Source organism: Actinomadura sp. 21ATH, assembly GCF_041951345.1.
Taxonomy (GTDB): Bacteria; Actinomycetota; Actinomycetes; order Streptosporangiales; family Streptosporangiaceae; genus Spirillospora.
In genome coordinates, this window is the sequence record NZ_JBGNUR010000017.1 from 1 (window position 1) to 57,671 (window position 57,671).

The window sequence follows — 57,671 nt, forward strand, 5'->3', positions numbered from 1 at the left end:
CCCCCCCCCCCCCCCCCCCCCCCCCCCCGGGGGGGGGGGGGGGGGGGGGGGGGGGGGCGGCGGGCGGGTGACGCTGCGGATGCGGCTCGCCACGGTGCGCGCGGACCCCCTAGGCTCTCGACATGATCATGCGTCGTACGCTCACCGCGCTGCTCGGCGGAACGGCCGTCATGCTGGCCTCCGCCGCTCCCGCTCTCGCATCGCCGAGCACGGACGCCCAGGGGTCCGGCCTGAAGGCCGACCTGGACGCCATCCTGGCCGACCAGCGGCTCAAGGGAGCCGCGATCGGGGTCCAGGTACGTGATGCCCGGACCGGGCAGGTGCGGTACGCCCGGAACCCCGGGACGCCGCTGCTGCCCGCGTCCAACATGAAGATCCACACCTCCGCCGCCGCGCTGGCGCTGCTGGGCCCGGACCACCGGTTCCGTACCGGCGTGTACGCGAAGAAGGCCGGAGCCACCGTCGCCGGCGACCTGTACCTGAAGGGCACCGGCGACACCACCATGCGGGCCGCCGAGTACGACCGGCTCGCCGCCGCCGTCGCCGCCAAGGGCGTCAAGCGGGTCACCGGCGACCTCGTCGCCGACGACACCTGGTTCGACGCCCAGCGCACCCCGCCGAGCTGGGACCCCACGGACCTCCAGTACGCCTACGCCGCCGAGATCTCCGCGCTGACGCTGGCGCCCGACGACGAGTTCAACGCCGGTTCGGTGAAGGTGGTCGTGAAGCCGGGCGCGGCAGGGAAGCCGGTCAAGGTGGCGCTGGACCCGCCGACCCGGACCGTGAAGATCGACAACCGGGCGGTCACCGGCGCGAACGGCAGCGACTCCACGCTCTCGGTCGAGCGGCCGGAGGGCGCCGGAACGATCGTGGTGAAGGGCTCGTACCCCGGCGACGGCGGGGCCGTGACGAACCTGCGCACCGTCGACGAGCCCGCGCTGTACGCGGCCGACGTCTTCCGCCAGGCGCTGCGCAGGCACGGCGTGAAGGTGGCCGGGACGACCCGGCGCGGCCGGACGCCGGGCGGCGCGGCGCCGGTCGCGTCCCGGGCCTCGATGCCGCTGTCGCAGCTGATGACGCCGTTCCTCAAGCTCAGCAACAACGTCATCGCCGAGACGCTGGTGAAGGCGATCGGCCGCGAGAAGGCCGGGTCGGGCAGCTGGAAGGCCGGGCTGCCGCTGGTCGAGCGGTACCTGGCCACGCAGGGGGTGCCGGCGGCGCGGCTGAAGATGGCCGACGGCTCGGGGCTGTCGCGGTCCAACCGGACGGCGCCGCAGGACATCCTGACGGTGCTGCGCAAGGCGCGGGCCAAGACGTGGTTCCCGGCCTGGTACCAGGCGCTGCCGATCGCCGGGTACCCCGACCGGATGAAGGGCGGCACGCTGTGGAGCCGCATGTCCGGAACGGCCGCCGCGGGCAACGTCCACGCCAAGACCGGCACGCTGACCGGCGTGACGGCCCTGTCCGGGTACGTGAAGGACGCCTCCGAGCGGCGGCTGGTCTTCTCGGTCGTGCTGAACGGCTACTCCGGCGGCGCGCCCAAGGACATCGAGGACAAGATCGCGATCCGGCTGGCGGGCGGTCCGGCGGCGGAGCGCGCCGCGACCGCGCGCCAGGCCCCGTCCGCCGGGGTGCGGCTGGAGTGCACCTGGACGCTGACCTGCTGATCCGCGGCGCGGTGTGACGGCGCGCCCGCCCGGATCCGCTCCGGGCGGGCGCGCCCCGCCCCGCCTACGCCTCGGCGCCCTCCGGAGCCTCGGCGTACGAGTCGAACCGCATCGTGAACGCCGCGCGGCCCGACGTGGCGCCGCGCAGGTCACCGGCGTACCCGAACATCCGCGCCAGCGGGACCGCCGCCTCGACCACCCTGGCGCCGCCGCGCTCGCCCATCGCGCGGATCCGGCCGCGGCGCGCGTTGAGGTCGCCGATGACCTCGCCCAGGTACTCCTCGGGGGTGGTGACCTCGACGGCCATCACCGGTTCGAGCAGCACGGGCGACGCCCGCCGGACGGCCTCCCGGAACGCCATCGTCCCGGCGGACTTGAAGGCCGTCTCGGACGAGTCGACGGGATGGAAGTCGCCGTCGAGCAGCGTCACGCGCACGCCGGTCAGCTCGTACCCGGCGAGCACGCCGGACCGCATCGCCTCCTGGCAGCCGGCGTCCACGGAGGGGATGAACTCCTTCGGGACGCGGCCGCCGGTGACCCGGTTGACGAACTCGTAGCCGTCCGCGATCGGCTCGACCGCGATCCGCACCCTGGCGTACTGGCCCTTGCCGCCCGACTGCTTCCGGTGCAGGAAGTCGGTCCGCGGCACCGGCCTCCGGATGGTCTCGCGGTACGCGACCCGGGGCCGGCCCACCGCGGCGGCGACGCCGAACTCCTCCTTCATCCGGTCGACGAGGACCTCCAGGTGGAGCTCGCCCATGCCGCCGAGGACGGTCTGGCCGGTCTCGGCGTCGGTGTCGACCTGGAAGGACGGGTCCTCCTCGGCCAGCCGCTGGACGGCCGCGGCCAGCCGCTCCCGGTCGCCGCGCGAGCGCGGCTCCACGGCGACGTGGACGACCGGGGCCGGGAAGTCCATCGACTCCAGGATCACCGGGTCGGTGCGGGAGCACAGCGTCTCGCCGGTCGTGGTCTGTTTGAGCCCCATGACCGCGACGATGTCGCCGGCGCCCGCCGCGGCGATCTCCTCCCGCCGGTTGGCGTGCACGCGGTACACCTTTCCGATGCGCTCCCTCCTTCCCTTGATCGGGTTCAGCACGGTGCCGCCCGCCTCCAGGCGGCCGGAGTAGACCCGGACGTAGGTGAGCCGGCCCAGGTGCGGATCGCTCATGATCTTGAACGTCAGCGCGGCGAGCGGCTCCCCGTCCGCCGGCCGGCGCACGACCGGCCCGCCGTCGGGCGCCTCGCCCTGGACGCCCGCGACGTCCAGCGGCGACGGCAGGTAGCGCACGATCGCGTCGAGCAGGGGCTGGACGCCCTTGTTCCTGAACGCGGTCCCGCACAGCACCGGCGCGAACCGGGTGCCGGACGGGGCGATCGTGAGCCGCCGGATCGCGGCGTGCAGCGCGTCCTCGCCGGGCTCGGCGCCCGCGAGGTACAGCTCCATGAACTCCTCGTCGTTCTCGGCGAGCGTGTCGATCAGGCGGCGGCGCCAGCGCGCGGCCGCCCCGGTATGGGCGGCCGGGATCGCGACGGCGGCGCAGGCGTCGCCCGGCTCGGCCGCGGCCGGCCAGACCAGCGCCCGCATCCCGACCAGGTCGATCACGCCGCCGAAGCCCGTCTCCGTCCCGTCCGCCGCGATGCCCAATGGCAGCTGGACGACCAGCGGGACGGCGCCGAGCCGGTCGGCGATCATGCCGACGCAGCGCTCGAAGTCCGCGCCGGGACGGTCGAGCTTGTTGACGAAGCAGACGCGCGGCACGCCGTACCGGTCGGCCTGCCGCCAGACGGTCTCGGACTGCGGCTCGACGCCGGCCACGCCGTCGAACACCGCCACCGCGCCGTCGAGCACCCGCAGGCAGCGCTCCACCTCGACGGTGAAGTCGACGTGCCCCGGGGTGTCGATGATCGTGATGGTGTGGTCCGTCCCGTCCAGCGGCCATCGGCAGGTGGTCGCGGCCGAGGTGATCGTGATGCCGCGGGCCCGTTCCTGCTTCATCCAGTCCATCGTGGCGGCGCCGTCGTGGACCTCGCCGATCCGGTACGAGACGCCGGTGTGGAAGAGGATCCGCTCGGTGGTGGTCGTCTTGCCCGCGTCGATGTGGGCCATGATCCCGATGTTGCGGACGTTCGCCAGGTTCCTGTGGGTGGTGGTGGTCATGGCGCCGTCCTCCTTCGCTGCTCGGTTGATCGGTTGACGACCGCCGGCGATCAGCGTGACGGTAACCGCGGTCACACCGCCGGCGCCAAGGGTTTTCGAGCCGGGACGACCGGGAAGGATTACGCATCGCACCCGGATCATGGCAAAGAGCTATTTACCGAATCCAGGCGAACGCACTGGGAAGGTTTCCGGACCATTCGCGTTAGAACGGTATGACGCACCAACGAAGGGAGGATCCAGACAATGACGAGCGCTTCTCTGGCCAACCCCCGGCGGACCAGGATCGACGCCTGGCCCCGGCCCCGCACGGAGACTCCCGACCCGCGCGCCGAGGCCGTCCGCGGCGGCGGATCCGCGCAGAGCGGCACGGCGGGCCGCACCTCCGGCGCCTGAGCCGGCACGAGCCGGCACCCGCCCGGGGGCCGAGCCGGAGCCTCGCATCGCGCCTGGCACGCGGAACGGAGCAGGCCGGACCCGTCAATGGGTCCGGCCTGATGACCTATATCTGACAGTTATGAGCAAATTCCTATCGCTTGGGGCGACTCGCCAGTAATGTTTGCGCTTTGAAAGGTGGGGAGCAGTGCGCAAACAGGTGGATCGCTCGATCGCCATCGGCACGATCGTGGCCGTGGCCGTCGTACCGTCTCTGCTGGTGCTGCTGCCGTGGCAGGAGTTCGACGCCGTCGGCGCGAACAGCGTCCCGACGCCCTCCACCACCGCCGACGGGCAGCTCGCCGCGCCCGCCTCGCGCTCCCCCAAGGGAACCCCCCAGCCGTCCCCGGCCGGCCGCGACACGCTCCCCCTGCCCGACATCGACGCGGGAGCGGGCGGCTCCGGCGGCTCCGGATCCGGCGGCCGCGCGGGCACCGGCCGCAACACGTTCAACGCGGCCGCCGACGACGGCGCGCGGATCACCGCCGTGCAGTGGCGCGGCAAGCGGCAGGTCGACATCAGCGTCGCGTCCCCGGCGCTCGGCTCCACCCAGAAGGTGCGCGTGCTGCTGCCCCGGGCGTGGAGCACCTCGGCGCCCCGCACCTGGCCGGTCGTGTTCGCGTTCCACGGCGGCGAGGACACCTACGTCTCCTGGACGCGCAGCACCGACATCGCCAAGGTCGCCGCGCGGTACGACGTGCTAGTGGCGCTGCCCGAGGGCGCCAACGGCTCGTACACCGACTGGTACAACGACGGCCGGGGCGGCATCCCCAAGTGGGAGACGTTCCACACCCAGGAGGTCCGGCAGCTCCTGGAGCGCAACTTCCGCGCCGGCTCCGCGCGGGCGGCCATCGGCCTGTCGTCGGGCGCGCAGGGCGCGCTCACGTACGCGGCGCGGCACCCGGGCATGTACCGGTACGCCGCCGCCTACAGCGGCGTGCTGTCGATGCTCTCCCCCGGCATCCCCTCGCTGCTCCTCTACATCAACTCGTCGAACGGGCAGGACGCGAGCAAGATCTGGGGCGACCCGAACCGCGACCGCGCCAACTGGGCCGCGCACGACCCGGCCAGCCTTGCGGCGCGGCTGCGCACCACCCGGGTGCACGTGTCGGCCGGCAACGGCAACCCGGGCCCGCTGGACAAGAACAAGGGCGCCCCCTGGGACATCCGCTACCTGAGCGAGTCCCAGGTCGAGCGCGCCTCGAAGGACTTCGCGGCGCGGGCGAAGGCCGCCGGCGTGCCGCTCACCACCAACTTCTACGGTCCGGGCTCGCACACCTGGGGCTACTGGAAGCGCGAGATGCACGCCACCTGGCCGACGATGATGAGCGCGATCGGCGCCCGCAAGTACTGAGGCCCGGACCGGTGAGGGACGGCGCTCAGCCCTCGGCCCGCGGGCGCGGCGCCTGCCCCGCCAAGCGCGGCACGGTCTCGTACCGCGGGGTGCGGCGCAGGCCGAGCGCCAGCATGATCCGGCCGACCCGCGGCCAGCGCTGCTCGATGGCGCGCGCGATCGCGTAGTAGAGGGCGATGACGAGCGCCACCGCCAGCGTGCTCGCCGCCGCGCCGGCGTCCTCGTCCAGGACGAGACCGGTCTCGGCGGCCAGCCAGGTCAGTCCGGCGCCGACGGCGACCGGGACCCAGGTACGGATGAGGCTCACGACATAGTCGTCCACGACGGCTCCCTGCCCCTGGCAGACTCCAGGCGAGTGTCCCGAACCCCACCATCTAGTCTAATCCGGTGACGCCCGAGCTGACCCTGCTGCCGAGGGTGGCGTTCCGGGGCCGGGAGATCGCCGGGCCGCGGCTGCGGAACCTGCTCGCGCTGCTGGCCGCCGACCTCCGTACCGGCGCCGGCTCCGCCCGGCTCGCCGAGGGCCTCTGGCCGGACGAGCGGCCCGCCAACCCCGCCAAGGCGCTCCAGGTGCTCGTCTCGCGCGCCCGCGCCCAGCTCGGCGCGGACGTCATCGCCGGCACGCCCGCCGGCTACCGGCTGGCGCTCGACGAGGGCCAGGTGGACGCGTCCGCCGTCCTGCTGCGCGCGGCCGAGAGCGCGCGGTGCTCGCGCGCCGGCGACCACGCGGGGGCGCTCACGCACGCCGAGGAGGGCCTCGCCCTCTGGGACGGGCCGCCCGAACCGGGCACCGAGGGCGCCGTGGATCCCGCGGGCGCAGGTCCCGGCGACCCGCTGGCCGCGCTGCGGCGGGAACGCGCCGCGACGTACCGCGTCCTGGTACGCGCCCGCGCGCTCGCCCTGGCCCGGCTGGGACGGTACGAGGAGGCCGCCGGCCCGCTCGCCGGCCTCGTCGCGGAACGGCCGCGGGACGAGGAGCTGCTGGCCGGGCTGCTGCGCTGCGAGGCGGCCACCGCGGGACCGGCCACGGCGCTGGCGCGCTACGACGCGTACCGCCGCGAACTGCGCGACGAGCTGGGCGCCGATCCCGGCGCCGCGCTCCGGGAGGTCTACGGGGAGCTGCTGCGCGCCGAGGAGCCGGCCGCCCGCTACGGGATCCCGCACGAGCCCAACCGGCTGCTCGGCCGCGACGCCGACCTGGCCGCCGTGCTGGCCCTGCTCCGCACGTCCCGGGTCGTCTCGATCACCGGGCCCGGCGGCCTGGGCAAGACGCGGCTCGCGCACGCGGCGGGCCGGGCGGCCGAGCAGCGGCTCGTCCACTTCGTCCCGCTGGCCGGCGTGGAACGCGACGAGGACGTCGTCCCCGAGATCGCCGCGGCGCTCGGCGCGGCCGACGCCGCGCTCCCCGCGGCCGGCCGGCCCGCCCGGCGCGCCGGTGTCCTGGCCGGGATCGTCGCGGCGCTCGGGCCGGGCCCGGCGCTGCTGGTGCTGGACAACTGCGAGCACGTCGTCGACGGCGCCGCCGAGGCGGCCGGGGCGCTGGTGGCGATGACCGCGGAGCTGCGGGTGCTCACCACCAGCCGGGCCCCGCTGGACCTGTCGTCGGAGTCGGTCTACCCGCTGCCGGAGCTGGACGCGCCGACGGCCGCCGAGCTGTTCCGCCAGCGGGCGCGGGCGGCGCGGCCCGGCGCCGAGCTGCCGCCGGACGCCGTCGCCGCGCTGTGCCGCCGGCTCGACGGGCTCCCGCTGGCGATCGAGCTGGCGGCGGCGCGGATCCGCGCGATGACCGTGCCGGAGATCGCGCGGCGGCTGGAGGACCGCTTCGCGCTGCTGCGCGGCGGCACCCGTGACGCCCCGGAACGGCACCGCACGCTGCGCGCCGTCGTCGACTGGAGCTGGAACCTGCTCGACGGCCGCGAGCAGGCCGCGCTGCGCGCGCTGTCGATCTTCCCGGGCGGGTTCACCGCGGCGGCGGCCGGGCACGTGGTGCCCGGCGGCGACGCGGCGGAGGTCCTGGAACGGCTGGTGGACCAGTCCCTGCTGGCGGTCGCCGACACCGGCGCGGGGCTCCGCTTCCGGATGCTGGAGACCGTGCGCGAGTTCAGCGCGGCCCGCCGGGAGGAGGCGGGCGCGACGGGCGCCGCGGCCGCCGGGTTCCTGGCGTGGGCGCGGGCTTTCACGGCCGACCAGGACGAGCCGCTGTTCGGGCGCGAGCCCGGCCCGGCCGTCGCGCGGCACCGGGCCGAGCAGGACAACCTCCTCCTGGCGCTGCGGCTGGGCCTGGACCGCCGCGACACCGCCTCCGTCGCGGCGGTGGCCGCCGCGCTCGGCACCCTGTGGATCATCGAGTCCAACTACGGCCGGCTCGCGGCGATGTGCGCGAAGATCACGGGACCGCTGACCCGGTTCCGGCCCGGGCCCGCGGAGCTGGAGTGCGTCCGGACGGCGCTGACGCTGTGCGTGCTGAGCACGTTCCTCGTCGAGGGGCCCCGCGCGGTGCGCGCGCTGGTCGCCCTGCGCCGGCTGCCGCCCGCCGTGCCGGACACCCTCACCAAGGCGCTGGCGACCGTGCTCGCCGTGTCACCCGAGTTGCGCGGCCCTGAGGATCCGGCGCTGCTCGGCATGTGCGAGAGCGAGCATCCGATGATGGCCGGGGCCGCCTGGGCGGTGACCAGCCACATCTGGGAGAACGCCGGGGAGCCGGAACGGGCGCTGGAGGCGGCCGAGCGGATGCTCGCCGAGTTCCAGCGCGGCGGCAACCCGCTGATGGAGGTGATGACCCGGTCCCGGCTGGGCGAGCTGTGCCTCCAGACCGAGCGGGGCGCGGAGGCCGAACGCCACGTGCTGGCCGCGCTGCCGACGCTGGAACGGCTCGGCGACCTGCCCGACGTGGCCTCGATCCGGTGGTCGATGGCGCTGGCCTCGCTCCAGCAGGGCAGGCTCGACGCGGCGGGCGACTGGCTGGAGCAGGCGCGGCGGAACGGCGCCGACGACACCTACGGCGCGGCGCCGTTCGCCATCGCCGTGCGGGCGGAGATCGCACTGTCCCGCGGCGAGACCGAGGAGGGCCTGGCCCTGTGGCGCACCGCGCTGCGGGTGGCGCCGGGCGGCGACGCGCTGCTGGCGGGCTTCGCCCCGGGGGACCCGTGGACGATGGAGGTCCGCGCCATCGCCGTGATCGCGCACGCGCACGCGGGCCGGCTGGACGCCGTCCGCGACTCGGCCGAGGCGCTGCCGCGGGACCTGGAGAGGCTGCTGGCCAGCCCGCTGATGTTCACCCCGACGCCCGCGTTCGCCGGGTTCCCGCTCTGCGGCGTGCTGCTGCTGGCGCTGGGGCTGGCCGACATCGCGCGCGGCGACCGCCGGGGCGGGGTGCGGCTGGTGGCGCTGGCCGAGCGCTTCCGGTACACCCGGACGATCCAGCCCACCACGGCGTCGTGGCGCGCCCGCGAGGCGGCCGGGAACGCCGACGGGCCGGCGTACGCCGGCGCGGTGTCGGAGTACGCCGGCCTGAGCCGGGAGGAGCTGCGGGACGCCGCGCTGGAGCTGCTGCGCGCCCGTCCCAAGGACGGCTAGGCCCTCAGCTCGCGCTTGAACAGGAGCTTGGACCACACGTAGCCGGCCACGCCGAGGGCCGCGCACCAGGCCAGCGAGATCGCCGCGTCGTTCCCGATCGGGGTGCCCATGAGCAGCCCCCGCAGCGTCTCGTTCATGGCGGTGAACGGCTGGTACTCGGCGAACCAGCGCACCCCGGCCGGCATCGAGTCCGGCGGGACGACCGCGCTGCCGAGGAACGGCAGGAACTGGATCAGCATCGGGGTGTTGCTCGCGGACTCGGGCGTCTTGCTGCTCAGCCCCATCCCGACCGCCACCCAGGTCAGCGCGAACGCCAGCACCGTGATCAGGGCGGCCACCGCGAGCCACTCGGCCGGACTCGCGTCCGGCCGGAAGCCCAGCAGGACCGCGGCCACCACCACCAGCGCGGTGCTGATCAGCGTCTGGATCATGCTGCCGACGACATGGCCGGTCAGCAGCGAGTTCCGGGCGATCGGCATCGTCCGGAACCGGGCCACGATCCCCTCGGTCATGTCCACGCAGACGGAGACCGACGTCACCATGCAGCCCGAGGCGACGCCCATCAGGATGATCCCGGGCGCGATGTAGTCGATGTAGTCGCCGCCGCCGACCCCGGTGCCCAGCGCGCCGCCGAAGACGCCGACGAACAGCAGCAGGAGGATGATCGGCGTCCCCATCGTGGCCAGCGACATGCCGGGGTAGCGCAGCGCGTGCCGCAGGTTGCGGCGGGTCATGGTGGCCGAGTCGGTCACGCCGTGGCCGAGCGCGCTCATCGGGCGGCCGCCTTTCCGCTGTCGTCCGGGGCGGTGCCCGTTCCGGCCGTCCCGGTCAGGGCGAGGAACACGTCGTCGAGGTCGGGGGTGTGCACGGACAGCTCGGCCGCCTCGGTGCCGGCCCGGTCGAGGACGTCCAGCAGCGTCCGCAGGGAGCGCGTGCCCGTGCCGGGGACCTGGAGGGTGAGGGCCTCGTCGTCGCGCCGTATCTCGTGCAGGGAGCGCTCCGCGCCGAGCGCCCGCGCCGCCGCCTCCAGCTCCGCCGGGCCGGCGAACCGCAGCAGGACGTGGCCGCCGGGGACGAGCCGCTTCAGCTCGGCGGCGGTGCCCTCGGCGACCAGCCGGCCGCCGTCCAGCACCGCGATCCGGTCGGCGAGCCGGTCGGCCTCCGCCAGGTACTGGGTGGTCAGGAAGATCGTCACACCGCCGGCCACCAGGTTCCGGATGATCTGCCACAGGCCGCGGCGGCTGCGCGGGTCGAGCCCGGTCGTCGGCTCGTCCAGGAAGATGATCTCCGGTTCGCCGACCAGCGTCATCGCCAGGTCGAGCCGGCGGCGCATGCCGCCGGAGTAGGTGGCCGCGGTCCCGCGGCCGGCCTCGGCCAGGTCGAACCGCTCCAGCAGGGCGGCCGCCCGGCGGCGGCCCTCGGCGCGGCCGAGATGGTGCAGGTCGGCCATGAGGATCAGGTTCTCCTCGCCGGTGAGCAGGCCGTCCACCGCCGAGTACTGGCCGGTCACGCCGATCGCGGCGCGGACCGCGTCGGGCTCCGCGGCCACGTCGTGGCCGGCCACCCGGGCGGTGCCGCCGCCGGCGGCGATCAGGGTGGAGAGGATCTTGACCATGGTCGTCTTGCCGGCGCCGTTGGGCCCGAGCAGCGCGAAGATCGAGCCGCGCGGGACGGCGAGGTCGATGCCGTCGAGCACCACCGTGCCGCCGTACGAGCGGCGGAGTCCGGCGGCCTCGATGGCGAGCGGTCGCGGGTTGGTCGTCATGGCACCGATCGTGCGAGAGACCGGTATTACCGCGGTTTCACGCCGGTTTCAGGCCGCCTACGCAATAGCGTGGCGAACACGGAATGGCCGCGCCGTTAATCTCTTATCGACGCGGTACGTCACTCGGGGGGGAAGGCTTGGGGGGTTCAGGGTGAGGCTGCGAACGGGCGGCCTGGACGGCAGGCTCCTGCTCCGGCTGCCGTACGGCGTGATGGGCGTCATCGCGGCGGCCGACTTCCTCGGCGGCCCCGGCGCGGGCTACCTGCCCCTGCTGTCGCTGGGGCCGGCGTTCGCCAGCCTCGCCGGCGGCGTGCGCCGCACCGCCTCGATCGGCCTGCTCTCCGTCACCCTCTGCGTGGCCCTCGCCGCGTACAACAACTCGCTCGGCGGCCGGGGCGCCTACCTGGCGCTGCTGTCGATCATCGGCGTCACCGCCGCCGCGATGCTGGCCTCCGAGCTGCGCGAGCGCAAGGAGCGCGAGCTGAGCGACATCCGCACCGTCGCCGAGGTGGCGCAGCGGGTGCTGCTGCGGCCGGTGCCGCGCCGGGTGGGGCCGATCCACGCGGCCGTCTCGTACACCTCGGCCTCGGCCCGCGCCCGCATCGGCGGCGACCTGTACGAGGTGGTCACCACCCCGGACGGGGTGCGGGTGCTCGTCGGCGACGTCCAGGGCAAGGGCCTGGACGCGGTCGAGACCGCCGCGGTCGTGCTCGGCGCGTTCCGCGAGGCCGCCTACGACGAGCCCGACCTGCCGGGCGTCGCGGTGCGGCTGGAGCGGGCGCTCAGCCGGCATCTGACCGGGGAGCAGTTCGTGACCGCCGTGCTCGCCGAGATCGGCCCGGGCGACAAGGCCGGGCTGCTGAACTGCGGGCACCCGCCGCCGCTGATGATCCGTTCGGACGGCCGGACCGAGCCCGCGGACCCGCCGGACGTCGCGCCGCCGCTGGGGCTGATGGACATGGCCACGGCGAAGGCGCCGCCGTTCGAGGTCGATTTCGGGCCCGGCGACCAGATGCTCCTCTACACCGACGGCGTGATCGAGGCCCGCGACGCCGCCGGGCGCTTCTACCCGCTCGCCGAGCGGTCCCACCTGCTGTCGACCGGCGTCGAGCCGCAGGAGGCGCTGGACCGGCTGCAGAACGACCTGGTCGAGCATGTCGGCGGCCCGATCAAGGACGACGCCGCGATGCTGCTGCTGCGGCACCGCTCGCGCTGACCGCTCCGGATACCGCAGAGAATTTCACGGGGAGAGGTCCATCCGTCACGTTCCGGTGAGAGAGTGTGCGCAGGGCCATTCCACCGCGACGAGGACGCGACAGGAGCACAAGTGAACGCTCTCCAGCCGAGCGGCCATCCCTGGGCGGCGGGGCCGGGCCACGGCGGCCCCACGGTCCTGCGCATCCTGCTCGGCGGCCAGCTGCGGCGGCTCCGCGAGGCCAAGGGGATCAGCCGGGAGGCCGCCGGGGACGCGATCCGCGCCTCCGGCTCCAAGATCAGCCGGCTGGAGCTGGGCCGGGTCGGCTTCAAGGAGCGCGACGTCGCCGACCTGCTCACGCTGTACGGCGTGCACGACCGGGAAGAGCGCGAGACGATGCTCGGCCTGGTCTTCCGCGCCAACGCCCCCGGCTGGTGGCACAACTTCGGCGACATCCTCCCCTCCTGGTTCGAGGTCTACATCGGCCTGGAGGAGGCCGCCTGCACGCTGCGGATCCACGAGACGCGGTTCGTCCCCGAGCTGCTCCAGACCGAGGAGTACGCGCGGGCGTCGATCGGGCTCGCGCATCCGGACGCGTCCGCCGTCGAGGTCGAGCGCCGGGTCACCCTGCTGATGCGCCGCCAGGAGATCCTCCGCAGGTCCGATCCCCCGCAGCTGTGGGCGGTGCTGGACGAGGCGGCGCTGCACCGCCCGGTCGGCGGCGACGGCGTCATGCGCGACCAGCTGCACGCGCTGATCGAGGCGGTGCGGTCGCCGGCGGTCACCGTGCAGATCGTCCCGGCCGGGCACGGCGCGGTCACGGCGCTCACCGGGCCGTTCTCGATGCTGCGGTTCGCCGAGGCGGCGCTGCCGGACATCGTCTACCTGGAGCAGCTGACCAGCGCACTCTACCTGGACAAGCCGGCCGACCTGGTCGTCTACAAGCGGTGCCTGGACCGGCTGTCGGTGAACGCCAGGCCGCCGACGGCCACGGCCGGCATCTGCGCGGACCTGCTCGCGGCCTGGTAGGAATCCGACCGGCGGTGCCGATCTCTTGCAGGTAATCGACGAACCGGGTCAGACTTAGGCGGATCGCCGAGGACACCGTCGGAAGGTGGGCCCCATGACCGGTAGTTCGCACGGCCCCGGCCCGGAGCCGGAGATCGAGATCGACACCACCGTGGCGCATCCGGCGCGGGTCTGGGACTACTGGCTGGGCGGCAAGGACAACTACCCGGCCGACCAGCAGGTGGGCGACCATCTCAACGAGACGATGCCCGAGGTCGTGATCTGGGCCCGCGCCGACCGGGAGTTCCTGGGCCGGGCCGTCCGGTACATGGTCGCCGAGGCGGGCCTGCGGCAGTTCCTCGACATCGGCACCGGGATCCCCACCGCCGACAACACGCACGAGGTGGCGCAGCGGCTGGCCCCCGAGAGCCGCGTCGTCTACGTCGACAACGACCCGATCGTGCTGGCGCACGCGCGGGCCCTGCTCAACAGCGCGCCCGGCGGCGCCACCGACTACATCGACGCCGACCTGCGCGACCCGGACGCGATCCTGCACGCCGCCGGCCGCACGCTCGACCTCTCGAAGCCGGTCGGCATCACGCTGCTGGGCATCCTGGAGTTCGTCCCCGGCGAGGAGGCGTACCGGATCGTCGGCCGGCTGATGGACGCGGTGCCGTCCGGCAGCCACCTGGTCATCGCCTGCCCCACCGGCGACGTCAACACCGAGGCGATGCGGCGGGTCATCCAGCAGTGGAACGACAGCGGCGCCACCCCGGCGGTCCTGCGCAGCGGCGCCGAACTGGCGCGGTTCTTCGACGGCCTGGAACTGCTGGATCCGGGCGTCGTCCCGCTCCCCCGATGGCGTCCCGACCGCAGCACCCTCTACGCCGACCGCGAGATCGGCTTCTTCTGCGCAGCCGGCCGCAAACCCTGAGCGTCCGTCAACCACAGTTGACACCTGAGGTGCGTCAACCTATGTTGACAATCATGAGACGCCTCCAGGTCCCGCTGCTGTGCGGCGCCGTCGCCGGCCCGCTGTTCACGCTCGCCTACCTCGCCGAGGGCGCCACCCGTACCGGCTACGACCCGACCCGGCATCCGGTCAGCTCGCTGGCGCTGGGCGAGTACGGCTGGACCCAGACCGCCAACTTCCTCGTGGCCGGGAGCCTGACCCTCGCGTTCGCCGCCGGGATGTGGCGCGCCCCGCGGCCGGCCGGCGGGCCGCTCTTCGGCCCGCTGCTCATCGGCGTCTGGGGCGCCGGCCTGATCGGGGCCGGGCTCTTCCGCTCGGACCCGGTGAGCGGCTATCCGCCGGGCACGCCCGACCACCTCCAGTACACGACCCTGGGGATCCTGCACGACGCGTTCTCGCTGGCCGGGTTCGCCGCGCTGATCGCGGCGTGCTTCGTCTTCACGCGGCGCTTCCTGCGCGCGGGCTCGCGCACCCGCGCCGCGCTCTCCGCGGCCGCCGGCGTCCTGTTCGTCGTCCTGCTCCAGCTCTCCAGCTCCGCGTTCTCCCAGAACGCGGACCTGGTCGACCACGGCGGCCTGCTGCAACGCGCCGCCGTCACGGTGGGGCTGGGCTGGATGACCTGGATCGCCCTGCATCTGCTCCGCGAAACCCGCCCGGACCGCTCATAAGATCCACGCAGGGAGGCCGGATGGCGATCTGGCGGTGGCGTACGGAGGCGTTGCTCCGCCTGTCCGCGCTCCAGGAACGGGGCGGCAGGCGATCCAGGATCGGGCCGCGCGCCTGGCTCGCCCTTCTGGGGGCGTCCCGGCGCGGCGGCCACGCCTGGGCCGGAATCGTCCGCCTGGCGACCGAGGACCGGTACGCCGCGCACCCCCTGCGCGGGGACGCCCGGCACCTCGTCGCGGTGGTGTGGGCGGACGAGCGCGATCCGGCGGTCCGCGCCGTCGTCCGCGAGCACGGCCTCATCGCGGAGCACGGCCGCGCGCGGTGGACGACCGCCGCCCTGCACGGCGTCCTGGCCGGGCACTGGAGCGACGGCGCCGAGAAGGAGATCGGGCGGCTGCTCGCCGACGACGACGAGGACGTCCGGGCGGGGGCCGCCCGCGCCTGCGCCGAGGCGGAGGAGCCGGTCCTCGGGTTCCTGTGGGGCGCGGTGCCCGGCATGCACGAGGGAAGGCGGGCCCTGGTCGGCGAGCTGCTGCGCAACCCGGCCGCGCTCGCCGGCGCGACCCTGGGATCCGCCTGGCGGGCCTGGCTGGACGAGCCGTCCGAGGACCTCTGGGAGTTCCTCCGCGCGCTCGGCCGCCCCGCGCCCCCGGACGGCGACGGGCGCCTCCACCGGATGAGCCGCCTCGCTCTGGGGACCGCCGCGCCGGCGGATCTCTGCGCGGCCGCGCTCGCGGACCGCACGCCCGAGCAGGTGCGGGCGCTCGTCCTCGCGGCCTGCGCCGAGCGCGGGCTGCTGCCGGACGGCCCGGCCGATCGCGCCGCGCTCCTCCTGCTGACCGGCCAGGACGTCCCGGACGGCACACCGCTGGCGGGCGCGTACTCCACCGCCTCGCCCCGGCTGCGCGCCCGGATGCGCGAGGCGGCCGCGCACGGCCCGGGCCTGGCGGCGGCCCTGATGCGGGGAACCGGCGCCGCCGCGATGAGCGCGGGCGAGCGCGCGTACCTGGCCGGCCGGCTCGCCGCCGAGCGCGCCTGGCCCGAGCTGTGGCGGCTGGCGCTGGACCTCCCGCCGGCCGAGGCGATCGCGGCGGTACGGCCGATCGACGGCTGGCGCCCTCGCGACGGCGACCTGCTCGACCGCATGCGGCGGTTCAGCCCGGAACGGGCCGCCGCGGCGCTGGCCGGGCTCGACGCGCACGGACCGCTCCACATCGACGTGGACGGCGAGATCGAGGAGTACGCCCTCTCGCACGACGGCACGCGCATGGCGGTGTCGGCCGTCGCCACCCGGGACCACCGGCCGGTCCACCACCTCACCGAGTTCGAGCTGCCCTCGGGACGCGCGCTCGCCCGGTACGAGACGACCGGCATCGAGCTCAACCGCTCCTGGTGCGATCTGGTGCACACCGGTGACTCGGTCGTCGCGGTGGTGGGGAACCCGTCCGGGAGCCTGGTGCGCTACACGGCGGGCGAGCGCGAGCTCCTCCACGATCCCGGCTTCTCCGGCCAGGTCGGCTGCGTCAGGCTCGGTCCCGGCGGCCTGGTGGCCGCCGGTTTCCGCGCGATCCACCTGTTCCCGCCGCCGTACGGCGGCACCCGGCACGAGATCGGCGCGGCGGAGCTGGGGCTGGAGAGCCTGTGGTCGTTCGCGATCGGGGTGGAGCCCGCGACCGGGCTGGTCGCCGCGCGGGACCTCGACATCGTCCTGCTGGACCCGGAGGCCGGCCGGGTCGTCGCCCGCGGCCGGGACCATGACGTCAGGGTGGGCGACTTCGCCTTCGCCTCCCCGGACCGGCTGGTCACCGCGGGCGCGGAGCACTCGGTGACGTCGTGGCGCCGGGCGGGGCGCGTCCTGGTGCCCGAGCGCACCGCGCGGAGGAGCCGCGTCACCCATCCGCTCACCGCGCTGCCGCCGCACGGCTGCGTCGCCCTCCCGCGAGGGGAGGAGTTCCTGGACGCGCGCACCCTGGAGCGCATCGCGCCGCCGTACGACACCGCGCATGCCCAGCACTTCCGGGCCACCCCGTCAGGGCGCCACGTCGCGATCGCGTTCGCGTCGTGGATCCAGGTGCACGGGCCGTACCGGAATCCGGCCGGCCGCCTGCTCGACCGGCCGATGGCCGCGGCCGCGCCGGCGGACCTGGAGGCGATCAGCGCGCTCATCGCCTCGGAGACCTGCACCGGCGACGCCGCCGAGCTCCTGCTGATCATGCGCCTCTGCCTGCTGGAGCGCTTCCGGGGGCGCTAGCCGGCGGCCAGGAGCTGGGCGCGGACGCCGGCGAAGAAGGCGACGAGGACGTCGATGCACTCCTCCAGGTCGGGGTAGCGGCCTTCGAGATGGCCGGTGGCCATGGTCTCGGTGAGCCCGTAGACGCCGTCGGCGACCATCTCCAGGCGCGCCCGCTCGGTGTCGGTGCCGCCGGGGAGGCCGGCCGCGACGAGGTCCTCGACCAGCTGGGCGCGGGTCGCGGCGGCGCGGCGGCGGGCCGCGTCGCCGAGCGGTGAGGCGCGGTCGTAGCGGGCGCGGACGCTCAGCCGGAAGAACTCCGGGTGGCCGCACATCATCTCCAGCGGGACGCGGAACGCCTCGCGGAGGCGCTCGGCGCTGTGCGGCGCGGCGCTGGAGCGGCGGCGCGCCTCCCGGACGACGGGGCCGGTGCGCCGGCCGGCCTCCTCGCCGAGGGCCTGGAGCAGGTCCTGCATGTTGCGGAAGTGCACGTAGAACGTGGACTGGGCGATGCCGGCGTTGCGGCAGACGTTGCCCGTGGACAGCCCGGCCTCGCCCTCGGTGTCGAGGATCCGCAGGGCGGAGGCGAGCAGCCGGCGTCTGGTCAGGTCCTTGGCCTCGCGCCGGCTCATCGTCACGTCTGGCATGGATCCCCCTGAAGAGGCCCCCGGGTAGGTGGTCCGTAGGCGATTTCACCGATAAGCGTACCGCCCCTGAAACCCGCGTATATAAAGCACGAATCCGGTTCGGTCAAGGCATTCCCATCACGGTTCGCCGATAGTACTATCGCCCAAAATCGTGACGCTGATCACTCCGCCGAGAGGGGCGCGCGTGAGACACACGACAGCGAGGCGGCGGGCCGCCGCCATCGGGATGTGCGCGGCGCTGCTCGCGACGGCGGCGGCCTGCTCGGGATCGGGCGGCGGCGGCACGCCGGCCGCCGGGACCGGCCCGGAGGGCACCCCCGTACCGGGCGGCCGCCTGGTGTACGGCGTCGGCGCGGACGCCAACGGCTTCAACCCGAACAAGGACTCGTTCGCGCCGCAGACGTACACGATGGCCGGGACCGTCATCGAGACGCTCACCGCCATCGACTCCAGCGGCCGGTGGCGGCCGCTGCTCGCCGAATCGATCAAGCCGGCCGAGAAGGCCGCCCAGTGGACGATCAGACTCCGCCCCGGCATCACGTTCACGAACGGGGAGCCGCTGAACGCGGAGGTCGTCAAGGCCAACCTGGACGCGCAGAAGGCGTCGGCGCTCACCGCCGCCGTGCTGGCGCCCCTCCAGGGCATCGAGGTCCTGGACGACATGACGCTCCAGATCCACCTGAACACGCCCTGGGCGAGCTTCCCCAACACGCTGGCGAGCCAGGTCGGGATGATCATCCCGAAGGCGTCGCTGGCCGACCCGGCGAAGGCGAGCCGGACGCCGGTGGGGACCGGGCCGTTCGTGTTCCAGAGCTACACGCCCGACAACCGGTTCATCGTGAAGAAGAACCCCGAGTACTGGCGCAAGGGCCTCCCGTACCTGGACCAGATCGAGTTCCGCATCCTCCCCGACTTCCAGACGCGGGCGCAGACGCTGGAGTCGGGCGGCCTGATGGCGATGGCGACCCAGCGCGACAACGACATCGTGAAGTTCTCCAAGCTCGCCGAGCAGGGCGCCTACAGCGTCCACCAGGCGGCCGGGATGTCGGTGCCGGAGCTGGCGTTCATGCTCAACACCGCGGCCGCACCGCTGGACGACCTCCGCGTCCGCAAGGCGATGGCGCACGCGACCGACCGCGACGCGTTCATCAAGACGCTGCGGTCCGGCCTGACCAAGCCGGCCGACGGGCCCTGGTCGCCCGACTCCAAGTGGTACGCGCCCGGCGGCTACCCCGCGTACGACCCGAACCGGGCCAAGGCGCTCGTCGCCGAGTACGAGAAGGAGAAGGGCCCGGTCAAGGTCGAGCTGCTCACCGTGCCCGACCAGTCGTCGATGCAGAACGCCGAGCTGGTGCAGGACATGTGGAACAAGGCCGGGATGGAGATCACCATCCGGCAGGCGGACCAGGCCGACCTGATCCAGCGGGCGCTGACGGGAAGCTACGGCGCAATCGTCTGGACGCAGTTCGCGCAGCCCGACCCGGACGGCGAGTACTCCTGGCTGCACTCGCGGTTCGTCCAGCCGGTCGGCTCGATCGCGATCAACATGAGCCGGCTCAAGGACGACCAGCTCAGCGCGGCGCTCGACGCGGGCCGCCGCAGCGGCGACGAGGCCGCGCGCAAGGCCGCGTACGCGACCGTGCAGAAGCGGCTGCGCGAGCTGCTGCCGTTCATCTGGGTCGACCACCTCACCACCAGCGCGGTGATCGCCAAGGGCACCGTGAAGGGGCTGCGGCAGTACGAGCTGCCCGGCGGCGGGGTCGGCAAGCCGCTCCAGGGCACGGCGACGCACCGCTTCGAGCACATCTGGATCCAGCGGTAATGGCCCTGGTGGCACTGCGCCGGGGCGCGCAGCTGCTGTTCGTGCTGCTGGCGGTGACCGTGCTGGCGTTCTGGATGATCACGCTGCTGCCCGGCGACCCGGCGGTGCAGATCCTCGGGTACGGCGGCGACGAGGCCGCGCTGGCCAAGGTGCGGAACGACCTGGGCCTGGACGACCCGTTCTGGAGCCGCTACCTGGACTGGCTGGGCGGCGCGGTCACCGGCGACCTCGGAACCTCCTACATCTCCAGCATCCCGGTCGCCGAGTCGCTCACCGGCCGGCTGCCGGTGACGCTGGAGCTGCTGCTGCTCTCCCAGGTGATCTCGCTCGGGCTGGCGATCCCGGCCGGGCTGGCCGCCGCGCGCCGGGCGGGCGGGCTGCTGGACCGCACGCTGACCACGGCGAGCTTCGGGCTGCTGTCCACGCCGGTGTTCGTGTCCGGAGTCGTGCTGATCATGATCTTCGCGGTGCGGTGGCCGCTGCTGCCCGCCACCGGGTACACCCCGTTCGGCACCGACCCCCTGGAGAACCTGCGGTCGATGCTGCTCCCGGCGGTCACGCTGGCCGCCGGGCAGCTGGCGGTGTACGCGCGGCTGCTGCGCGCCGACCTGATCGCCACGCTCCAGGAGGACTACATCACGCTGGCCCGCGCCCGCGGGCTGTCGCCGCGCCGCATCCTGTGGCGGCACGCGCTGCGCCCGTCCACGATCTCGCTGGTGACCGTGGTCGGGCTGAACCTCGGCGCGCTGATCGGCGGCGCGGTCATCATCGAGACGCTGTTCGGGCTGCCCGGCGTCGGCCGGCTCCTGGTCGAGGCGATCCTGTCCCGCGACTACCTGGTGGTGCAGGGCGGGGTGCTGGTCGTCGCGGTCGGCTACGTCCTGGTCAACTTCGGCATCGACCTGCTCTACGGTGCCCTCGACCCGAGGATCCGCCATGCGTCCTGACCGTCCCGTACGGAAGAAGAAGAGCAGGCGGCTCGGCTGGGGGTTCCGGCTGGCGGCGCTGTGGATCGTGCTGGTGGTCGGGGCGGCGCTGGCCGCGGACGTGCTGCCGCTCCCCCACTACGACGCGACGCTCGCCGGCGAGCCGCGGTCCGGCCCGAGCCCCGCGCACCCGCTGGGCACCGACGGGCTCGGCCGCGACATGCTCAGCCGGATCGTGCACGGCGCGCGGGTGTCGCTCGGCGTCGGGATCGGCGCCGCGCTGCTGGGCCTGCTGGTCGGCGGGCCGCTCGGGCTGCTGGCCGGCTACCGGCGCGGCCGCACCGACCGGGCGATCATGACGGCGAACGACATCGTGCTGGCGTTCCCCGCGCTGGTGCTGGCGCTGGCGGTGGTGGCGTTCGCCGGCTCGGGCGTCCGCAACATCCTGCTGGTGCTGGGCCTGCTCGGCGCGCCCGCGTGGGTACGGCTGATCCGCGGCGTGACGCTGTCGTACGCGCAGCGCGAGTTCGTCACCGCCGCCCGGGCGCTGGGCGCGCGCGGCGGCACCGTGATGTGGCGGGAGATCGGCCCGAACGTGGTGATGCCCGCCGTCTCGTACGCGTTCACGGTCATGGCGGTGATCGTGGTGGCCGAGGGCAGCCTGGCGTTCCTCGGCCTGTCGGTGCAGGCGCCCACCCCCACCTGGGGCGGAATGATCAACGAGGGCCGCAGCACGATGGACACGGCCGTGCACACCGTGCTGGCGCCGTCGGCGGTGATGTTCCTGACCGTGCTGGCGTTCAACCTGGTCGGGGACCGGCTGCAGGAGATGGCCGGCTACCGGCAGAGCGGCCTGGAGCCGGTGAAGCGGGTGCGGCGGCGCCCGGCCCGGCCCGTCCTGGAGGACGCGGTCCCGGCCGTGCCCCGCGAGGGCCCCGCGCCGCTGCTCGAAGCGGCCGGGCTGCGCACCGCGTTCGCCACCGAGCGCGGCCCGGTCCGCGCCGTCGACGGCGTCTCGTTCACCCTCGAACGCGGCCGGACGCTCGCGATCGTCGGCGAGTCCGGCAGCGGCAAGTCGATGCTCATCCGCTCCGTCCTCGGCCTGCTCCCGCCCGGCGGCGTCGAGCGGTCCGGCCGCGTCCGGCTGGACGGGCGCGACCTCACGGACGTGGGCCCCGAAGGCATGCGGGAGGTCCTCGGCACCCGGCTGGCCGCCGTCTTCCAGGACCCGATGACCGCGCTCAACCCCGTCCGGACCGTCGGCACGCAGGTCACCGAGCCGCTGCGGGTGCACCGGGGCATGAGCCGTTCCGCGGCGTACGCCAGGGCGGAGGAGCTGCTCGCCTCGGTCGGCATCCCCGAGCCGCGCCGCGTCCTGCGCGGCTACCCGCACCAGCTGTCGGGCGGGATGCGGCAGCGGGTCACGATCGCGATGGCGCTGTCGTGCGACCCCGAGGTGCTGTTCGCCGACGAGCCCACGACCGCGCTGGACGTCACCGTGCAGAAGCAGATCCTGCGGCTGCTGCACCGCGAGCGCGACGAGCGGGACATGGCGATGGTCCTGGTCAGCCATGACCTGGCCGTGGTCGCCGAGCACGCCGACGAGGTGATCGTCATGTACGCGGGCCGGGTCGTCGAGCGCGGCCCGGCGGACGCGCTGTTCACCGCGCCGCGGATGCGCTACACCGAGGCGCTGCTGCGCGCCGCGCCCGACCTCGCGGCGCCGAGCCACACCCGGCTGGAGGTCATCGACGGCCGCCCGCCGGACCTCGCGGACCCGCCGGCCGGCTGCCGGTTCCATCCGCGCTGCCCGTTCGCCCGGGAGCGCTGCGCGGCCGAGGAGCCGCCGCTCACCGAGACGGCCGGGCGCTCCTACGCCTGCTGGTACCCGGCCGGCACCCCCACCGAGCCGGCCGACCTGGAAGGGAGCGTCCCGCATGGCGGGTAGCGGAACGGCGCATCTGCGCGCCGACGGAACGGACACCGTGCTGCGCGTGGAGGGCCTCACGGTGGCGTTCCCGGCCGGACGGCGCCGCACGGTGCGGGCCGTCTCGGGCGTGAGCTTCGACGTGGCGCGGGGCGAGACGCTCGGCATCGTCGGCGAGTCCGGCTGCGGCAAGTCCTCGGCCGCCCGCGCGATCATGCAGCTGCCGCCGCCCGCCGCCGGCTCGGTCCGGCTGAACGGGCAGGAGCTGACGGCGCTGCGCGGCGAGGCCCTGCGGCGCACCCGGCAGCGGCTGCAGATGATCTTCCAGGATCCGATCTCGGCGCTGAACCCGCGCCGCCGCGTCCGCGACATCGTCGCCGAGGGCCCGCGCGTGTGGGGGACGATGAACGGCGACACGGCCCGCGTCGACGAGGCCCTGGAGGCGGTCGGGCTCGACCCGGCCACCGCCGCCGGCCGCCGCCCGCACGAGTTCTCCGGCGGCCAGTGCCAGCGCATCAGCATCGCCCGCGCGCTCGCCCTCGAACCCGAGGTCGTCATCTGCGACGAGCCCGTCTCCGCCCTCGACGTCTCCGTCCAGGCGCAGATCCTCAACCTGCTGGAGGACCTCAAGGCGCGGTACGGGCTGACGCTGGTCTTCATCGCCCACGACCTCGCCGTCATCAAGAACATCAGCGACCGCGTCCTGGTCATGTACCTGGGCAAGACCTGCGAGCTGGCCCCGAGCGCCGACCTCGTCGACCGCCCGGCCCACCCGTACACGCGCGCCCTGCTGGCGTCGGTCCCCCGGGGCCCGCTCCGCCTCCCCGCCGCCGAGGAGGACCCGGTCGGCGGCGAGCCGCCGTCCCCGTTGAACCCGCCGTCCGGGTGCCGTTTCCGGACCCGCTGCCCCCGCGCCGACGCCCGCTGCGCGAAGGAGGAGCCCTTGATGCGCCCGCTGGCCGCCGGTCACTGGATCGCCTGCCACCACCCCGTCATCGAGTGAGGAAGCGCAGGTCGGCCGCCACCAGTGCGGCGTTCGCCGCGCCGCCGCGGCGGAGAGCGGGGGCCAGGGCGTCGAGATCCGTGAAACGGGCCGGGCGGAGGTGGACGCGGTAGCCGTCGCCCGCCGGTTCGAGGGTGAGGGCGTCGCCGATGGCGAGCCTGCCGTCCGGGAGGTGGGACGCGGTCGCGCCGGCGAGCCGTTCGAGGGCGTCCACCGAGGTGATCCCGGTGGCGATCGGCACCTCGGTGGCCGGGTCGGCGAAGGCTTCGCGGAGGTCGCGGAGGCGGGCCGCGACGGTCGTGCGGGCCGGGTGGTCCGCGGGGAGGCGGTCGCCGAGCAGCTTGGCGGCCTCCGCGACGTGGCCGGGCGGCGGTACGGACGGGCGCTCGCCGAGGAGGGCGATCACGGCCGGCAGGGCGTCCTCGGCGCCGGCGGCGAGGGTGACCCACTGCTCGCCGGTGAGCGGGGCGAGCGGCGGGCGCCGTCCGGTCCAGTAGGCGACCGCGCCGTCCAGGTCGGGGCCGGTGCGCCACAGGTCGGCCGGGTCGGCGGGCATCAGCCGCTCGACCACCTCGACGGCCTCGTCCACGGTGGCCATCGCCTCCAGGGTGAGCGCCGCCGCCCGCAGGTCGGCCTCGGTCAGGTTGAGGGCGCGGGCCCGTTCGGCGTCGCCGCGGGTCAGGGCGGCGGCGCGGCCCCGCGCCCAGCCGTCCGGCCAGGAGAGGTCCCGTGCGGACGTGGACAGCAGGAGCAGGCACTGGGCGGCGGTCAGGCCGGTCGCCTTCGCGAACGCGGCCGCCGTGGCCTCGCGGTCGAGGGCGGGCGGGCCGTTCCCGGCGAGCAGCCCGACCGCCTGCCCGAGCCGGCCGGGATCGCCCCAGCCGCGGCACGTCCGCACCTCCACGACCCGGTTGCGCAGGAACAGGAGGGGATCGGGGCCGCCGGGGGTGTAGAGGAGCGCTGTGTTGGCGTAGTAGTAGTCCACCGGCTCCTGCTCGCCGACCACCGCGATGGCGATGGGGCCGTGGCCGGAGCGCAGGTCGCCGGTCTCCTGCGCGGGACGCAGGCGGGCGACGTGCCAGGTGCCGTCGGTCCGGACGAGGTCGGGGACCTCCGCCAGCGCCGCGAGCGCGGCCCGGCCGCCGCCGGACCAGGCCGCGTGCAGGACCGCCGCGCCCAGCCGGCCCAGCCTGTTCTCGATCCCCCGGACGGCGGCCGCGTCGAAGCTCGCGACGGACCTGTCGAACGGCCGCCGGGCGCCCGCCCGCGCGAAGTGGACGATCCGCTCGTACGGTGAATCGGGCCCGGGGTCCGGCTCCTCCCCGGGCTCGTCGCGCGGTACGGCCGGGGCCGCGACGGCGGGGGCCGGCCGCAGGTACGGAGAGGAGCCGAGGTCCAGCCGTTCCAGCAGGGCGGACGCGCGCTCGCGGCATTCGATCGCCGTCCACACGAGGGAGGTGACGCCCTGCCAGAGCGCCTCGTCGGTGATCTCGGGCAGCAGCGGGCGGAGCCGTCCGGACAGCTCGTCGAAACGGGCGTCCTGCTCCCGGAAGCCGGTGTTCGGATCCATGACGCGCAGGAGTTCGGCGCTCAGCGCCGTGTCCGCGACGTCGATCAGGCGGCGCGCGGTCGCGTCCCCGACGGCGCGCAGGGCGCGCGAGCCGCCGGGGTCGCGCGGCTCCATCGCGGTCCACCAGCCCGGCGGCGGGACGAGGGCCGTGCCGACCGCGTAGCGGTGGCGCTTCACCCAGCCGATGACGTTCGCGCCGGAGTGCTCGGGCGCGCGGCCCCAGCCGCGGACGTAGCGGCCGATCGTCCGGCCGGCCGCGTCCCGCAGCTCGATGGTGCGGCCCGCGCCGCGCCACACCGTTGCCGCGGCCCCGCCGGGGAAGGTCACCCGCTCGCCGTCGGCGGGCTCGGTGCGGCGGGCGGCCGGGTGCGCGCCGCCGGCCGGATCGTGCGGGCAGTGCGGGCCGCCGTGGTCCACGACGGTCACCCGGCCGCCGGTGACGATCAGGCAGCGGTCGTAGAGGTCGCGCGCCTCCGTCCGGACGTTGGCGGAGTCGTCGTAGAAGTCGTACGTGCCGAAGCACTGGGCCGGCCCCACGCCCTCGGGCGTGACCACGGCGGCGCGGTAGCGGTGGTCCCAGAGCCGCCCGGCCTCGATCAGCAGCAGGTCCCGACCGCTCTCCTCCATGTAGTCGCTCATGCTGCGCACGTGCCCGGCGGAGAGGGCCGGCAGCTCCAGCTCGTCCAGGAGGCCGCCGCTGAGCGCGGCCGCGAGCGCCCGGACCGGGTCGGCTCCGGTCACGATCGCGCGGACGCTCTCCAGCATGGACGCGGGCACGCCGCCGGCCGTGAACCGCTCCACGTCGCACAGCGCCGCGTGCACGTCCGGGAGCCCCTGCTCGGGGACGCGCCCCGCGTGCGCGGCGAGGATGTCCGCGACGATGCCCGCCGTGCCGGGGGTGCCGGTCAGGGCCCGTACGGTCTCGGGTGCGGTCACCTTCGGGTGGGCGGGCAGGCTGACGTGCAGCGGGGCGGTGATGTCGCCGATCACCGCGTCGCGCAGGACCGGGCCCCAGTCCGGGTCCGCCGCCAGGGCGGACAGGTCGGAGCCGCCGCCACCGGCGAGCCAGTCGTGGAGCTTGAACGTGTGCAGCAGCCGCGGCCGCTCGACCGGGACGCCGCAGCCGACGAGGAGGTCGAGCAGGGCGAAGTCGGTGTCCGTCTCCTGGAAGTCGTAGACCTTGTGGTCGTCGTCGTCCAGCAGCGCGGCATGGTCGTCGCAGGTGAGCCCGTTGGCACGCAGGGCCGCCCCGGCGCCGCGCAGGAGGTCGTCGAGACCGGCGACGGGGAGGGTGAGCCCGGCGTACAGCCTCAGGAAACGGCCCAGCCACTCCTGCGCCCGCGCACCCGTGACCCCGGTGAACGGAGCGTGCAGGCCGGTTCCGGCGAGATTGGCCAGGAGCAGCGACACCGCCGCGCCCTTGGCCTTGGGGGTGTCCTTCGCGGGCAGCGGCAGCACGCCGAGCACGGCCCGGCCGATCTCCGGATCCGCCGGCGCCATCCCCCGGAGCAGCGGCAGGACGAACGTCCAGAGGGCCTGCGGCGCCGACTCCATGCAGCCGTGGGACAGCAGCGCCCGTACGGCCCGCTCGTCGTCCGGCCCGCCGGGCGTGTGCCCCGCGGCCTTCGCCGCCGCCGGCCACCCGGCCGCCAGGACCAGCGCGTAGTCCTCGCCCGCCTCGCACCATTCCGTGAGCAGCCGCAGGAACCAGCGGTACGCGCCGGCGGGGGCATGGCGGGCGGCCAGCCGGCCGGCGTGCGCCTTGAGGGTGGGCGGCCCGACCGCGTCGGACCCGGCGGCGAGATGCACCGCCACCAGCTCGGCCTCGTCCACCGGCAGGGCGTGTGCCCGCTCGGCGGCGCGGGCCTTCTCGAAGAAGGCGCAGGCGAAGCGGCTGCTGCCGGCGTCGGCCAGGATGCGCGCGCACTCGTCGTAGAACGGCGGGAGGAGTTCGGGGGCGCCGGCCTCCAGGGCGTCGCCGGCGCCGGTCAGGGCCGTGCGCGCGAGGCCGGGCTTGCGGGCGGCCAGGTCGCGGGCGGCGCGCAGCTCGGTCTGGGCGGCGAGGGCGCGGGCGCGGTGGGCCGGGTACCGGTGCAGTGCCGCGGGGAGGAAGCCGAGCAGGTCCGCCTCCACCGTCCCGGCGCCGGTCTCCGCCACCGGGTCCAGGTCGTACAGGGACATCTCGGCCTTGTCGCCCTCGACGGCCGCACGCCGGACGAGGTTGACGACCGGGGCGTCCAGGACGGCGTGCTCGTAGCGGACGGCGACGCAGGCGTCCTCGCCGCCGCCCGGCGCGGGCGGGCCGGGCAGCACGGCTCCGGCGCGCAGCAGCGCCCCGCGCGGCGGGAGCCGGAGGTCGGCGGGCGGCGCGGCCGTGCCGGGCTCGCCGCGATGGCCGTCGCAGTAGTACGAGTACACCTCGGCCGCGTCGAGCACCGGCCCGTCCTCGTCCACGGTACGGGCCCCGTACAGGCCCATCAGGATCCGCACGCCCTCCGACCACGCGATGTCGCCGATCTCCCGGCCGCCGGCGGCGAACGCCAGGTAGGACATGTAGACCGGGCTCATCGGGCCGTGGTAGTCGAGGTCGATCTCGATCGAGAGCGGTTCGGGCGCGCGGACGGTGAACCGCGCCGCGCGGCCCCTGATCCGCCCGCCCAGCTCGTGGACGCGGCGTTCGAACGCGGCGCCGCTCTCGAACCGGGCGTCCAGGTACCCGAAGGCGTCCACGAGCGCGACCGTCCGGTCCATGCCGGCGGGACGCGTCCAGATCTCCCGGTGCACCTGCTCGACGGCCTGGTCCAGGCCGCGCCGCCGCCAGGCGTCGAGCGAGTCCCCGAGCAGCACCGGGTGCGGGATCGCGAACGCCTCGGCCTCCGCCCAGCCGGGCCCGGTCAGCGGCGCGCACCGGGTGAGGTCCGGCGCGCCGTCCACGACGGGCGCGACGATCAGGTCGCCGAGCGTCTCGCGCCACACCGGGTCGTCCCAGACCGCCGCCGGCAGGCCGGCCGGGACGGGCAGCGACCGCACCATCCACGCCTCGACCCGGTCGTGCACGTCCCGGGCGCGCTCGCCGAGCCGGTCGCACAGCGCGGCCAGCCGGATCGCGTCCGGGTCCTTCCGCACCTTGGCGGGCAGTTTCGCGAGCACCCGGCCCGCCGCCGTCCGGCAGGCCACCTCCGGCCGCAGCGTCCCCTCGACCGTCACCTCGTGGCCGGTCGCGATACCGATCCATCCCATGCCGCCGCATTGTCGATCATGCCTCCGACATCCGGCGAATCCCCTGGGACGGATGATTCGGGCGCCGCGCTCCGGGCAGTCGGTCAGGCGTGGGGGATATCGATCTTGTCTTCGTGATCGCGGGCGCCGCCGCGCTGCTCGCCGCGGCGCTCCCCGGCCTGATCGACCGGCTGCCGGTGTCGCTGCCGGTCCTCTTCCTGGCCGCCGGGCTGCTGCTGTACGCGCTGCCGCTGGACCTGCCCGCGCCCGACCCGGTCGGGCAGCGCGCGGGGCTGGAGCACCTCACCGAGGTGACGCTGATCGTCTCGCTGATGGGCGCCGGGCTCGCGCTGAACCGGCCGTTCGGGCTGCGCACCTGGGGAACGACCGCGCGGCTGCTGGCGATCGTGTTGCCGGTGACGGCGCTGCTGGTCGCCGGCGCCGCGCACGCGCTGCTGGCCTGGCCGCTCGCGGCGGCGCTGCTGCTGGGCGCGGCGCTGGCGCCGACCGACCCGGTGCTCGCGTCGGACGTGCGGGTCGGCGAGCCCACCGACGACCCCGAGCACGATGACGACGAGGCCCGGTTCGCGCTCACCTCGGAGGCGGGGCTGAACGACGGGCTGGCGTTCCCGCTGGTCTGGACGGCGATCGCCGTCGCCGGCGCGGGCGGGATGGTGAAGCTGGTCGCGGTGGACTTCGCGTACGCGACCGCGGCCGGGGTCGTGGTCGGCCTGGTCGTGGGATGGCTGCTCGGCCGGCTGTTCTTCGGCACCGAGCGGCCGGTGCGGCTCGCCGAGCGCAACGAGGGCTTCGTGGCGCTGGCCGCGACGCTGCTGGCGTACGGGATCGCCGAGGTGCTGCACGGGTACGGCTTCGTCGCCGTCTTCACCACGGCCTGCGCGATCCGCGCGGCGGAACGTTCCCACGGCTACCACGGCGTGCTGCACGGCTTCATCGAGCAGGTCGAGCGGCTGCTCACCGCCTGGCTGCTGCTCCTGCTCGGCGGGTTCGTCGCGACCGGCGGGCTGTCCGCGCTGACCTGGCAGGGGGCCGCCGTGGGGCTGCTCCTGCTGCTGGTGATCCGGCCGCTGGCCGGGTGGGCGGCGCTGTACGGGGGGCCGGCCGGGCGCCGGGAGCGGCGGGTGATCGCGTTCTTCGGCGTGCGTGGCGTCGGCTCGCTGTTCTACGTCGCCTTCGCGCTCGGCCAGGCCGACTTCGGTGTCGCGCCCGAGTCGCTGTGGGCGGTCGTCGCGTTCACCGTCGTCGGGTCGGTCTGCCTGCACGGCCTGACGTCCACGCCCGTGCTCGGCCGGCTCGACCGGCTCCGCGGGCACCGCCGCCTCCCGGCCCCCGGACGGTGAGCTACCGCTCGCCGGTGAGGTCGTCGCGGTCGACTTCGGCGCGCTCCATCGCGTCCTGCAGTTCGGCGCCGACCGCCGGGCGGGTGTCCGGGTCGCGGCGCGGCTCCTGGTCGGCGTCCCGGTCCGGGTCGCCGCCCGGCCGCATCACGACCTGGTCCGTCTTGTCGGTCTTGGCGGCGTTCTCCTCTGGAGTACTCATGCCGGTACGGCTACCCGCCGATGACCAGCGCTAACACGCGCGCCGCGGGGGCCGCGAATGGAGATCGGGCCACCGGGTACGGGGCAGGCCATGAACCATCGCCGTACGGAGGAAGAAGAGCCGGAGCGGGACGCCGGCGCGCCCGTCAGCGGTACGGGTGTGCCGGGCGTGCGCTCCGACCACCCCGACACGCTGCCGCCCGACGAGGAGGGCGTGCGCGAGGCCGAACGGACCGACGACAGCGGGGACGACGGCTGGAAGGCCCGCCCCGGAAGGCCGTCACGAGACACCGGCTGACGGCGTTAACCTGTCCGCCGGGAGGCACGATGCGGCGGACGATTTCCGACATGGAACGGCGGGCACGGCTGGGGGCGCGGCACCGGCTCGCACCCGGGACGGCGGCCGCCGACCCGGCCGAGGTGGCGCGGTCGCTGGTGACCGTGCACGCCACCGATCCGTCATCGGTGTACCTCGGCACGCTGGCCCGGATGGCGGGCGGTGATCTGGGCGCGGTGGAGCGCGCCCTCTACGACGACCGGACGCTGCTCCGGCTGCTGGCGATGCGCCGCACCGTGTTCGTGACCGCGCTGGACGTCGCGCCGGTCGTCCAGGCCGCGTGCTCGCGGGCGGTGGCCGAGCGGGAGCGGCGCAAGCTGGTCGGGATGCTGGCCGAGGCGGGCGTCGGCGGCGCCGATCCCGAACGCTGGCTGGACGAGGCGGAGGCGGCGGCCGAGAAGGCGCTCGCCGAGCGGGGCGAGGCGACGGCGGCCGAGCTGGCGGCCGGCGATCCGCTGCTCGGCACGCAGATCGTGCTGAGCAAGGGCAAGAAGTACGAGGGCCGGCAGAACGTCGCCAGCCGGGTCCTGCTGCTGCTCGCCGCGCAGGGCCGCGCCGTGCGGGGCCGGCCGCGCGGCTCGTGGACCTCGCACCAGTACCGCTGGTCGCCGCTGGAGCTGTGGTGCCCGGGCGGCCTGGCGGAGTGGGAGACCGGCGCCGCCGAGGTGGAGCTGGCCCGCCGCTGGCTGCGGGCGTACGGCCCGGCCACCGCCGGCGACCTCCAGTGGTGGACCGGGTGGACGAAGACGCGGACCGCGAAGGCGCTGGCCGCGCTGGACACGGCCGAGGTCGCCCTGGACGGCGGCGCGGAGGGCCTGGTGCTGGCCGACGACCTGGAGCCGGTGCCGGAGCCCGGGCCGTGGGCGGCGCTGCTGCCGGCGCTGGACTCGACCCCGATGGGCTGGCGGGCGCGGGAGTGGTTCCTCGGCGAGCACGGGCCGAAGCTGTTCGACCGGATGGGCAACGTCGGCCCGACGGTGTGGTGGAACGGCCGGATCGTGGGCGGCTGGGCCCAGGACCGGGACGGCGCGATCGTGTGCCGGTTCCTGGAGGACGCCGGGTCGGAGGCCGCGGCCGCCGTCGAGGCCGCGGCGGAGCGGCGCGCGGCGCTGCTCGGCGATGTCCGGCTCGCCCCCCGTACCCGCGGCATGACCTGGCTGGAAGAGGAACTGAAGGGCTGATCCTTCGTGGAGTACAGCGCGCAAGGGACCCGGCTGAACCGGCGGGGGCTGGAGACCCGGCGGCGCTTCCTCGCCGCGGCCGTCGACCGGCTGGCCGCGGGCGGTCCCGACGCGGCCAGCGCCAACCGGATCGCCCAGGACGCGGGGCTCACCTGGGGCACCATCCAGCACCAGTTCGGGGACGTGGACGGCGTGTGGGCCGCCGTGCTCCAGCACTGCCTCGTCCAGGCCGAGTCGCTCTTCGAGCAGGCCCTTCCGGGCCGGGCGGCGCCCCGGGAGCGGGTCGCCGCGATCGTCGACACCCTGCTGCGGACCTACGACTCGCCGGTGGCGCAGGCCGTCCAGAACCTCCGCCTCGCGCTGCCGCGCGACCGCGGGACGCTGGAGCGGCTCTTCCCCGCGACGGTCGCGGCGCTGCGGCGGGCGGACGCGACCTGGACGCGGCTGTGGGAGTCGCTCTTCGAGGGCATGGACGTGGCGCCCGAGCGGCTGCGGCGGGCGCGGCGGTTCGTCCCGGGCGCGGTCCGCGGGCTGTACGACCAGTCCCGGCTGACCACGTTCACCGATCTGGACGACGCGCGCGAGGGCCTGATCGACGCGATCACGGTGTACCTGGACTAGCGGCCGGGCCGGAACGGGACGGCGTTCAAGGACCAGTCCGGACACGGCCGGACACGGGCCGGTATCGGCCTCATTGGCGGGCTTTCTTTCGGCCGATTCGATGGCTAACTTCCGATATCTGCGGTTTTCGGGGGTTCATTCGCGATCTCCTTCGGAGGAGCCGACCATGCCATCGACTCGCCGGGGCGTGTTCCGTGCCGTCACCACGGCCACGGTGCTCGCCCTTCCCCTCGCACTCGCATCGCCCGCCGGCGCGGACCCGGACGCCGGACAGCAGCAGCGCGTGCTCCAATCGATCAAGGCGCCGAACGCCAAGCGCCATCTGGAGGCGTTCCAGAAGATCGCCGACGCCAACGGCGGGACGCGCGCCTCGGGGACCCCGGGCTACGCCGCCTCCCGCGACTACGTCGCGAACAAGCTCAAGGCGGCGGGCTACAACGTCTCCGTCCAGCAGTTCGACTTCCCCTTCTTCCAGGAGAACTCGAACGCCGTGCTGAACCAGACGGCACCGGACCCCAAGGTGTACGCCCCCACCCCGCCGGACGGCAGCGCGCTCGGCGACTTCGCCACCATGACCTACTCCGGGTCCGGCGACGTCACCGCGGCCGTGCAGGGCGTGGACCTCACCCTGCCGCCCACCCCGGCGCCCAGCTCCAGCAGCGGGTGCGAGGCCGCCGACTTCGCCGGCTTCACCGCCGGGAACATCGCGCTGATGCAGCGCGGGACCTGCGACTTCGAGGTCAAGGCCCGCAACGCCATGGCGGCCGGCGCGGCCGGCGCGATCATCTTCAACGAGGGGCAGCCGGGCCGTACCGACGCGTTCGTCGGCACGCTCAACGAGCCCGGCGTGACGATCCCGGTCGTCGGCGCGAGCTTCACGACCGGCGAGGACCTGGCCACCCCCGCGGGCACGACCGTGCGGCTGCGCACCGACACCGCCAGCGAGATCCGGCCCACCTGGAACGTCCTCGCCGAGTCCAGGAAGGGCGACCCGAACAGGACCGTCATGAGCGGCGCCCACCTCGACAGCGTGCTCGCCGGGCCCGGCATCAACGACAACGGCTCGGGCAGCGCCGCGCTGCTGGAGGTCGCCGTCCAGATGGGCAAGCTCCCGCCGAAGAACAAGCTGCGCTTCGCCTGGTGGGGCGCCGAGGAGCTGGGCCTGCTGGGCGCCGAGCACTACGTCGGCACCCTGCCGCAGGCCGAGCGGGACAGGATCGCGCTCTACCTGAACTACGACATGGTCGCCTCGCCGAACTACATGTTCGGCATCTACGACGGTGACGACTCCGACGCCACCGGCGCCCCGGCCGGGCCGCCCGGATCGGACGAGATCGAGAAGACCTTCGAGAAGTACTTCGACACGCTCCGCCTCGGCCATGTCGGCACCGACTTCACCGGCCGCTCCGACTACGGGCCGTTCATCGCGGTCGGCATCCCGGCCGGCGGCCTGTTCACCGGCGCCGAGGGGATCAAGACCGAGCGCGAGGCCGAGCTGTTCGGCGGGACCGCGGGCCAGGCGTACGACCCGTGCTACCACCAGGCGTGCGACGACCTGTCGAACATCGACGAGCGGGCGCTGACGGCGAACATGGGCGCGATCGCGCACTCCACGCTGACCTACGCCTACAGCCGCGACCTGCCCGGCCCCGAGACCCGCACGGCCGGCGCCGCGAAGGCCGCCACCGGCCACGGCCACGGCCACGAGCACGGGGGCCTCGCCAAGTAGACAGCCGATCGGACACCTGTCCAAATTGCCCGCCCGCGCCCCTTGCGGGCGGGCATCGGCATTCAGAATCCTGGTCCCATGGATCTTCCGGAGCTCGGCTTCTACGGACTCGCCGGCCATTCCGGCACCCCCCGCGACCTCCTCGACCAGGTCCGCGCCGGCGAGCGGACCGGCCTCGGCGCGGTCTTCCTCTCCGAGCGCTTCACCACCAAGGAGGCCGCCACCCTCTCCGGCGCCGCCGGGGCCGTGAGCGAGCGGATCGGGATCGCGACGGCCGCCACCAACCACAACACCCGGCACCCGCTGCTGACCGCCACGTTCGCCACCACCATGCACCGGCTCACCGGCGGGCGGTTCGCGCTCGGCCTCGGCCGCGGCTTCGACATGCTCTTCGACGTCATGGGCGTCCCCCGGGTCACGTCGGCGCAGCTCGCGGACTTCATCGGGATCATGCGGCGGCTCTGGCACGGCGAGCCGGTCGTCGACCACCACGGGCCCGCGGGCGACTTCCCGTACCTCAGCCAGGACGCCGCGTTCGACGAGGACATCCCGATCATGCTGACCGCGATGGGCGAGCGGACGCTGGAGTTCGCCGGCTCGATCGCCGACGGCGTCGTCCTGCACACCTTCTTCACCGACGAGACGCTCGCCCGCTCGGTCGCCGCCGTCCGCCGCGGCGCGGAGAAGGCCGGCCGCGACCCGGCCGGCGTCCGCGTCTGGTCCGTGCTGGCCACCGTCGGCGACCATCTCGACGAGGAGGCCCGCCTCCGCAAGCTCGTCGGCCGGCTGGCCACCTACCTCCAGGGGTACGGCGACCTGATGATCCGGGTCAACGGCTGGGACCCGGCCGTCCTGGCCGCCTTCCGCGCCGACGACCTGGTCGCCGGCTTCCCCGGCGCCTTCGACGCGATCGCCACGCCCGACCAGCTGGAGCACGTGGCGGGGCTGCTCCCGGACGAGTGGCTGGCCGCCGCCGCGACCGGCTCCCCCGAGAAGTGCGCGCGGACCGTCCTCCGCCAGTTCGACGGCGGCGCGGACGGCGTCATCCTGCACGGCGTGACGCCGGCCGAGGTCGCGCCGGTCGTCGCCGCGTACCGCGAGGTCAGGCCCGCCCGCCTGGCGAAGGAGCCCGCGAGCCTCAACCCCGGGCGCTTCTGATGGCGCCGGCGGGCGTTGTCGACGGGCCCGAGGAGCTCACCCCGGAGTGGCTGGGCGAGGCGCTCGGCGCGCCGGTCACGGCGGTCGCGTACGAGAAAGTCGGATCCGGGCAGATCGGCGCGTGCTACCGGCTCCGGCTGGACGGCGGCGCGGGCGTGCCGCGCACCCTCGTCGCCAAGCTGGCGGCCGAGGACACCGACGCGCGCTCCTTCCTCGCGCCCGCGTACCGGGCCGAGGTGTCCTTCTACCGGGACGTCGCCGCGACCGTGGCCGTACGGACGCCGCGCTGCCACTACAGCGCCGCGAGCGACGACCACACGAGCTTCGTCCTGCTGCTGGACGACCTCCACCCGGCGGCGCAGGGCGACCAGCTCGCGGGCTGCACGCCCGCCCGCGCCGCCGACGCCGTCACCAACCTGGCCGGGCTGCACGGCCCGCGCTGGTGCGACCCCACGCTGCTCGACCTGCCGTGGCTGAACGCGGTCGGCCAGGAGGACGCCGACTCCCTCGCCGAGATCTTCGGCCCCGCCGTCGACACCTTCGCCGAGCGGTTCGCGGGCGACCTCGACGGCGGGGACGTCCGCACGCTGCGCGAGATCGCCGAGGTCATCGGCCCCTGGGTGCTGGGCCGGGCCGGGCGGTTCGGGCTCGTCCACGGCGACTACCGGCTGGACAACCTGATCTTCCCGCCGGAGCCCGGCACCGGCGTGACGGCCGTCGACTGGCAGACGCTCAGCCTCGGCCATCCCGCCCGCGACCTGGCGTTCTTCCTGGGCACCGGCATGGGCCCGGCCGAGCGCGCGGCCCACGAGCGCGCGCTCGTCGCGGCCTACCACGACGCCCTCGCGTCGTACGGCGTCACCGGGTACGGCCTGGACGAGTGCTTCGACGACTACCGCTTCGGCACCCTCCAGGGGCCGCTGATCACCGTGCTCGGCTGCGTGTACGGGACGCCGACCGAGCGCGGCGACCGCATGTTCCTGGCCATGGCGGCGCGCTCGTGCGCGGCCGTCCGGGACCTGGAGGCGCTGAGCCTCGTCTGACCGCCCCCGTCACCCGGCGGGCTCGCAGATCACCAGCGGGATCTCGCGGCCCGCCCACGACTGGTAGCGGTCGATGTCGGCGTACATCGCGGCGAACCGCGGCCACAGCGCGGCCCGTTCGGCGGGGTCGGCCGTACGGGCCCGCATGCGGCGCAGGTCGCCGCGCACCCGGATCACCACGTTCGGCTGCGCCAGCAGGTTGAGGTACCACATCGGGTGCTTCGGCAGCCCGCCCTGCGAGGCGATCAGGACGATCCGGTCGCCGTCCGGCAGGTACAGCAGCGGCTGCGTCCGCCGCCGCCCGGTCTTGCGGCCGGTGGTGGTGAGCAGGCAGACCGGCACGCCCTTCGGGAACGCGCTGCCGATCCGCCACTTGCCGCCGACGCGGCCGGCGGTGATCCGGTAGACTTCCACGTTCGCCCGGGAGGCGAACTTGAGGATCTTCGGGACGAGCGGTGAGTCCATTCCCTTGGGGCGTGCGGTCTGCGACATGGCCTACCTCTCAGACGGGCTCGGTCAACACCTGCTGGTCAGACACGGGCCGGGACCTTCGGTTCCTCGTCCAGCCTCGCGCGGAGCCTCTCGCCCTCGATGTCGATGTCGGGCAGCGCGCGGCCGAGCCAGCGGGGCAGCCACCAGGCGCGCCGGTCCAGCAGCGACATCACGGCCGGGACGATCGTCATCCGTACCACGAACGCGTCGATCGCGACACCCACGGCGAGCGCGAACCCGATCGACTTGATGATCGCGTCGTCCATCAGGACGAACCCGCCGAACACCGCGATCATGATCAGCGCGGCGGCGGTGACCACCCGGGCGCCGTGCCCCATGCCGGAGATCGTCGCCTGCCGGGCGGTGTCGCCGTGGGTGAAGTCCTCGCGCATCCGGGAGACGAGGAAGACCTCGTAGTCCATGGCCAGCCCGAACAGGATGCCGATCAGCAGGATGGGCAGGAAGCTGATCAGCGGCCCGGGGTTGTCCACACCCAGCAGCCCGGCCAGGTGCCCCTCCTGGAAGACCAGAACGGTGATCCCGAACGTGGCGCCGACCGTGAGCAGGAACCCGAGCGCGGCCTTGACCGGCACCAGGATCGACCGGAAGACCAGCATCAGCAGCAGCACCGACAGCCCGACGACGAGCAGCAGGTAGACCGGGAGCGCGTCGGCGAGCTTCTCCGACACGTCCACGCCGAGCGCGGTCTGCCCGGTCAGCTCGACGCCGCCGATGTCCGCGGTCCCGTCCCGGATGTCGTGGATCAGCCGTTCGGTGGCCGGGTCGGACGGGCCGCTCTCCGGGACGACGCTCAGCAGCGCGGCCGTGCCGGACGGGCTGATCTGCGGTGGCGTCACCGCCACGACACCGTCGATGCCCTTGATCTCGGTGGCGGCCCGCTGCGCCGCCCGCGCGGTGGCCTCCTTGGAGCCGCCGGTGACGACGGCGGCGAGCCGGCCGTTGAAGCCGGGGCCGAAGCCCTCGCTGATCAGGTCGTACGCCTCGCGGCCGGGCGAGCCCTCCGCGGACGAGCCGGCGTCGGGCAGGGCCAGGTGCATCTGGGTGACCGGGTAGGCCAGCCCGCCGAGCGCCAGCACGCCGGCCAGGATGAACGGCACCCGGTGCCGGGTCACGACGTACGCCCACCGGAACCCGAACGGCGTCCTCTTACGCTTCGCGGCGCCCTCGTGCCTGCCCTCGCCCTTGCGGCCCTTGCGGCCGGGCGTCAGGCGGGGCCCGGCGAAGCCGAGCAGCGCGGGCTGGAGCGTGATCGCGACCAGCACCGCGACGGCGACGGTCGCGGACGCGGCCAGGCCCATCACGCTCAGGAACGGGATCCCGACGACCGACAGCCCGGCCAGCGCGATCACCACGGTCGCGCCGGCGAAGACCACGGCCGAGCCCGCGGTGCCCACGGCCCGCCCGGCGGCCTCCTGCGGTTCGAGCCCCTCGGCGAGGTTCTGCCGGTAGCGGGAGGTGAGGAACAGCGAGTAGTCGATGCCGACGGCCAGGCCCAGCATGAGCGCCAGGATCGGCGCGGTGCTGTTCATGTCGACCACGCCGGTCAGCGCGTACAGGCCGGCCATCCCGACGCCGACGCCGACCAGCGCGTTCAGCAGCGTCATCCCGGCGGCGACCAGCGAGCCGAAGGTGACGACCAGCACCACCGCGGCGACCGCGATCCCGATCGCCTCGGAGGTGCCGCCGACGTGCGGCTCGGCCTGCGCGACCTCGCCGCCGTGCTCGACCTGGAGCCCGGCCGCCTCGGCGGTCTTCCCGGAGTCCTCGTAGGCGGTCCGCTGCGCGTCGGTGAGGTCGGCGGCGGCTTTCTCGAACTGCACCTGGATCAGGGCGTGCCGGCCGTCCTGGGAGACCGCGCCCGCCTGGAACGGGTCGACGGCGCCGACCACGCCCGGCAGCGCGGACGCCTCCTTGGCGAGCCCCTGGACGGCCGCCTTGTTGTCGGCCGCGGCGAGCGTCTCGCCCTTGGGGACGGCGACGACGATCGTCCCGGTCGCCCCCGACGCCTGCGGGAACTGCTTGCCCAGCGCGTCCATGGCGCGCTGGGCCTCGGTGCCGGGAATGCTGAAGTCGCTGGACATCGAGCCCTTGAACGCCGCGGCCGCCCCGCCCAGGGCCGCCAGCAGGACGATCCACAGGACGAGCACCAGCCGCCGGTGGCGGAACGAGGCGCGGCCTAGCCGGTAGAGCAGTGTGGCCATGGGGAAGAAGATCCTTCAGTGGTCGAGAGTGCGGAGCGCGCCGCGGACGAGCACGGCGCGCAGCTCTTCGTCGGTGAGGTCGGCCGTCTCGCCGGCCCGGGCGCCGGCGACGGCCACGCCGCCGAGCACCATCGCCGCGGCGATCCGGGCGGCCGGTTCGGCCGACCGGCCCGCGAGCGCGTCGACCAGCCGGTCCACCATCTCGTGGACGTCGCCGAGCGCCGGGTGCTGGAACATCTGCTCCAGGTCGTCGTGCAGGATCTTGACCTCGCGGCGGAACCGCAGCACGAGATCGACGAACCCCTCGACCGCCGCCGGAACCGACTCCTCGGCCGGCGTCGCCGCCAGCCGCGCGTCCAGCTCGGCCAGCTCGGCGGTCGCCGGCCCCAGCAGCTCGGTGAGGATGGCGTCCTTGCCGCTGAAGTGGTACAGCAGCGAGGCTTTCGAGCACCCCACACCGTTCGCGATGTCCTGGAGCGAGGTGCCCTTGAACCCCGTCACGACGAAGAGCCCCGCCGCGACGTCCAGGATCTGACCCCGCCTGTCACGCGCCATGCCTTCCACGCTAACTGACCGAACGGTCAAACCTGGCCGATCGGTCAGACTCCCCCATATGGCCTTTGACACACCCTCACGAGGGAGCGTCGCCGTGGCGTTGTTCGTTGAGGCGGCGCTCGGCCTCCTTCCAGGAGACCGGGAGGGCGTCGGGCGGGACCGTCCAGAAGACGAACGTGGAGTCGCTCATCGCCTCCCGGCGGCGCGCCATCGCGGGCTTGTGGGGGGCGGTGCCGGCGTACGCGTACAGGGACTTCCGGTCGGTCCAGGCGGACAGCGTCCAGAACGTGCGGCGCAGCGGCCGCGCCTTCAGCGACACGCCGAGGGCGCCCGGGGCGCGGCGGGCCTGGAGCAGCAGGCGCATCGAGTCGGCGAGGAAGCCGGGGACGTGGCGCAGCGACCGCACTTCGAAGCGGGACGCCATGACCACCGGTTCGGTGCCGGGGTCGGGTGTTCCGAGCCGGGCCCAGGGCACTGTCGGCATGGCATGTCCTTTCAACCGGAACTTGACATTGACCAGATTGCCTCCGCGCACCTGAACTTGTCAATGGTAAGATTCGACCGGAGGTGAGAACCATCAGCGGTTACCATCACGGCAACCTGCGGCGGACGATCATCGATGCCGCCGTCGAGGCGATCGCGGACTCGGGGACGGCCACCTGGAGCCTGCGCGAGCTGGCGCGGCGCGCGGGAGTGTCGCACGCCGCGCCCGCGCACCACTTCGGCGACAAGGCCGGGCTGCTCACGGCCGTCGCGGCCGAGGGCTACCGGCTGTTCGCGGACACGCTGGCGGCGGCCGGCGACGACTTCCTGGAGGTCGGGACGGCGTACGTGCGGTTCGCCACCGAGCGCCGGGGCTACTTCGAGGTGATGTTCCGGCCCACGCTGTACCGGGCCGACGACCCCGAGGTGGCGGCCGGGCGGGCGGCGGCGAGCGCCATCCTCGCGCGCGGCGCGCGGGCGGAGGTCGACGACCCCGACCGGGCCCCGATGATGGAGGTCGCCGCCTGGTCGATCGTGCACGGCTTCGCCGAGCTGTGGCTCAGCGGCGCGCTGGGCGACGACGTCGGGCCGTCACCCGTGCGGGCGGCCCGGGAGATGCTCCAAGTGATGTACGACCGCCGGTGAACGGGGCGCTCAGCCCACCTGGTCGCCGTACATCTCGCCGAGCGGATCGGCGAGCAGTTCGAGGCGGGCACCGTCCGGATCCCGGAAGTAGATCGAGACCTCGCTCTCCAGCAGGTACTCGACCCCCGCCGCGTCCAGCTTGGCGCGCAGCCGCTCCCACTGCGCCCGCTCCACCGAGATCGCGACATGGTGCAGGCCGCCGAGCACCTCCGCGTACGGCCCGAGGTCGAGCCCCGGGAAGTCGAAGAAGGCCAGCAGGTTGCCGTTCCCGATGTCGAAGAAGAAGTGGTTGGACCCCGCGTAGTCGCGGTTCTCGAAGATCGCGGTCAGCGGGAACTCCAGCAGGTCCTGGTAGAACCGGATCGTCCGCTCCACATCGGACGACAGCAGCGCCATGTGGTGCAGGCCCCGCGCCGAACTCGGCGGCCGCTCCTCCCGCAGGTGCACCCGCTTCAGCCGTTCCCGCTCCGCCTCGATCGCGGCCACGTCGACCATGACGCCCCCAACCTGGTTGAAAACCGAACCGTATGGGTTCTACCCGGCCGGGGGCGTCCTTGTCATCGTTCATTCGTACTCGGTGCCGCCCTTTCGGGTGAGGTAGGCGGGGGAGACGAACTTGGCGATGGCGCGGCCGCCGAGGATGTCGCTGCGGCGGCCGGTGGCGGGACGGACGACGAGCCCCTCGCGCAGGTGCGCCTCGGTGCCCGAGACGGTCTCCCGGCCCGCGGCCAGTTCCATCAGCGCCGCCTCGTCGTACGGGCCCTCGTACAGGCGGGGCACGGCGGGCAGCCCGACCTCGTCGAGCGTCTCGGCGAGCTCGGCCGGGTCCAGCCAGCGCCTCGGCTCGTCGCCGGCCGCGACGGCGATGTCGAAGACGGCGTAGCCGACCCGCTCGCCCGTGGCGTTGGCCCCGTACGCGAGGTCCTGCACGCCCCGGCCGAAGACCTCGCCGAACACCCCGACCCTGGTCGCGCCGTACTTCGCCGCGACGCGCCGGGCCGCGGCGGCGACCTCGTACGTCTCGACGGCGCGCCAGTAGAGGTTCTTGGGGTTGTGCGCCAGCGCGAGGTTCTTGGAGCCGAAGCCCTTGGACGACACGAAGCCCTCCTCGCCGACCAGCGAGAACAGGCAGGCCGACCCGTGGATCTTCTCCGTGGCGACGACCGGCTCGCCGGGCTCGAAGATGCCCGGGTAGCGCTTGATGTCCTCGATCTCGATCCAGCGCAGGAGGTCGGGGGCGGGGACGACCTCGCCCGCCATGTGCACCGGGACCGGCGGGATCCACTTGGTCACGCCCAGCTCGGCGGCGTAGTCCCGGTCCGGCTCGGCGGCCAGGTCCACGTCCTTGACGGCGTCGGGCAGGCAGACGATGCCCTGCGACAGCTCCCCGCGCAGCCGTACCGCCTTCACCCGGTTCTTCTCCGGGCCCGCGAGCCGGCCGGTGAGGCCGAGCTCGGCGATCAGGCCGTCCGGGAGCAGCGCGCCCTCGGGGATGTAGAGCGCCCAGTCGCCGGTCCGGTACTGCCCCTTCGCGACGACCGCCCGGTAGAGACCGACCTGTGCCAGTTCGAGGGCGTCGGCATTGCCGTGCGGGTGGATCGTGAGCCGCTCTGCGGTGACGCGAAAAGTGGACATACGGAAAGGGTGGCAACGGCCATATGTGGCGAGCAACCGGTTATCGGCCTTGCCGGGCGCGCCGGCCGATGTTAGAGCGAGGGAATGGGGCGTTCCCGAATCGGTGCCGTGCTCGCCGCGCTGGCCGTCGCGCTGTCGGTCCTCGCCTGGACCGGCCGGGACGGGGGCGGGGGCGGGGACGGGCTCACCGCGGACGAGCGGCGCAGCCTCGCCACCCTGCGCGTGCTGGATGCGGCGCATCCGCTGCTGGAGATGACCCTGTACGCGCCGTACGACCCGCTCCGCCCGGCCGCCGCCCCGCCGCGTACGGCCAGGCCGCTCGCCTGCTCGCTGTTCGTCGCCGCGAACGGCCCGCGCGGGCCGCTGTTCGGGCGCAACTTCGACTGGGCCGCCAATCCGGCGATGATCCTCAGGACGCGCGACTCGATCTCGCTGGTCGATATCTCGTACCTGGGGATCGGCGGTGCCGACGCCGCCAGGATCACCACCGATCCGGCGCTGCGGCGGAGGCTGCTGCGCGCCGCGGTGCTGCCCTTCGACGGCATGAACCGGCACGGGCTCGCCGTCGGCATGGCGCAGGTGCCGGGCGCCCGGCCGCCGCGCACCGCCGGGCGACCGGCCGTCGGCAGCGTCCGGATCCAGCGGCTCGTCCTGGACCAGGCCCGCACGGTCGACGAGGCGCTCGCCGTGTTCGGCCGGTACGACGTCGCGTTCGAGCCCGGCGAGCCCGCCCTGCACTACCTGGTCGCGGACGCGGCCGGGCGGTCGGCGGCCGTCGAGTACGTGGACGGCCGGCTCCGCGTCGTGCGGGGCGCGGGCGCCTGGCACGCCATGACCAACTTCGTTCTGACGGGCGCGGGCGAGGAGGCCAGGCGTTCCGACGAGCGCTACTCGGCGATCGCCGCGCGGATGCGCGGCACCGGCGGCGCCCTCGACCCGGACGGCGCGATGGGCCTGCTCGCGGAGGTCGCGCAGCCGCACACGCGCTGGTCGGCGGTGTACGAGCTGCGGCACCGGACCGTCCACGTCGCGCTGGACCGCGGCCGCGGGGAGCGCCGCGCCTTCCGCCTGCCCTGAGACCGGCGGAAGGCGCCGCGCGCCTCAGCCGTCCAGCTTGGCCAGCAGCACCCGCGCCTGCTCGGCGAAGCCCTCGTGGCCGGAGGCCAGCGCGTCGCGCAGGTGCCCGCGGGCCCGGTCCACCTCGCCGGCGCCGTACCGCAGCTCGCCGAGCCGGTACGCGGACTCGCCCAGCAGCTCGGCGTCGCCGGTGCCGACCTCCAGGCAGCGCTCGTAGAAGCGCACCGCGCCGTCCCGGTCGCCGAGCCAGTACGCCAGCTCGCCGAGGTGCGCGGCGGCCATCGCGCGCTGCCGCCCGCCCTCGGTGTCGATCACCGCCTGGTACCAGCGCAGCGCCTCCGGCCAGTCGCGCTCGCGCTTGGCCAGCGAGCCGAGGTACATCCTGGCCAGCTCGACGGCGACCGCGTTCTCCTCGCCGGGCGCGTCGATCGCGGCCAGGTACAGCTCGCGGGCGCGGGCCGGGTCCTGGTCGTGGTAGCTCCGGCCGAGCGTGACCCGGGCCATCCGGCCGAACCGCGACTCGGCGCCGCTCAGCGGGGCCAGCACCTCCCGCGCCTCGGCGTGCTCGCCCGCGTCCACCAGCGCGTCGCCGAGCGCCCAGACCGCGCCCGGCTCGCCGGACGCGGCGGAGGCCCGCAGCAGGCGCAGCCCGACGCGCGGGTCGCCGCGGTCTGACTGCATCATGCCGAACACGCTCGCGAGCCGCGGCTCGTCCACGCCCAGCTCCGCGGCGGCCCCGTTCAGCCGGGCGGTGGCCGCCGCCAGCTCCGCGTCGTCGCCGTACCGGCCGAGCAGCTGGACGAGCGTGCTCAGCGCACGCAGCCGCGCCCTGCCGTCCGGGTGGCCGGCCAGCCGCTCGCAGATCTCCCGCGCCTTCGCGGGCTGCTCCGCCTCGGCGAAGAGCGCGGCCAGTTCCAGCTCCCGGTCCGGGTCCGGCTCGCCGGGCCCGAACCGCACGCTGCCCTCGACGTACAGCATGGCCGCCGCGCGGTCGCCGTCCCCGGTCAGCTCGGTGGCGCGCCGGTGCGCGACGCGCAGCGGCAGATCGGGGTCGCCCGCGCGGGCCGCCAGCGTCAGCGCCCGCACGGCCACCTCGTGCCGCCCCTCGGAGTACGCCTTGTTCGAGACGACCACGAGGTTCCCGGCGGCCGACTCGACGAGTTCGGCGAGCGGGCCGTCCTCGTCCTCGCCGTCCGGGTCCATCGCCGCCACCCGGCCGAGCGCCTCCGCCGCGGCCGCCAGGTCACCGTCCTCGAACGCCCACTGGCCCAGCAGGGCGTCCGCCCGGGCGCGGACGTCCGGCTCGCCGGCCGCCGCGGCCAGGTCGAGCTCCGCGCGCGCCGCGCCGGTCTCGTCCCGGTCGCGCAGGGTGCGGGCCAGATCGAGGCGGATCCGCGCGGCGAGCTCCGCGTCCGCGGCGGCGATGCCCTGCCCGTACAGCCGCCGCGCCCCGTCGGTGTCGCCGCGCTGCTTGCGCGAGTCGCCCCACAGCCAGTAGCCGACCGCGACCGTCTCGGGGTCGCCGCTGGTCACCGCGCGCTGCGCGTGCTCGGCGACGCCGTCGTGGTCCGCCGCCTCCATCAGCGCGATCAGCAGGCTGCGCAGCGGGGCCAGCGCGGCCGGATGGTCGATCTCGCTGCCCTCGCGGTACGCCTCGATCGCGGCGGCCAGGTCGTCCAGCTCGCCGTACAGGTCGCCGATGTCGTCGTACGCCGTGGCGGCCTCGGCCGGGTCGCCGAACTCGGCGACCGCGCGGAGGATCCCGATCGCCTGCTCGGAGTCGTACGAGGCCGTCATCCGCGCCGTGCGGATGATCCGCCGCCCCGTCTCGGCCGCGTCGGGCGTGCCGGCGTGGTCGCGCATCATCTGGAGCAGCGGCTCGGCCAGCGAGCCGTCCTCGCCCTCATGCTCGTCCAGGATCGCCTGGAGCTCCGGCGACAGCCCCCGCGGCGCGGCGCCGTCCAGGGCCTCGCGGACGGCGTCGTCGTGCTCGGGGTCCACGCCGATCAGGGACGACAGGAACGCGTCGGCGGCGTCCCCGTCGCCGTCGCCGACCATGGACGCGACGCGGCGGGCCGCGTCCGCCGGGCCGTCGCCGGCGCCCGCCCGCGCGGCGAGGACCATGCCCCGGACCGCGGTCGCGCGGTCGCCCGCCTTGCCCGCCTCGATCGCGATCGCCATCACGTTGTTCACCGCGGTGGAGACGATGTCGGCGAGCCGCGCGCCCGCGTCCTCGTCCGCCTCCAGCACCGCCACGCGGCCGAACGCCTCCAGCGCGGCGGGCAGGTCGCCGCCCTGGTACGCGATGTCGCCGAGGTAGGAGTCGGCCTTGGCGACCTGCTCCTCGTCGCCGGACTCGTCCCGGACGCGCCGCGCCTCCGCCGCGGCGGCCTCGTCGTCGCCCAGCTCGTGCAGCACCTCCGACAGGTCCAGGCGGATCCGCATGGCGAGGTCGCCCGTACCGGCGGGCTCCAGCGCCTGCCGGAGCGCCCGTACCCCGCCCTCCGGGTCGCCGCGCTCGATCCGGACCCGGCCCAGGACGCGGTGCCCGAGCGCCACCGTCTCCGGGTCGCCGGTCGCCAGGGCCCGCCCGGCGGCCTCCAGGGCGGCGTCGAGGCGGTCGTCCGCGTAGAGCGCCCAGCACAGGCTGCGCAGCGCCGGGTACGCGGCGGGGTGGTCGATCGCGGCGCCGTTCCGGTACGCCTCGACGGCGGCGGCCGGGTCGTCGAGCAGGTCGCCCAGGTCGTCCCAGGCGACGGCGGCCTGCTCCAGCGGGGCCAGCTCGGCGACCGGTGGCAGCAGCGCGCGGGCGCCGTCCCGGTCGCCGGAACGGCGGGCGCGGGACACGGCGATCACCGTCGCGGCCGCGGCCCCGGCGTGCTCGGTGCCGCGCAGCGCCTCGAGCGCGGGCCGCACGGCCGCCGGATCGTCGCCGCGCAGCGCCCCGTACAGCTCCTCCAGCTCGGGACGCGGCGCCGGCAGGATCGCGCGCGCGTCCTCCAGATCGCGGACCAGCTCGGCGTCCGGCCCGTCCGGGCCCGCGTCGAGCCCGAGCGCGGTGCCGTAGTACGCGAGCGCCGCCGGAACGTCGCCCGCGGCCGTGGCGCGCAGCGCGGCCTCCCAGACCAGGAACACCACGTCCGGGTAGAGCCCGGCCTCGGCGCCCCTCGCGAACCCGTGCGCCGCGGCCTCGTGCGCGCCGTTCTCGGCCGCGCGGACCGCCAGCGCCACCACGTTGTTGGCGGAGATCTCGGCCTGGTCGCCCGCACCGGTGGTGGCGACCCGCCCGAACGCCGCGATCGCACCCGCGAGATCCCCGTCCGCCTCCAACTCGAAGGCCCGCTCGAAGTCATCCCCGGCGGGTTCGGTGTCATCGGTGTCAGCGGCGGGGGTGGGGTGGGGGGTCGGCTGCGGGGTGGTGGGCGGGAAGGCCGCGGCGCCCTCTCGGTAGAGACGTGCGGTCTCCCTGTCGCCCCTCTGCTCGGCGGCGGACGCGTACTCTCCGGCGATCCTGGCGGCGTCGGCCGGGGCGCCGGCCGCGGCGGCCAGGTGCAGCGCGCGCACGGCCACGGCGTGGTCACCGCCCGCGGCGGCGTCCTCGGCCACGGCGCCCAGGCTGTTGAGCGCCGTCTGGTGATGCTCGTCCTCGCGCTCGCTCGGGTCCCGGTTGGCCTGCCCGGCGGCCGCCGCGGCGCCGAACGCCTCGGCGGCGCGGGCGAACGCGCCGTCCCGCGCCAGCCACTCGCCCAGCCGGAGCCCGGCCGCCAGCACCGCGCCGGTGTCGCCGCTCGCCAGCACGGCCTCCATCTCCCGGTACGCGGCGCGCGTCTCGCCCAGCTCGTGCAGCGTGACGCCGTACAGCGCGCGGACGGCGGGCTCGGACTCGGGCCTGGCGTGCTCCAGGGCCAGCCGGTAGTGCCCCTTGGCCGCCGCGAGGTCGCCCCTGCCCGCGCAGAGGTCGCCCAGGGCCCGGGCGCCGGCGCCGATCGTCTCGGGGTCGCCGCTCGCCACGGCCCGGCGGGCCGCCGGTTCGAGCGCGGGGTGCGCGTCCGGCCGCGACTCCAGCAGCGCGAGCAGGCCGCGGAGGCAGCCCAGGGCCGCCGGGTGGTCGGCGGCCGCGCCGCGTTCGAGCACCTCGATCGCGGCCTCGGTGTCGCCGGCCCGCTCCAGCTCGGGGCCGAGGGTCCCGCACATGACGGCCGCGTGCGCGGGCAGCGCCGCCTCGTAGAGGGCGCGGACGCCGTCCCGGCCCGTGCGGAGCCATTCCACGGCGGCCTGGGCGGCCATCTCCCCCGCGGCGTCCGCGTGCGCGGTGCCGGCGGCGTTCCCGAGCAGCGTCCTGACGGCCGCGAGGTCGTCCTCGAAGAGGGCGACGTGCAGCTCGGCGAGCGGTGCCGCGCCGTAGTCCTCGGCGAGCAGTTCCAGCGCGCCCGCCCGGTCGCCGTCGTGCAGCCTCAGCAGGGCGCGCTGGTTCAGGGTCGCGGTGCCCAGCCGCTCCAGCGCCCTGAGCCGGCCGAGCCCCGGGCCCTCGGCGGCCCGCTCGTACGCCTCGCGGGCGCCCGTCTCGTCGCCGGCCGCGGCCAGGTGGCCGCCGAGGTCGCAGGCGGCCTCGGCGATCAGGCCGGCGGCGTCCTCGTCGCCGTCCGCCCGGCGGCGCTCGAAGAGCGTGATCGCGCGCCGGCACAGCCGGGCGGCCCCGGCGGGGTCGCCCTGCGCGGCGAGCACCCGGCCCAGCAGGACGCACGCGCGCCCCACGCTCTCGCCCGCGAAGCCCTCCTCGGCACCGGACGCGATGGCCGCGCGGAACCACTCGGCGGCGGCGTCGAGCCGGCCCTTGTCGTACAGGTCCCAGCCGATCAGCACGTCCACGTGCACGCCCTCGCCGGACGCCGACGCCTGGAGCGCGCGGGCCTCGGCGAGGCGGCCGGCGTCGACGAGCGCGCCGACCGCGGCGCTCAGCAGCTCCGCGTACTCGCCGCCGTCCGGGTCCGCGGCGGCCAGCGCGCGCCGGTATCCGGCGGCCGCGGCGTCGGCCGCCGCGATGCCGTCGATCCCCGCGGCGGCCGCGGGGGCGAGGCCGGGGTGGCGGGCGGCGGCCTCGTACGCGGCCCGCGCCTCGTCCGGGTCGCGGTCCGCCAGCGCCGCGCCGCACGCGAACGCGATCCAGGCGGCCAGGGCGGGCTCGCCCTCGGTCCGGGCCCGGCGCAGCAGCGCGACGGTCCCGGCGGCATCGGCCGCGGGACGGACGAGCCACGACAGCAGCGCCGCGTACGACAGCGCCCGCGGGTCGCCCGCCGCCGCGGCCTCGGCGAGCAGCGCGGCGATCCGCGGGCGCGGCTCGCCGAGCAGGGTGTACGCGTGCGCCAGCATGACCTTGGCGAGCGCGGACACCGCCGGGTCGGGGTGCCGGGCGGCCTCCTCGTACCGGGCGAGCCCGGTCTCGCCGCCCAGCCGCAGGTGGTCGACCAGGCAGCCGAGCACCGGATGGTACGGCTCGCCCTCGGCGATCAGGTGCCGCTGCAGGGCGGCGACGAAGCCGTCGGCGAGGTCCGGGCCGGCCGCCACGTGCTCCAGCAGCTCGTCCGCCTGCTCGGGGTCGCCCTCGGCCAGCTCCAGCGTGGCCAGCATGGCGGCGGCGCGGTTGGCGGCCCCGCCGCCCGCCTCGTCGACCGCCCGGCGGAGCAGCGCCCGGGCCGCCCCGACGTCGCCCTCGCGGAGCCGTTCCATGGCGGCGACCGCCTGCCGCTCTCCTTCCTCCTGCCGCTGCCGCGAAGCGTTCGCCGATTCGAGCCGTCCGGCCCACGAAGACATGCCTGAAACCCCTAGTGAACGGAAGCCGTGTGCAGGTGATCATTCACCACCGGCCCGGCGGAACGCATGGATTCCAGGTTTTCCGCAGGTAAGCGGGCTATTTCTCGGCGGCGAGCTCCAGCGCGATGTCGATGAGCTGGTCCTCCTGGCCGCCGATGAGGTTGCGCTCGCCGGCGCGCACCAGGATCTCGGCGCCGGAGACGCCGTAGCGCTCGGCGTGCCGGGCGGCGTGCTTGAGGAAGCTGGAGTAGACCCCGGCGTACCCCATCATGATCTCCATCCGGCCGAGCAGGCACTCGGAGTCCATGACCGGGCGGACCACGTCCTCGGCGGCGTCCACGATCTTGAAGACGTCCACGCCGGTGCGGATGCCGAGCTTGTCGCAGACGGCGACGAACGCCTCGACCGGGGTGTTGCCCGCGCCGGCGCCGAGGCGCCGTACCGAGCCGTCGATCTGCTGGGCGCCCGCGCGCACGGCGGCGACGCTGTTGGCGACGCCGAGGCCGAGGTTCTCGTGGCCGTGGAAGCCGACCTGCGCGTCGTCGCCCAGCTCGGCGACCAGCGCCGCGATGCGGTCGGAGGTGTCCTCCAGGATCAGCGCGCCGGCCGAGTCGACGACGTAGACGCACTGGCAGCCCGCGTCGGCCATGATGCGGGCCTGCTTCGCCAGCACCTCCGGCGGCTGCGAGTGGGACATCATCAGGAAGCCCACGGTCTCCAGCCCCAGCTCGCGGGCCAGGCCGAAGTGCTGGATGGAGACGTCCGCCTCGGTGCAGTGGGTGGCGATGCGGCAGACGGACGCGCCGTTGTCGGCGGCCTCGCGGATGTCGTCCTTGACGCCGACGCCCGGCAGCATCAGGAACGCGATCTTGGCCTGGTTCGCGGTCTTCACCGCCGCCTTGATCAGCTCCTGCTCGTCGGTGTGCGAGAACCCGTAGGTGAACGACGAGCCGCCCAGCCCGTCGCCGTGGGTGACCTCGATGACCGGGACGCCGGCGTCGTCCAGCGCCGCCACGACGGAGGTGACGTGGTCGAGCGTGAACTGGTGGCGCTTGGCGTGCGAGCCGTCGCGCAGCGAGGAGTCGGTGACGCGGATGTCCAGCGTGTCCGAGTAGGGCCTGCTCACGTCGGTCATCTCAGCTCTGCCCCTTCTCGATCTCTTCGGCCAGCACCTCGCCGACGCGGGTGGCGGCGGCGGTCATGATGTCGAGGTTGCCGGAGTACGGCGGCAGGAAGTCGCCCGCGCCCTCGACCTCCAGGAAGATGGCGACCCGGGCCATCCCGCCGTTGACGGCGGAGGGCTCCTCGAACTGCGGCTCGGCGCGCAGCCGGTAGCCCGGCACGTACCCGGCCACGTCGGCGGCCACGTCCCTGATCGACTGAACGATCTTGTCCTGGTCGGCGTCCTCCGGGATCGAGCAGAACACCGTGTCCTTCATGATCACGGGCGGCTCGGCCGGGTTCAGGATGATGATCGCCTTGCCCCGCTCGGCGCCGCCGATCGTCTCGATGCCCTTGGCTGTGGTCCGGGTGAACTCGTCGATGTTGGCGCGCGTCCCGGGGCCGGCGGAGTCGGACGCCACCGAGGCGACGATCTCCGCGTACTCGACCGGGACGACCCGCGACACCGCGTACACCATCGGGATCGTCGCCTGGCCGCCGCAGGTGATCAGGTTGACGTTGTCGGCGTCCAGGTGCTCGCGCAGGTTGGCGGGCGGCACCACCGCGGGGCCGACGGCGGCCGGGGTCAGGTCGATCGCCCGGATGCCGGCCTCGCGGTAGCGCGGCGCGGCGGCGCGGTGCACGTACGCCGAGGTCGCCTCGAACACCAGGTCGGGCTTCTCGGGCCGCGACAGCAGCCAGTCGATGCCCTCGTGGCTGGCCTCCAGGCCGAGCCGGGAGGCGCGGGCCAGGCCCTCGCTCTCGGGGTCGACGCCCACCATGTAGCGGGGTTCGATGCGTTCGCTGCGCATCAGCTTGTACAGCAGGTCGGTGCCGATGTTGCCCGGCCCGACGATCGCGGCGGTCACCGCCATGATCACTCCAGTGGTTGTGGGGGCAGGGGTCACTTGAAGGTCAGCGAGACCGAGCCGAGCCCGGTGAAGTCGGCGGTGTAGGTCTCACCGGCCGCCACGTCGATCGCGCGGGTGCAGGAGCCGGGCAGCACGACGTGCCCCGCCTGGAGCCGGACGCCGAACGAGGCGACCTTGCGGGCCAGCCAGGCGACGGCGATGACGGGGTCGCCCAGCACCGCGTCGGAGCGGCCGGACACGACCGTCTCGCCCGCCCGGTACAGCGTCGCGTCGATCGCCTTGAGGTCCAGGCCCGCCGGGGAACGCCCCTCGCCGATCACGAAGCCGGCCGAGGAGGCGTTGTCGGCGATGGTGTCGGCCAGCTTGATCCGCCAGTCCGCGATCCGGCTGTCGATCAGTTCCAGGGACGGGACGACGCGTTCGGTGGCGGCCAGCACGTCGGCCTCGGTGCAGTCCTCGCCGGGCAGGTCGGCGCCCAGCACGAAGCCGACCTCGACCTCGACCCGGGGGCGGCAGTACTCGCTCGCGAGCACCGGCTCGTCCTCGCGCAGCTCCATGTCGGCCAGCAGGTGGCCGTAGTCGGGCTCGTCCACGCCCATCATCTGCTGCATCGCCTTGGACGACAGCCCGACCTTGTGCCCCTTGACCGCGCCGCCGGCCGCGAGCCTGCGGCGGATGTTGAGCAGCTGGATCTCGTACGCGTCGACGACGTCGATGCCCGGGTAGGTCTCGATGAGCGGGTCGATCGGCCGCCGTTCCAGCTCCGCGGCCCACAGGCGGTCGGCGGCTTCGCGGCGCCGTTCCTCGGTCAGCATGGCAGCGACGCTACGGACGCCCGCCGGGAAACGCCGCTTCCAATCCCACTGGCCGGGAGCGGGGTGGCCCTGGAGGCCCGCCGGTGTCCACTGAACGGGACCCTGCCGGGGTCTCTCCCGCGCCGTCTCGGTTACTCTACCAAACAGTTGTTAGAAAGAAGGCTGCGTCAGAGAAGGCGGGCACAGGATGGATCTTGAGTTCGGGCCGGCCGAGCGGGAGCTGCGGGCCGAGGTTCGGGCATGGCTGCGCGAGCACGTCCCCGCCGAGCCGCTGCCGTCGCTGGAGACCGAGGAGGGCTTCGCGGCGCACCGGGACTGGGAGCGGACGCTGGGCGAGGCCCGGCTGTCGGTGATCTCGTGGCCGGAGCGGTACGGCGGGCGCGGCGCGTCCCCGCTGCAATGGCTGGTGTTCGAGGAGGAGTACTACGCCGCCGAGGCGCCCGGCCGGGTCAGCCAGAACGGCATCAACCTGCTGGCCCCCACGCTGTTCAAGCACGGCACGCCCGAGCAGCTCGAACGCGTCCTGCCCCCCATGGCGGCCGGCGAGGTCATCTGGGCGCAGGCGTGGTCGGAGCCGGGCGCGGGCAGCGACCTGGCCGCGCTGCGCGCCACCGCGACCCGCACCGACGGCGGCTGGCTCCTGAACGGGCAGAAGACGTGGAGCTCGCGCGCGGCGTTCGCCGACCGCGGCTTCGGCATCTTCCGCTCCGACCCGGACTCCGAGCGCCACAAGGGCCTGACGTACCTGATGTTCCCGCTGGACGCGGAGGGCGTCACCGTACGGCCCATCGGCCGGCTGGACGGCAAGCCGGCGTTCGCCGAGCTGTTCCTGGACGACGTGTTCGTCCCCGACGCGGACGTCATCGGCGAGGCCGGGCAGGGCTGGCGCGTCGCGATGGCGACGGCCGGCAACGAGCGCGGCCTCACGCTGCGCAGCCCGGGCCGGTTCACGGCCGCCTCCGAACGGCTGGCCGCGCTGTGGCGGGAGCGGGCCGAGCCGTCCGACACCGCGCTGCGCGACCGCGTCGCCGACGCCTGGATCCGGTCCCGCGCGTACCGGCTCAAGGGCTTCGAGACGATCTCCCGTACCGACGACATCGGCGCGGAGGCCAGCCTCAACAAGGTGTTCTGGTCGGAGCTGGACGTGGCGCTGCACGAGACCGCGCTCGACCTGCTCGGCCCGGACGGCGAGCTCGACTCGGCCTGGCTGGAGGGCTACGTGTTCTCGCTGGCCGGCCCGATCTACGCCGGCACCAACGAGATCCAGCTGAACGTGATCGCCGAGCGGCTGCTCGGCCTGCCGAGGGGGGCACGGTGAGGTTCGTCCTGGACGCCGAGCAGAAGCTGTTCGGCGAGACCCTGCACAAGCTGCTGGCCCAGGCGGGCTCGGCGGAGGCGATCCGCGTCTGGGGCGGCGGCGAGACCGGCCCCGGCCTGGCGCTGTGGTCGTCGGTCGCCGAGGCCGGGGTGTTCGCGCTGGCCGTGCCGGAGGAGCACGGCGGCGCCGGGCCGCTCCCCGTCGAGCTGGTCACCGCGATGGAGGTGCTCGGGAAGCACGCCGTCCCCGGGCCGATCGTGGAGACGCTGGCCGCCGCCGAGCTGCTGGCGAAGGCCGGCCCGAGTTGCGACACGGGCGCCGAGTGGCTGCCGAGGATCGCCGCGGGCGAGGCGCTGGTCTCGCTGGCGCTGCCGCCGTCCGTCCCGTACGCGCTGGACGCGGCCGCCGCCGGCCTGGTCCTGGTCGCGGACGGGGCGGACGGCACCGTGCGCGAGGGGACGGCCGAGGCGCGCCCCGTCGCCGAGCCGCTGGACCCGGCGCGGCGGCTGTTCCGCGTCACGCCTGGGAAGGCGCTCGCCGAAGGGGACGCGGCCCGCGCGGCCGCCGGGGCGGCGTACGACTTCGGCGTCCTCATGTGCGCCGCCCAGCAGATCGGCATCGGCCGCGCCCTGCTGGACGTGTCGGTCGAGTACGCCAAGACCCGCAAGCAGTTCGGCCGCCCCATCGGCGAGTTCCAGGCGATCAAGCACCATCTCGCGGGCGTGCTGGTCGAGCTGGAGTTCGCCCGGCCGCTGCTGTTCGGCGCGGCGCTGGCGTACGGGACGCCGGAGTTCGCGCGGGACGTGTCGGCCGCCAAGGTCGCCGCGTCGGACGCCTCGTACAAGGCGGCGAAGGTCGCCCTCCAGGTGCACGGCGCCATCGGCTACACCGATGAGTACGACCCGTCCCTGTGGATCCGCAAGGCCCGCGCCCTGACCTCGGCCTGGGGCACCAGGCCCGAGCACCGCGCCCGCGTGGCCGCCGCCCTCTGACGCCCCTCCCCGTTGACTCGTGGCGTGTTGCCCTCCAGCCCGCGGGCTGGAGGGGAACACGCCACGAGTCGACCAGGGGTTACAGGTCTTTCAGGGCGGCGCGCTGGACCTTGCCGGCGGCGCTCTTCGGCAGGTCGTCCACGAAGACGATCTCCCGGGGGACCTTGAAGTTGGCCAGCCGCTCCCGGCAGTGGTCGATCAGCTCGTCGGCGGTGGCGGTACGGCCCGCGCGGACGCGGACGTACGCGCGCGCGACCTCGCCCAGCCGCTCGTCCGGGACGCCGGTGACGCCCGACTCCAGCACGGCGTCGTGCCGGGCGAGCACGTTCTCGATCTCGGCCGGGTAGACGTTGAAGCCGCCGACGGTGAACATCTCCTTGGACCGGCCTGTGATCGTCAGGTTGCCCCGCTCGTCCAGCCGGCCGCGGTCGCCGGTGACCAGCCAGCCGTCCTTGATCGCCTCGGCGGTGGCGGCCGGGTCGTCCAGGTAGCCGCGCATCACGTTGTAGCCGCGCACGTGGATCTCGCCGTCGGTGCCCGCCGGGACCGGCTCGCCCTCGCCGTCGACCACGACGACCTCGACGTTCTCGATGGCGTGGCCCGAGGTGTTCGCGATGACCTCGTCATCGTCGTCCACCGAGCAGACGGTGACGGTGCCGGTCGACTCGGTCAGCCCGTACGCGGTGACGACCTGCGGGAACATCTCGCGCATCCGGCGTACCAGCGCGATCGGCACGTCGGCGGCGCCGGTGACGGCCAGCCGCAGCGACGACAGGTCGCGCTTGGCGCGGTCCGGCGACTCCAGCAGCGAGGTGTAGATCGTCGGCGGCCCGGGCAGCACGTTGATCCGCTCGGCCTCGGCCAGCCGCAGCGTCTCCTCGGCCTGGAAGACGTCCTGGAGCACCATCGTGGCGCCCCTCAGCATGCAGGCGAGCACGCCGGCCTTGTACCCGAAGCTGTGGAACATCGGGTTGACGATCAGGTACCGGTCGCCGCGCCGCAGCCCGGTGCGCCCGGCCCACGCCTCGAACGTGCGGATGTTCTGCTCGTGCGTGGACAGGACGCCCTTCGGCACGCCCGTGCTGCCCGACGTGAACAGGATGTCGGCGATGTCGTCCGGCCGGACGGCGGCCATCCGCGCGGCCACGTCCTCGACGGGCACCTCGGCGCCCCGTTCGAGGAAGGACTCCCAGGCCGTCACGCCCGGCCGCGCGGCGCCGTTGAACGTGACCACGGCCTCCAGGTCCGGCAGCCCGGGGACGGCGCCCGTCGCCGGGTCCAGGCCGAGCAGGGCCGGGTAGTCGATGCCGAGGAAGCCGTCCACCACGAACAGCGTCCGGGCGCCGGACCTGGCCAGCGGCGCGCGGGCCTCCTCGCCCTTGTAGCGGGTGTTGAGCGGGACCATGGCCGCGCCGGCGCACGCCGCGCCGATGGCGGTCACGATCCACCGCAGGCTGTTGGGGGCCCAGATCGCGATGCGGTCCCCCGGCCGGATACCGGCGGCGGCGAACGCCGCCACCACCTCGCGCACGCGCTCGCGCAGCTCCGCGTACGTCACCCGGACGGCGCCGTCCACGACCGCCTCCGCGCCCGGGTCGGCGGTGGCGGCGCGGGCCAGCACCCGCGGGATCGTCAGCTCCTGCTCGCTCATAAGTGACCATGGTGGACCGCGCCGCACCCCGCTGGGTAGACCGTCCCGGTGACCGGTACTCGCCGCCCGCGGCGGGGCCGACTGCGCTTAGGGTCGCGGCGCTGGTCGTTGTACGCCGAAGCTGCACGTAGGAGACGCGTTGAACACGGTGGTGGACCTCAGCGGACGGGCGGTGCTCGTCACCGGCGGCACGAAGGGCATCGGCGCGGTGATCGCGCGGGCGTTCCTGGCGGCGGGCGCCGAGGTCGCGGTGTCCGCCCGGAACGAGCCCGAGGCGCCGCCGTCCGTGGGCGGCCGCGAGGCGCACTTCATCGCCGCCGACATCCGGGACGCGAACGCGGCGGCGGAGATGGTGGAGCGGGCCGCCGGACTGCTGGGCGGCCGGCTGGACGTGCTGGTCAACAACGCCGGCGGCTCCCCGGACGCCGACTCGGCCACCGTCTCACCGCGGTTCGTGGAGCGGATCGTGCAGCTCAACCTGCTGGCGCCGTTCTACGTGGCGCAGCCCGCCAACAGGATCATGCAGGCGCAGGAGACCGGCGGGTCGATCATCAACATCGGCAGCGTGTCGGCCGTCGACCCGCAGCCGGGCACCGCCGCGTACACCGCGGCCAAGGCGGGCCTGCTGGCGTTCACGAAGGCGCTGGCGCTGGAGTGGGCGCCGAAGGTGCGGATCAACCACATCACCACCGGCCTGGTGCTGACCGAGGCCGCCGCGCACAACTACGGGACGGACGGCGGCGCGGCGACCAGCGCGCTGATCCCGATGGAGCGGATGGCCGACCCGCAGGACGTGGCGAACGCCTGCCTGTACCTGGCCGGGGACCTGGCGTCGTACGTGACGGGCGCGGACCTCGCCGTCCACGGCGGTGGCGAGGTCCCCGCCCGCTACGTCGTCAAGCAGAAGGGCTGAACCGCGCCCGGCCGCCCGAGATGACCGTCGTGTCCCCCACGGCGGCCTCGAACAGCACCGTCTCCCCCAGTACGGGGTCCCCGTCCCGCCAGGCGGCGACGTCCAGCGCGTCGCCGGGGAAGACCGGGGAGGCGAACCGGCCGTCCAGCTCCAGCAGGGCGGCCGGATCAGCGCCCAGCTCGCGGGCCAGCGGCAGCGTGACCGCGGCCAGCGTGCACAGGCCGTGCATGAACGGCCGGGGCATCCCCGCCGCCTTCGCCGCCTCCGGGTCGATGTGCATGTGGTGCCGGTCGCCGAGCAGCCGGTAGAGCGCCGCCTGGTCGGGCGCGGTCGGCACGGCGATCTTGAGGTCGGGGGCGCTCTCCGGCCGCTTCCCGGACGACGGCCCGCGCTCCCCGCCGAAGCCGCCGCACCCGGGCGCGAACAGCGACCAGACCGCCTCGAAGTAGGCGCACTCGACCGCGACCTCGAAGATCGCGGCACGCCCCTTGTCCCAGACCTCCGCGACCCGCGCCGACAGCTCCAGCTCCCCCGACACCGGGAGCGGCTCCCGGACGCGGAGCCGCTGCGAGCCGTGCACGGCGGTCGTGACGTCGAACGCCCCGGCCGAGCCGAGCGCGTCCGGCGCCCACTGCGCCAGCGTCAGCGCGAACGTCGGCAGGACCTGCATCCGCTCCTCGAACACCAGGTCCAGGTCCGTCGCCCGCGCGCCGACCGCGAGCGCGTACAGGATCGCGTCGCGGTCCTCGTACGCGACCGTGCGGGTGCCGAGGTCGCGCCCCTTCCACTCCCCCGCCGGGGTCATCGGTCGACCCCCAGGATCAGCCCGCTGGTCGGGACGCCCGTCCCGGCGGTGACCAGCACGCTGCCGATCTCGCCGGGCTGGTTCACCGAGGTGCCGCGGACCAGCCGCACGCCCTCGGCGATGCCGTTCATCCCGTGGATGTACGCCTCGCCGAGCTGGCCGCCGTTGGTGTTGAACGGCAGCCGCCCGCCGATCTCCAGATGCCCGTCGGCGATGAAGTCCTTCGCCTCGCCGCGGGCGCAGAAGCCCAGCTCCTCCAGCTGCGGCAGGACGAGCGGGGTGAAGTGGTCGTACAGGATCGCGGCGCCGATGTCGGCCGGGGTGAGGCCGCTCTGCGCGTACAGCTGCCGCCCGACCAGGCCCATCTCCGGGATCCCGCTGATCTCCGGCCGGTAGTAGCTGGTCATCATGTGCTGGTCGTTGCCCGAGCCCTGCGCGGCGCCCCAGATCAGCGCGGG

At 74.7% G+C, this 57,671-nt stretch carries 45 protein-coding genes (1 of these 45 running past the window's edge); 25 read left to right on the plus strand and 20 right to left on the minus strand.

Annotation, left to right across the window (positions count from 1 at the left end; genetic code table 11):
- The first annotated feature begins 122 nt into the window (after positions 1–122).
- On the plus strand, positions 123–1,667 hold the full coding sequence (dacB, locus tag ACA361_RS33780; RefSeq protein WP_375018863.1) for a D-alanyl-D-alanine carboxypeptidase/D-alanyl-D-alanine-endopeptidase: 1,545 nt from the start codon (positions 123–125) through the stop codon (positions 1,665–1,667).
- 64 nt (positions 1,668–1,731) lie between these two features.
- On the opposite strand, the gene fusA is transcribed toward dacB, so the two are convergent.
- Positions 1,732–3,825 carry an elongation factor G gene (gene fusA, locus ACA361_RS33785; RefSeq protein WP_375018865.1) on the minus strand — a complete coding sequence of 698 codons (2,094 nt, stop codon included), beginning with the start codon at positions 3,823–3,825 and terminating at the stop codon, positions 1,732–1,734.
- Between the two features lie 243 nt (positions 3,826–4,068).
- Here fusA and ACA361_RS33790 point away from each other — a divergent pair, with 243 nt between their 5' ends.
- Both ACA361_RS33790 and ACA361_RS33795 read left to right on the plus strand, forming a co-directional pair.
- Positions 4,069–4,218, plus strand: a complete 150-nt coding sequence (locus tag ACA361_RS33790; protein WP_375018866.1) for a hypothetical protein — start codon at positions 4,069–4,071, stop codon at positions 4,216–4,218.
- A gap of 187 nt (positions 4,219–4,405) precedes the next feature.
- The gene (locus tag ACA361_RS33795; RefSeq protein WP_375018868.1) at positions 4,406–5,611 is read left to right on the plus strand and encodes an alpha/beta hydrolase; all 1,206 of its coding nucleotides are present in this window, start codon (positions 4,406–4,408) and stop codon (positions 5,609–5,611) included.
- Positions 5,612–5,636: 25 nt separating this feature from the next.
- Here the strand turns inward: ACA361_RS33795 and ACA361_RS33800 are convergent, their stop codons facing one another.
- Positions 5,637–5,933, minus strand: a complete 297-nt coding sequence (locus ACA361_RS33800) for a hypothetical protein (protein ID WP_375018870.1) — start codon at positions 5,931–5,933, stop codon at positions 5,637–5,639.
- A 65-nt stretch (positions 5,934–5,998) separates the two neighbouring features.
- Between ACA361_RS33800 and ACA361_RS33805 the strand changes: the two genes are divergently transcribed.
- Positions 5,999–9,187, plus strand: a complete 3,189-nt coding sequence (locus ACA361_RS33805; RefSeq protein WP_375018872.1) for a BTAD domain-containing putative transcriptional regulator — start codon at positions 5,999–6,001, stop codon at positions 9,185–9,187.
- Here the strand turns inward: ACA361_RS33805 and ACA361_RS33810 are convergent.
- Positions 9,184–9,960, minus strand: a complete 777-nt coding sequence (locus tag ACA361_RS33810; RefSeq protein WP_375018873.1) for an ABC transporter permease — start codon at positions 9,958–9,960, stop codon at positions 9,184–9,186. The genes ACA361_RS33805 and ACA361_RS33810 overlap by 4 nt on opposite strands.
- A complete protein-coding gene (locus ACA361_RS33815) occupies positions 9,957–10,952 on the minus strand; it encodes an ATP-binding cassette domain-containing protein (RefSeq protein WP_375018875.1) in 996 nt (331 codons plus the stop codon). Before ACA361_RS33815 ends, ACA361_RS33810 begins: the two co-directional genes overlap by 4 nt.
- A 151-nt stretch (positions 10,953–11,103) precedes the next feature.
- On the opposite strand from ACA361_RS33815, the gene ACA361_RS33820 reads away from it, so the two are divergent.
- From ACA361_RS33820 to ACA361_RS33840, 5 genes are all read left to right on the plus strand, one after another.
- Positions 11,104–12,168 carry a PP2C family protein-serine/threonine phosphatase gene (locus ACA361_RS33820; RefSeq protein ID WP_375018876.1) on the plus strand — a complete coding sequence of 355 codons (1,065 nt, stop codon included), beginning with the start codon at positions 11,104–11,106 and terminating at the stop codon, positions 12,166–12,168.
- A gap of 111 nt (positions 12,169–12,279) precedes the next feature.
- Positions 12,280–13,176, plus strand: a complete 897-nt coding sequence (locus tag ACA361_RS33825) for a helix-turn-helix domain-containing protein (protein ID WP_375018878.1) — start codon at positions 12,280–12,282, stop codon at positions 13,174–13,176.
- 94 nt (positions 13,177–13,270) lie between these two features.
- A complete protein-coding gene (locus ACA361_RS33830; protein WP_375018880.1) occupies positions 13,271–14,089 on the plus strand; it encodes an SAM-dependent methyltransferase in 819 nt (272 codons plus the stop codon).
- A 53-nt stretch (positions 14,090–14,142) separates the two neighbouring features.
- The gene (locus tag ACA361_RS33835; protein ID WP_375018881.1) at positions 14,143–14,796 is read left to right on the plus strand and encodes a DUF998 domain-containing protein; all 654 of its coding nucleotides are present in this window, start codon (positions 14,143–14,145) and stop codon (positions 14,794–14,796) included.
- A gap of 20 nt (positions 14,797–14,816) precedes the next feature.
- The gene (locus tag ACA361_RS33840) at positions 14,817–17,045 is read left to right on the plus strand and encodes a hypothetical protein (RefSeq protein WP_375018883.1); all 2,229 of its coding nucleotides are present in this window, start codon (positions 14,817–14,819) and stop codon (positions 17,043–17,045) included.
- On the opposite strand, the gene ACA361_RS33845 is transcribed toward ACA361_RS33840, so the two are convergent.
- A complete protein-coding gene (locus ACA361_RS33845; protein ID WP_375018885.1) occupies positions 17,042–17,671 on the minus strand; it encodes a TetR/AcrR family transcriptional regulator in 630 nt (209 codons plus the stop codon). The genes ACA361_RS33840 and ACA361_RS33845 overlap by 4 nt on opposite strands.
- Before the next feature lie 184 nt (positions 17,672–17,855).
- Here ACA361_RS33845 and ACA361_RS33850 point away from each other — a divergent pair, with 184 nt between their 5' ends.
- The 4 genes from ACA361_RS33850 to ACA361_RS33865 are packed head-to-tail and all read left to right on the plus strand — an operon-like array spanning position 17,856 to position 23,349.
- A complete protein-coding gene (locus ACA361_RS33850) occupies positions 17,856–19,493 on the plus strand; it encodes an ABC transporter substrate-binding protein (RefSeq protein ID WP_375018886.1) in 1,638 nt (545 codons plus the stop codon).
- Positions 19,493–20,440 (plus strand): ABC transporter permease, encoded by a 948-nt coding sequence (locus tag ACA361_RS33855; protein WP_375018888.1) that lies wholly within the window; start codon positions 19,493–19,495, stop codon positions 20,438–20,440. The genes ACA361_RS33850 and ACA361_RS33855 overlap by 1 nt, the downstream gene beginning before the upstream one ends.
- Positions 20,430–22,367 carry a dipeptide/oligopeptide/nickel ABC transporter permease/ATP-binding protein gene (locus tag ACA361_RS33860; protein ID WP_375018890.1) on the plus strand — a complete coding sequence of 646 codons (1,938 nt, stop codon included), beginning with the start codon at positions 20,430–20,432 and terminating at the stop codon, positions 22,365–22,367. The genes ACA361_RS33855 and ACA361_RS33860 overlap by 11 nt, the downstream gene beginning before the upstream one ends.
- Positions 22,357–23,349 (plus strand): ABC transporter ATP-binding protein, encoded by a 993-nt coding sequence (locus ACA361_RS33865; protein WP_375018891.1) that lies wholly within the window; start codon positions 22,357–22,359, stop codon positions 23,347–23,349. The genes ACA361_RS33860 and ACA361_RS33865 overlap by 11 nt, the downstream gene beginning before the upstream one ends.
- Here the strand turns inward: ACA361_RS33865 and ACA361_RS33870 are convergent.
- The gene (locus ACA361_RS33870) at positions 23,339–28,159 is read right to left on the minus strand and encodes a DUF4132 domain-containing protein (protein ID WP_375018893.1); all 4,821 of its coding nucleotides are present in this window, start codon (positions 28,157–28,159) and stop codon (positions 23,339–23,341) included. The two genes, ACA361_RS33865 and ACA361_RS33870, sit on opposite strands and share 11 nt — an antisense overlap.
- Positions 28,160–28,272: 113 nt before the next feature.
- On the opposite strand from ACA361_RS33870, the gene ACA361_RS33875 reads away from it, so the two are divergent.
- The gene (locus tag ACA361_RS33875) at positions 28,273–29,499 is read left to right on the plus strand and encodes a cation:proton antiporter (protein ID WP_375018895.1); all 1,227 of its coding nucleotides are present in this window, start codon (positions 28,273–28,275) and stop codon (positions 29,497–29,499) included.
- Position 29,500: 1 nt separating this feature from the next.
- Here the strand turns inward: ACA361_RS33875 and ACA361_RS33880 are convergent, their stop codons facing one another.
- Positions 29,501–29,698 carry a hypothetical protein gene (locus tag ACA361_RS33880; RefSeq protein ID WP_375018897.1) on the minus strand — a complete coding sequence of 66 codons (198 nt, stop codon included), beginning with the start codon at positions 29,696–29,698 and terminating at the stop codon, positions 29,501–29,503.
- Positions 29,699–29,788: 90 nt separating this feature from the next.
- Here ACA361_RS33880 and ACA361_RS33885 point away from each other — a divergent pair, with 90 nt between their 5' ends.
- From ACA361_RS33885 to ACA361_RS33910, 6 genes are all read left to right on the plus strand, one after another.
- Positions 29,789–29,995 (plus strand): hypothetical protein, encoded by a 207-nt coding sequence (locus tag ACA361_RS33885; protein WP_375018899.1) that lies wholly within the window; start codon positions 29,789–29,791, stop codon positions 29,993–29,995.
- A gap of 50 nt (positions 29,996–30,045) precedes the next feature.
- Complete coding sequence (locus ACA361_RS33890; RefSeq protein WP_375018901.1) at positions 30,046–31,215, plus strand: winged helix DNA-binding domain-containing protein; 1,170 nt, start codon at positions 30,046–30,048, stop codon at positions 31,213–31,215.
- Positions 31,216–31,221: 6 nt separating this feature from the next.
- Positions 31,222–31,836: a TetR/AcrR family transcriptional regulator gene (locus ACA361_RS33895; protein WP_375018903.1), complete on the plus strand. Its 615-nt coding sequence runs from the start codon at positions 31,222–31,224 to the stop codon at positions 31,834–31,836.
- A gap of 166 nt (positions 31,837–32,002) precedes the next feature.
- Positions 32,003–33,565 (plus strand): M28 family metallopeptidase, encoded by a 1,563-nt coding sequence (locus ACA361_RS33900; RefSeq protein ID WP_375018905.1) that lies wholly within the window; start codon positions 32,003–32,005, stop codon positions 33,563–33,565.
- 78 nt (positions 33,566–33,643) lie between these two features.
- Complete coding sequence (locus ACA361_RS33905; RefSeq protein ID WP_375018907.1) at positions 33,644–34,723, plus strand: TIGR03857 family LLM class F420-dependent oxidoreductase; 1,080 nt, start codon at positions 33,644–33,646, stop codon at positions 34,721–34,723.
- Positions 34,723–35,766 carry a phosphotransferase family protein gene (locus tag ACA361_RS33910; protein ID WP_375018909.1) on the plus strand — a complete coding sequence of 348 codons (1,044 nt, stop codon included), beginning with the start codon at positions 34,723–34,725 and terminating at the stop codon, positions 35,764–35,766. Before ACA361_RS33905 ends, ACA361_RS33910 begins: the two co-directional genes overlap by 1 nt.
- Before the next feature lie 9 nt (positions 35,767–35,775).
- Here the strand turns inward: ACA361_RS33910 and ACA361_RS33915 are convergent, their stop codons facing one another.
- From ACA361_RS33915 to ACA361_RS33930, 4 genes are all read right to left on the minus strand, one after another.
- Positions 35,776–36,258: a nitroreductase family deazaflavin-dependent oxidoreductase gene (locus tag ACA361_RS33915; RefSeq protein WP_375018911.1), complete on the minus strand. Its 483-nt coding sequence runs from the start codon at positions 36,256–36,258 to the stop codon at positions 35,776–35,778.
- Positions 36,259–36,296: 38 nt separating this feature from the next.
- Positions 36,297–38,480 (minus strand): MMPL family transporter, encoded by a 2,184-nt coding sequence (locus tag ACA361_RS33920; RefSeq protein WP_375018913.1) that lies wholly within the window; start codon positions 38,478–38,480, stop codon positions 36,297–36,299.
- A gap of 15 nt (positions 38,481–38,495) precedes the next feature.
- Positions 38,496–39,035, minus strand: coding sequence for a TetR/AcrR family transcriptional regulator (locus ACA361_RS33925; protein ID WP_375018915.1), 540 nt, complete (start codon positions 39,033–39,035; stop codon positions 38,496–38,498).
- A gap of 76 nt (positions 39,036–39,111) precedes the next feature.
- Entirely contained in the window at positions 39,112–39,519 is a 408-nt protein-coding gene (locus ACA361_RS33930; RefSeq protein WP_375018917.1) for a DUF3291 domain-containing protein, read from the minus strand.
- A gap of 83 nt (positions 39,520–39,602) precedes the next feature.
- Between ACA361_RS33930 and ACA361_RS33935 the strand changes: the two genes are divergently transcribed.
- Complete coding sequence (locus ACA361_RS33935; RefSeq protein WP_375018919.1) at positions 39,603–40,163, plus strand: TetR/AcrR family transcriptional regulator; 561 nt, start codon at positions 39,603–39,605, stop codon at positions 40,161–40,163.
- Between the two features lie 9 nt (positions 40,164–40,172).
- Here the strand turns inward: ACA361_RS33935 and ACA361_RS33940 are convergent, their stop codons facing one another.
- Entirely contained in the window at positions 40,173–40,658 is a 486-nt protein-coding gene (locus tag ACA361_RS33940) for a VOC family protein (protein WP_375018921.1), read from the minus strand.
- Between the two features lie 69 nt (positions 40,659–40,727).
- Positions 40,728–41,798 carry an RNA ligase (ATP) gene (locus tag ACA361_RS33945; RefSeq protein ID WP_375018923.1) on the minus strand — a complete coding sequence of 357 codons (1,071 nt, stop codon included), beginning with the start codon at positions 41,796–41,798 and terminating at the stop codon, positions 40,728–40,730.
- An 84-nt stretch (positions 41,799–41,882) separates the two neighbouring features.
- Here ACA361_RS33945 and ACA361_RS33950 point away from each other — a divergent pair, with 84 nt between their 5' ends.
- On the plus strand, positions 41,883–42,875 hold the full coding sequence (locus ACA361_RS33950; protein ID WP_375018925.1) for a carcinine hydrolase/isopenicillin-N N-acyltransferase family protein: 993 nt from the start codon (positions 41,883–41,885) through the stop codon (positions 42,873–42,875).
- 24 nt (positions 42,876–42,899) lie between these two features.
- On the opposite strand, the gene ACA361_RS33955 is transcribed toward ACA361_RS33950, so the two are convergent.
- The 4 genes from ACA361_RS33955 to ACA361_RS33970 form a co-directional block, all read right to left on the minus strand.
- Positions 42,900–48,686 carry a hypothetical protein gene (locus tag ACA361_RS33955; RefSeq protein ID WP_375018927.1) on the minus strand — a complete coding sequence of 1,929 codons (5,787 nt, stop codon included), beginning with the start codon at positions 48,684–48,686 and terminating at the stop codon, positions 42,900–42,902.
- A 97-nt stretch (positions 48,687–48,783) separates the two neighbouring features.
- Positions 48,784–49,812, minus strand: a complete 1,029-nt coding sequence (gene dmpG, locus ACA361_RS33960; RefSeq protein WP_375018929.1) for a 4-hydroxy-2-oxovalerate aldolase — start codon at positions 49,810–49,812, stop codon at positions 48,784–48,786.
- Between the two features lie 10 nt (positions 49,813–49,822).
- Positions 49,823–50,728, minus strand: a complete 906-nt coding sequence (locus ACA361_RS33965; protein WP_375018930.1) for an acetaldehyde dehydrogenase (acetylating) — start codon at positions 50,726–50,728, stop codon at positions 49,823–49,825.
- Positions 50,729–50,751: 23 nt separating this feature from the next.
- On the minus strand, positions 50,752–51,534 hold the full coding sequence (locus ACA361_RS33970; protein WP_375018932.1) for a 2-keto-4-pentenoate hydratase: 783 nt from the start codon (positions 51,532–51,534) through the stop codon (positions 50,752–50,754).
- 187 nt (positions 51,535–51,721) lie between these two features.
- Between ACA361_RS33970 and ACA361_RS33975 the strand changes: the two genes are divergently transcribed.
- Together ACA361_RS33975 and ACA361_RS33980 are read left to right on the plus strand one after the other, a co-directional pair.
- Complete coding sequence (locus ACA361_RS33975; protein WP_375018934.1) at positions 51,722–52,852, plus strand: acyl-CoA dehydrogenase family protein; 1,131 nt, start codon at positions 51,722–51,724, stop codon at positions 52,850–52,852.
- Complete coding sequence (locus ACA361_RS33980; protein WP_375018935.1) at positions 52,849–53,844, plus strand: acyl-CoA dehydrogenase family protein; 996 nt, start codon at positions 52,849–52,851, stop codon at positions 53,842–53,844. Before ACA361_RS33975 ends, ACA361_RS33980 begins: the two co-directional genes overlap by 4 nt.
- A gap of 79 nt (positions 53,845–53,923) precedes the next feature.
- Here ACA361_RS33980 and ACA361_RS33985 read toward each other — a convergent pair whose 3' ends face one another.
- Positions 53,924–55,495 carry a FadD3 family acyl-CoA ligase gene (locus ACA361_RS33985; RefSeq protein ID WP_375018937.1) on the minus strand — a complete coding sequence of 524 codons (1,572 nt, stop codon included), beginning with the start codon at positions 55,493–55,495 and terminating at the stop codon, positions 53,924–53,926.
- Between the two features lie 148 nt (positions 55,496–55,643).
- On the opposite strand from ACA361_RS33985, the gene ACA361_RS33990 reads away from it, so the two are divergent.
- Positions 55,644–56,408, plus strand: coding sequence for an SDR family oxidoreductase (locus ACA361_RS33990; RefSeq protein ID WP_375019100.1), 765 nt, complete (start codon positions 55,644–55,646; stop codon positions 56,406–56,408).
- Here ACA361_RS33990 and ACA361_RS33995 read toward each other — a convergent pair.
- The gene (locus ACA361_RS33995) at positions 56,392–57,213 is read right to left on the minus strand and encodes a MaoC/PaaZ C-terminal domain-containing protein (protein WP_375018938.1); all 822 of its coding nucleotides are present in this window, start codon (positions 57,211–57,213) and stop codon (positions 56,392–56,394) included. The genes ACA361_RS33990 and ACA361_RS33995 overlap by 17 nt on opposite strands.
- Positions 57,210–57,671: the final stretch of a lipid-transfer protein gene (locus ACA361_RS34000; protein ID WP_375018940.1), read on the minus strand. The gene runs 717 nt beyond the window's last position; 462 of the gene's 1,179 nt are visible here — the last part of the coding sequence; its start codon lies off the right edge, out of view; the stop codon is at positions 57,210–57,212. Before ACA361_RS34000 ends, ACA361_RS33995 begins: the two co-directional genes overlap by 4 nt.

Coding starts and splice junctions, on each gene's coding strand:
- dacB (WP_375018863.1), top strand. CDS start 123: ATGATCATGCGTCGTACGCTCACCGCGCTGCTCGGCGGAACGGCCGTC.
- fusA (WP_375018865.1), bottom strand. CDS start 3,825: ATGACCACCACCACCCACAGGAACCTGGCGAACGTCCGCAACATCGGG.
- ACA361_RS33790 (WP_375018866.1), top strand. CDS start 4,069: ATGACGAGCGCTTCTCTGGCCAACCCCCGGCGGACCAGGATCGACGCC.
- ACA361_RS33810 (WP_375018873.1), bottom strand. CDS start 9,960: ATGAGCGCGCTCGGCCACGGCGTGACCGACTCGGCCACCATGACCCGC.
- ACA361_RS33815 (WP_375018875.1), bottom strand. CDS start 10,952: ATGACGACCAACCCGCGACCGCTCGCCATCGAGGCCGCCGGACTCCGC.
- ACA361_RS33830 (WP_375018880.1), top strand. CDS start 13,271: ATGACCGGTAGTTCGCACGGCCCCGGCCCGGAGCCGGAGATCGAGATC.
- ACA361_RS33835 (WP_375018881.1), top strand. CDS start 14,143: ATGAGACGCCTCCAGGTCCCGCTGCTGTGCGGCGCCGTCGCCGGCCCG.
- ACA361_RS33840 (WP_375018883.1), top strand. CDS start 14,817: ATGGCGATCTGGCGGTGGCGTACGGAGGCGTTGCTCCGCCTGTCCGCG.
- ACA361_RS33845 (WP_375018885.1), bottom strand. CDS start 17,671: ATGCCAGACGTGACGATGAGCCGGCGCGAGGCCAAGGACCTGACCAGA.
- ACA361_RS33855 (WP_375018888.1), top strand. CDS start 19,493: ATGGCCCTGGTGGCACTGCGCCGGGGCGCGCAGCTGCTGTTCGTGCTG.
- ACA361_RS33860 (WP_375018890.1), top strand. CDS start 20,430: ATGCGTCCTGACCGTCCCGTACGGAAGAAGAAGAGCAGGCGGCTCGGC.
- ACA361_RS33865 (WP_375018891.1), top strand. CDS start 22,357: ATGGCGGGTAGCGGAACGGCGCATCTGCGCGCCGACGGAACGGACACC.
- ACA361_RS33870 (WP_375018893.1), bottom strand. CDS start 28,159: ATGGGATGGATCGGTATCGCGACCGGCCACGAGGTGACGGTCGAGGGG.
- ACA361_RS33880 (WP_375018897.1), bottom strand. CDS start 29,698: ATGAGTACTCCAGAGGAGAACGCCGCCAAGACCGACAAGACGGACCAG.
- ACA361_RS33885 (WP_375018899.1), top strand. CDS start 29,789: ATGAACCATCGCCGTACGGAGGAAGAAGAGCCGGAGCGGGACGCCGGC.
- ACA361_RS33890 (WP_375018901.1), top strand. CDS start 30,046: ATGGAACGGCGGGCACGGCTGGGGGCGCGGCACCGGCTCGCACCCGGG.
- ACA361_RS33900 (WP_375018905.1), top strand. CDS start 32,003: ATGCCATCGACTCGCCGGGGCGTGTTCCGTGCCGTCACCACGGCCACG.
- ACA361_RS33905 (WP_375018907.1), top strand. CDS start 33,644: ATGGATCTTCCGGAGCTCGGCTTCTACGGACTCGCCGGCCATTCCGGC.
- ACA361_RS33910 (WP_375018909.1), top strand. CDS start 34,723: ATGGCGCCGGCGGGCGTTGTCGACGGGCCCGAGGAGCTCACCCCGGAG.
- ACA361_RS33915 (WP_375018911.1), bottom strand. CDS start 36,258: ATGTCGCAGACCGCACGCCCCAAGGGAATGGACTCACCGCTCGTCCCG.
- ACA361_RS33920 (WP_375018913.1), bottom strand. CDS start 38,480: ATGGCCACACTGCTCTACCGGCTAGGCCGCGCCTCGTTCCGCCACCGG.
- ACA361_RS33925 (WP_375018915.1), bottom strand. CDS start 39,035: ATGGCGCGTGACAGGCGGGGTCAGATCCTGGACGTCGCGGCGGGGCTC.
- ACA361_RS33930 (WP_375018917.1), bottom strand. CDS start 39,519: ATGCCGACAGTGCCCTGGGCCCGGCTCGGAACACCCGACCCCGGCACC.
- ACA361_RS33940 (WP_375018921.1), bottom strand. CDS start 40,658: ATGGTCGACGTGGCCGCGATCGAGGCGGAGCGGGAACGGCTGAAGCGG.
- ACA361_RS33945 (WP_375018923.1), bottom strand. CDS start 41,798: ATGTCCACTTTTCGCGTCACCGCAGAGCGGCTCACGATCCACCCGCAC.
- ACA361_RS33950 (WP_375018925.1), top strand. CDS start 41,883: ATGGGGCGTTCCCGAATCGGTGCCGTGCTCGCCGCGCTGGCCGTCGCG.
- ACA361_RS33955 (WP_375018927.1), bottom strand. CDS start 48,686: ATGTCTTCGTGGGCCGGACGGCTCGAATCGGCGAACGCTTCGCGGCAG.
- ACA361_RS33970 (WP_375018932.1), bottom strand. CDS start 51,534: ATGCTGACCGAGGAACGGCGCCGCGAAGCCGCCGACCGCCTGTGGGCC.
- ACA361_RS33975 (WP_375018934.1), top strand. CDS start 51,722: ATGGATCTTGAGTTCGGGCCGGCCGAGCGGGAGCTGCGGGCCGAGGTT.
- ACA361_RS33985 (WP_375018937.1), bottom strand. CDS start 55,495: ATGAGCGAGCAGGAGCTGACGATCCCGCGGGTGCTGGCCCGCGCCGCC.
- ACA361_RS33995 (WP_375018938.1), bottom strand. CDS start 57,213: ATGACCCCGGCGGGGGAGTGGAAGGGGCGCGACCTCGGCACCCGCACG.